Genomic DNA, 55,542 nt, shown 5'->3' with positions numbered 1-55,542 from the left:
CGATGACATCCCATCCGGAACCGTCTTCCGGATGGTCTCGCAGCCGTTCTTCGACCTTGGCGATGAGATCGTTGGGCTTGTTGGCGTCCGACGCTTCGGCGAGGCGCTCGCTCAACGGCTGCGCCGGCAGGCCGGGTGCGCCATACGTCAGATAAAGGCCCATGCTTGCAATCGGCAGCGCGATGGCAGTGGCGATGGATACCGGAACGACGAAGCGATTGCGGTCAGCGGAGCGAGCGTGCGCGCCGGTTTTCGGATGGTCCTGCGATACGCGCAAAATCCGGCGGCCGATTTCGGCGCGGGCGCTTTCCGCCTCTGCGGCGCCAAGAGCGCCGCGCGCCTCGTCGGAATCGATCTCTTTGAGCTGGTCTTTGTAGACAGCGATATCTGGGCCGGCGGGATCTGTTGACCGCGGAGACGGACGCATCAGCGGCCGCGTGATGGCGAGCGTCACGGCTGCCACTAATCCAGCCACTAGAATCCAGAAAACCATCGCTGCGCGATCCTCAAGCTTCGCTGCAGGGAATAGGATCGCACGCCTGCCGAGGCAAGCAGACAAAGCTCAAGTTAGCCCATCTGTCGCGGATGAGATTAACTTAGCGAAAGGGAGAGAGTTGGCCGCTGCAGCGCGTCAACCGACGTTCTGCCAACTTCCGTCCGAGCTCCGGCAGGCAGTACCATGCATCTTCTGCGGACGGCCGTCGATGTAAACGGTGTGCGTGTAATCACGGCAATCGGCGACGCCGCGCTTATACGGTTTGCTCGGGACGATTTCCCCGTAGTGACCGGAATCGGGATCGCGCCACTGCCGCGGATTGCCGGACTGGCCGCGCTCGAGAGCGTCATATTCCGCTTCTTGCGCCAAACGGCGATCGCGTTCGTCGAGGTTTTTGCCGATCTGGCTGCCGACGATGCCGCCGATGACGGCGCCCGCGACGGTCGCGGCTACCTTGCCGTCACCCTTGCCGACCTGATTACCGAGCACGCCACCGGCAATGCTGCCGAGAACGAGGCCGGTACCGGTGTTGTCCACTCCGCCCTGGCCGTTGCTGCAAGCGCAAAGCAAGGTGACTGCCAGAAGCGGCAGTGAAAGGCGCGCGGTGCGCATGGTAAACCCCATTTGTGGCATCCCCCGACACGCCGCTGGCCCCACCGGCGCGTAATCCTGCAATATTCGCTAGACCGATATTGCGCCGTCGACAAGGCGGAAATCCACCACAATTCGGGCAAATCCCCACTCCATCCGCTGTTGCGATGCGGAATTAGCGCGTGTCAGGCGGCGGGGAGTTCAAGAACGGCTTTCAGGCCGCCGTGCTCGGAGCCATCGAGCCTCAACCGGCCTCGATACGACGCCGCTAGATCGGTGACGATCGAAAGTCCCAGCCCTGAGCCGGGTTTGGTCTCATCGAGCCTAAGTCCGCGCTTGCCGATTTTGGCTCTTTGCTCCGCCGAGAGGCCCGGGCCATCGTCCTCGACGGTCAGGGTGAGCCTTCGCCGGGCGGTCGCCTCCTGATTATTGACAGTTGCCGTCAAATAAACCCTGTGCTTGCCCCACTTGCAGGCGTTGTCGAGCAGGTTGCCCAACATCTCCTCGAGGTCCTGCTTTTCACCTTGGAACTTGGCGCCGGGCTGAACCGCGTAGTCGATCGATATGCCTTTTTCGCGATGGATGCGCTCTATAGCTCTGACCAACGGCTCGGCCGTCGCATCGACGGGTGTGACGCGGCCAATGGTGTTCGTTCTCGCGGCGATACGCGCGCGGTCGAGATAATGCGTAATCTGATCCCGCATCAGATGCGCTTGCTCGGCGACCTTCGAGCCGAACGCGCTTTGATCTTCCCGCGCCTCGTTGGTGATGACTGCGAGCGGGGTTTTCAATGCATGCGCGAGGTTGCCGACCTGCGTGCGGGCGCGGTCGATGATGTCCTGGTTTGAATCGATCAATGCATTGAGTTCGGTTTGCAACGGCTCGATCTCGGCCGGCAATTGGCCTTCAAGGCGTTCGACTTGGCCGGAACGGATACTCGCCAATCCTCGTTCGATCCGGCGCAACGGCAAAAGACCGAAACGAACCTGGAAAACGGTCGCCGCTAAAAGCCCCAGACCGACGAGCGAAAGCGCACTCGTCAGGCGGGCGCGGAATTTGGCGACGGTTTCCTCGAACCAGTCCATAGGACCGGCGACCATGATCGAATACTTCGTCTTTTCGGGATCGTGACCGGGGGAATCGATGAATTCTAGGATGCGGATCGTCGAGCCGGTCGGGCCGGGGACGTTCATCCATCGCGTCCCCGTGTCGTCGGTCGGGAATTTTCTGTCGTAGGGGGAAGGTAACATGGCGGTTGCGAGTGAGGGCGATACGAGCGTGCGGCCGGGAGCGCCGTCAATCGGGCGTATCTGCCAATACCAGCCCGACTGCGTGACTTCGAAAAGGGGCTCGTAGAGGTTCGGCGGGTTGACGGGCTCGTCGCCCATCGTGCTCATGCTATCGATCGTGATCTGGGTCAGCAGCTTCTTCAACTGGGCGTCGAAGCTCAGCTGCACGTCGTCCCGATACAGCGCGTAAATGATGTAGCCCGCGAGCGGCAGCGCCAAAAGCGTCCACGCTGCCGAAGTTGCAAAAAGGCGCAGCGCAAGTGAGTTAAGCCTCATCCGGTCCTTGGCTCATGCGGTATCCGAGACCGCGGACCGTCTGGATCACGTCGCCGGGAATTTTCTTCCGCAGTCGGCCGATAAATACTTCGATCGTGTTCGAATCGCGATCAAAATCCTGATCGTAGAGATGTTCGACCAGTTCGGTCCGCGAAACCACCCGGCCGTTGTGGTGCATCAAATAGGCCAGCAGGCGAAATTCATGCGAGGTCAACTTGACGGGCAAGCCCTCGCACGTCACGCGCGCCGATTTGGTGTCGAGACGAACGGGGCCGCATTCGATTTCCGATTTCGCATGGCCCGACGCGCGGCGGACCTGGGCCCGGACCCGCGCCAGCAACTCTTCCATGTGGAAGGGCTTGGCGAGATAGTCGTCGGCGCCGGCATCCATTCCAGCGACCTTGTCGCTCCAGCGGTCGCGTGCGGTCAGAATGATGACGGGCATCTTGCGATCGCTTCGCCGCCATTGCTCGAGGACGGAAATGCCGTCCATCTTGGGCAGGCCTATGTCGAGAATGACGATATCATACGGCTCGGTATCGCCGAGGAAATAGCCTTCCTCTCCGTCTGCTGCCTTATCGACGGCAAATCCTGCGTCTTCCAGAGCCGTCGAAAGCTGACGATTCAGGTCGTTGTCATCCTCGACGACGAGCGCTCGCACGGTATGTCCCCCTCCTGCACGACTTGCGGACGCTCGGAGATCTCGGCGAGAGATTTCCATCCCGCAACGACGGACCGACTACCGGCCCCTCGCTGTCATAACGGTCGTTCTAAGCTGTCCCGTCGGACTTCTGATGACCAGACGATAAAAATATCCGGCTTCCGTGCGGCACAGCGTGGTCTTTACGAGCTTGCCGATACCATCTGCTGCAAGCGAGCGCGATACCTCCTCGACGGTTATCAGATTTTCCCGGCGGACGATCTGGCCGGCCATGCCCCAGTCGGTCAGGCAGTCGTCAGCGCGCGAGGCGGCGCACGGCAGCAGTACCACTGCCGCAGCCACCAATGCCACCGCTCTTCCCAAATCGACCATCCGCGTTCTTCCGGAAAACCGACGGTCTAACATAGCGTGTTGAACCGCCGATGAATACGGGAGCCATTGAGGATGGGTCCCTGATATTGTTCAACTCTTTCGTAGGCTGAGGACCGAGGACGCCTTGAACCGGCCGTAGATTGCCAGCGCCGTCCCGAACAAGCCGGCGAGCGCCTGAACGGCGATCACCGCCTGATTGCCGAAAGTCTGAATGAGATCGGCGGGCAGGCTCACTCCGATTGCCGGGGCGATGACGGGAAGCACGGTCGCCGCGGCGGTAATCAGCGTTCCCCAAAGCGTCCTCGATTGGGCCCACCATTTCGCCGTATCGTCGATCGTCTTCCCAGCCGCTGCTTGATTGCTCATGTTGGATTCTCCTTTTGCGATTTGTGCCGGCTCCAAGAGCCCGCGGGTAATGCCGTCAGCCGCGCCCCAGGATTTTCCGAGGGCCAATGTCGCGTCGACGCGTTTCAGCCAGCCCCGTCCGAAGCGCCAGAAATGCGGGAGCGCCCTGTACCGGGTGCGCCGGATTTCCGCGTACTCGTCGATCAGATCTGTCAGTCTTCGGCTGCCGATTGCAGAAAGCGTCTCGGGGCCGATCTCGCCGTCGACCGTGACGTTCACCACCTGCTGCAGCATCCGGGTCGCGGCGCCGACGCCGTGGTTCACTGCGGCATCGAAATGCATCAGCGCTAACGGTCCGGTGAACGCCGGGCATTGAGCGGGGTCGAAATACCGGCGGCGATAGATGGCCTCGACGACGGCTTCGGGGATGGACTTCAACTCCGAAATGAGCCGCGGGCGCGAGCCGGCGTCGAGCGTCTTGCCTTTGAAGTTGGCGTAGACTTCGAGCGTTACGCCGCGATTGGTCGGGCCGCCGGGATCGTACGGATCATTCGAAAAGCCGCCTTCCATTTCGAGGACGTGGGCGAGCGCCTTTGCGAAGGTGCCGTCGTCGGCCGTCAAGCTTTCAGCCTCGATCTCGGCGTCCGGCCAGCGGAAGCCGAGGAGGCGCGCGGCGTCGAAGGCTGAGACCGTCACCGCGTCGCCCTGGTTGCCGCCAAGGAGGTAGAGCTTGCCCGCCGCCGAGCCGATCAGAAAGCCGACATGTCCGGCCGTCGGATCGTCGCCCCGCGCCAAAACAGCGAGCGCACCAAAGCGCGGCTCATCGAGGCCAATTCCCCAATCGAGATAGGATCGCGCCATGAGCGATCCGGTACCCTGGCATCCGGCGCGCTTCAGCATGGCGCCCGCGAACGCGGCGCACCACGGCGTCTCTTCGCTTTCTACCTTTATGTCGCCAGCTTCGCGGAAGTAGCGGAGGATTTCGGAAGAATTGTCCTTGCCCGGAATTTCGCGCACGCCGAATTCGGCCCACGCGGCAGCGAGCCACGCCGGTTGATCCATTTTTATGCCCTTGTTTTTGTGCGCAGCCGGTGATCACCCACACTCGTCATGCCGACGGAGGTCGGCACCCCGCCAACAATCCGCATGCGTTACGTTGCGGCTTGCCTGGATCCCGGCCCTCGCCCGGATGACGATGTTGAGCGGTCCTGCCTACGTTTTAGACGGTGGCCGCACGAGGAGCGCCCCGGCCGAAGATTACGTTTGTCTGATAGATCTTGATCGATACGCTCGAGGGCGCGGCTCCGAAGTCGGCGATTTGATTCGCGCTCGAATAGCCGACGCTCGGCGACGACGTTGCGAGCGTGCGCTTCACCGTGGCGCCGTCAAGAATTTCGACCTCGTAGCTTTCGCTTTCTTCGCCGAGCGGCACCTCCGGCAGCTCCCAGTTATCGCCGCCGCTGCGCGTGCGCCGAATCCAAGAGATGCTGAGGTCGCCCGACGTGCGCACGCCTTTGACGCGAACCGGCGACAACGGCCGAAGCCCGAGCGCCTGGTAGGCGAACGGCGACGTTACGTACGACGCGTCGCCGATATCGCGGTTGCCCGGCCCATAGCGCCAATTGAGCGACACCTTCTGTTCGCTCTCCCTGAGCGGCACGGACGTCACCGCGCCGTCGAGGAGAACGAATTGCGCACCGGCAGGCAGCGCATCGTCCATCGCCCCTTCTGTTCCGAACTGACCGCGGAGAAGTCCACTGACGCGATACGTTTGCACATCGACGAGTTCGGCGGTTTGGAACTGAACGATTTCCCAATTACCGCTCGCGTTGCGAAGTGCTGCGAGATTTGCGCCGGCCAGCATCGCGACGAGATCAACGGACGACAGCGTTCCGCTCGTCAGACGCACGCGGACGGACGCCCTGTGGTCGATGCGACCCTCGGGGCCCGACGCGAGTTCGTCAAACGTCACGCCGAGCGTTGCGGGTGCGCCAGCGATTGCCTTGAGCTGATATCCGGTCTCCTGCGGAGACGCGAAGAGAGCGACGCTGCCGGGCCATGGCTTCTGCATCGCGGCGACGTATCCTGCCGCCGCATCCGCAGCGGTGTTCCACTGCGGCAGATCCATCAACGCAACGGCAGGTGAGCCGATCTGAACCTGTGCAGGCTCGGCGGCGACGCGCGGCGCGACGTCGATCTGATCGTAAACGCCCGGATCGATGCTCAAGGCTCGTATGTCACGAACCCCGTGCTCCGAAACATCGGTCAATCGCAGCAAGCGGCTTCGTCCGCCGATCTCGGCCGAGACAATGTCTCCCGGCTCGAGCGCGAGTGTCGACGGCGCCAGTTTGAATGTCGCGGATTCCCGCGTCGCCCACGTTTCGTAGAGCCAGCTTTCGGCGATCGCTCCTGCAAGGCTGTCGTCGAGCACGATCGGGAGATCGGCTTCCGCGACGCGCCCGCTCGCCCCTGTCAGTCGCCGCGCTTCGGCGACGGCTTGCGGATAATCGTCAACGCCTGAGATGTAGCGGAGCTTGGCCGATGCCGGGAGATCGGTTTCCTGCGCGCGCGTCAGCTCGTAGAGCGCATCGCCCGCGCTTTCTTCGACGAGCGCATCCTGCGCGAGCGTCATCGCAGGCGCGGCACGGCCGCGATGGCGAAACACAATCTTGCCGTTGCTTTCGATGCTATCGAAAAAATATGCGAGTTCGAGCGGCTGTATCGCATCGCGCGCGGCCATCGTCCGGTCGATGACGTAGCCCGGCACCGTCCCCGTCAACGCGGATGCGTCGAAATCTGCGAAGCCCTGATCGCGCAGGATGGTCGAGACGACGTCATCGAGCGCCGCGCCGCCGAGCCGGCCGTTGAGCCAATGTCCGAGCTGCCAGTTTTCGCTGTCGCCCCAATAGGTCGTTGCATCCGGAAACGCCGGATAGGGACGCGCGTCCCAGCAATAGACGTGTATGCGATCGAGATCGACCATGCGCTTGCCGTTGACCGCCGATACCGGATTGCGACCTTCGACGTAGGCCGGCTTCGTCCAATCGAAAGCGTCAGTGAGCGCCTGGCGATGACGCGCCTGCATCAGGTCATCACGGATGCCGCGCGAATAATAGGGAAGCGCCGATTCCGAACTCTTCGGATCGACGAAGACATTCGGCTGGTTCGCACCTTTGTCGACCGCGGGGCAGCCGATCTCCATGAACCAGAACGGCTTAGATTGCGGCACCCAAGCCGTCGCCGACGCACTTTCGGTGCCTGCGGGGCGATTATAGTGCGCGTTGCTCCACCACGAGAGAATATCCTTATAGCGAAAGACCCACGGCTTTCCGGAGCCATCCGTTATCGGCGTTCTGATTTGCGCATCGCGATCTTCGCTTGACGCGTAATACCAATCGAAGCCTTCGCCGCCATGGACGTTCGAACGGAGATATGCCGGATCGTAAATTGATCTTGTCCCGGCGACCGCGTCGAGATGATCGCGGCCATCGCGCCAGTCAGCGAGCGGCCAATAAATGTCGATGCCGATCGCGTCGATGTTCGACGAAGACCACAGCGGGTCGAGATGGAAATAAACGTCGCCCGAACCGTCGGCAGGCTGATGGCCAAAGTATTCCGACCAGTCTGCCGCGTAGAGCACCTTCGTTCCGGAGCCAAGGATCGCTTTCACGTCATCGGCCAGCGCGATCAGCTCTGTGACGAATGGATACGCGTTGGCGCTCGATCGGACGCACGTCAGCCCGCGCAGCTCCGTGCCGATGACGAATGCTTCGACGCCGCCAGCCGCTTTAGCGAGATGCGCCTGATGCAGGATCATGCGCCGGTACGACCATTCGTCCGGTCCCGTGTAATGCACGGATGCGCCGGAGATGGAAAAGTCAGATCGCGCGGCGGAGCCGACGAAGCTCGCGATTTGCGTCGCGGCGGTTGACGTCTTGTCGGGCGTTCCCAACTGGCCGGGCGCGGGGTGACACGCAATCCGTCCGCGCCACGGATATGCCGGTTGGCTCGCGCCTCCGTAGGGATCAGGAAGGCTATTGCCCGCCGGAACATCCATCAGAACGAACGGCGTCAGCGTCACGTTCAATCCGCGCGCTTTCATATCCTGAATGGCGGCGACGACTGTCTGGTCGGACGGCGTGCCACCATAGGCCGCGTTGCCGTCGCGCGTGCTGATGAGATGCGCGGTCGCCCGGGTTTCTCCGGCGACGGACCAGCTCAGTGGTGCGGTCCATTTGTGGCGCGTCTCGACGCCGGGCATGATCTTGCACGCGCCCGCGCGGAGGTCGGTTCCAAACCAGCTGACGACAAGCGACACCGACTTGGCGTTCGGCAGCGCCGCTTCGAGCTGATCGAGCGAAACCTGCCAGTCGGTAGGGCCGACCAATTGATGGACATTCTCCGACTGCGAAACGCCGTCGTCGAACGTCTGATGTACGGGTTCCGTCGCGTAGACGAACTCGCCCGAACCTGGGATCATCACGACGCCGCGAATGTCCTGATCGGCATCCGAGACACTGCGAAAGATTTCGAACGACAGCTGTGGAACGCGGTTGCCGTAATCGGCGAGCGCGAAGTGCTCGAACACGACATAGGCGACGCCGCGATAGCTCGGGGCATTGTCCGCGCCTTCGCGCGCCGCGATGAGACTATCGACGTCTTGCGTTTCCGTGCCGGTGTGCAGGCGAAATGTCGTCCGGGCGAGATCGAGTTCCTGCTCGTCGGCCCAGACGCGACCGATGCGCGTCACCACACCCTCGCCGAGCGCGACCGCGAAATTGGCGTAGTAGTTGTACTGCGCGAGGCGCGTCTTGTTGCCTGAGCTTCCTTTGCCGCCGCCCGCGGCTTGTGTCGTCGTCACGATCTCTTCTTCGAGATCGGTCGCCCAGATGATCTGTCCGCCGACACGCGCTCGACCATAAATCCTCGGAAGCGGCGCACCTTCGGTTGACGCGGTCAGCCGGAGATCGGAAAGGCGCGGACCTTCGACCGTGCGCGTCTGTCCGGACGGGGCGAAGAGCGCATTGTCGACATACGATCCCGCAAATGCGCCGATCTGCGATCCGATCGCCGCGCCCGAGAGCGTGACGCCGAGCAGGCCGACGCCAGCCGGCAGCATGCTGCCGCCGACGGCTGCACCGACGGCTGCAAGAGCGAGCGTCGCCATGTCAGGAGCCTTTCGAAATATCAGGAAATTGAAACGCGCCCGCGATCCGGCGCCGCCACCAATTCGTCAGCGGAACCTCGGCGACCGGCGCGCCTTCGATCGCGTGGACCATCATTGCGGGCGCTGTGACGATGGCCGCGTGCTTCGCCACCATTCCCGCGCGAAGCCGGAAAACGACGACGTCGCCGATGCTCATAGAAGCGATTGGCTTCGCCACAAGATGCCGGTTGGCTGCTTCGAGCATCGCCTCGCTTCCGCTCGCTTCCGCCCAGTCGCGGCTGTAGGCCGGGGGCTTTTCCGCGTCGGCGCCGTAGAGCTCCTTCCAGACACCGCGCACCAGCCCAAGGCAATCGGTGCCGACGTGGCGAACGCTCGCCTGATGATGGTAGGGCGTGCCGATCCAACCGCGCGCCGCTTCGACAATTCTGCTTCGGGTCACATGCTGCATCTTCAGCTCGCGCGTCCGATTTTCGTCAGGAACTGATTGCCGGGTATCGACGGGAAGCCGCGAAAGTTGATCGTGTTCGAGAAGCGCGCCTTGCATGTCTCGAACCGCTTGTCACAGCCGGCGGTAACAATGAATTCGTCGCCCGCGGCGGGCGGTCCTTCGGCATCCGTCCAGAGTTCGATCTCGACGGCGGCTGGCAGCTTCGTGTGCGTCTTGATCTCGATTCTGAGACCAACTGACGCTCCGGACGTGAACGCGAAGAGACCGCGCGAGAGAAATCGCGTGTCGAATGCGTCGATGCCGGAGACCGTGAAACGCCTTGCAGACGCGGCGGTCACTATCGCGCCCACGCCTCGGAAGGCTGACGATGAAAGATCAATTCCGCAGCGCGCATCACCGAGATCGGCGTCGCATGTCCGCTGCAAAATCCGTCCCTTCGGCTGCTGCAGATAGTGCGCGAGGCCGCGAAGCTCGGCCGTAAAGCTCGCGCCTGTGCGGCGCACTTCGCCAATGCTGCCGGACCGCATCAGGACGCGCTGGCTCGGGTCCGCCCAGTTGACGCGATAGATCGCGATCCGCGCGTCGTCATAGCGGCCGGCGGCAAGGTCATCGTCGGTCAATGTTCCTGACGACAGCGCGCCCGTGACCTCGAGGTTGTCGACCGACAGGCCGAGCCCATCGGTGATATCGCTCGCGGTGAAGCCGCTTGCCGCCTCGTAGGTGGTGCCGTCAAACGCGACCGGGTTATCGTGATCGGTGAAACCGAGGACGGTTCCGTCGCGACGTTCGATGCGCCAGCACCAGCAGAGGGTCGTCGCTCCGGACGCGAGATGCGCGGAAAATTCCGGCGATAACGTTTTCACAGCCGCACCTCGACGATCGGAATGTTGGGAATGGCGCCAGAGGTGAAGCCCGAGAGGTTGATCTCGAGCTTGTCGGTATCGAAGCGCGCGGGCACGTCGAACTCGAAGCCTGCCGTTACACTCGCTCCGCTTGCCGGAATGTGACCGCTGAGAAATGTCACGACGCCGGTCGAAGCATCGATCGCGAAATTCGTGCCCGCGGTTTGCGCCGCGCCGGCGACAGCGATTTTCACAGTCGCCGCGATTGGTTTCTTGATGTCGCGCGTCCACGGCGCGAAGGCGCTACCGTAGACCTTTTTCAACTGGAACGCCGCGTGTTCGCCCGTCCCCGTTCCGATGACCTGGTCGAGTACGTTCGGCGTCGCGTTCGGCGCGCAGGACTTCCAGTCCATCGGATCGCGCCAACGAAACGTGTGAAGGCGTCCGCGCCGCTCTTCGAAGAATGCGATGATCTGATAGAGATCATCGAGCGATTTGACGCCGTACCCCGCGTTGTAGCTTCGCCGGCTGTCTGCCCAGCGGCTGTTGCGCTCTTCATATCCCGATCCAAGCACGACGACGTCGGTGCGCCGCTCTGGTCCGCCTTGCGCATTGCGCGAGATCGCCGTCGGAAATCTGACGTCGTGAAAGGACATGTGGGATTCGCTTTTTTGTGAGGAGGCGACATAGAGGTCGCGCTTTAGAGGTTTCGCTGGCCGGCCGCGGCGGCGCGCGCGATCATCGCGGCGATCTGCGATTGCGAGCGGCCGAAGCTTTGGACGTCCGGCGTCGAGATGTTGATCGTGATCTGCTGCCCACCGCCACCCGACATCGCAACGCCGAGCCGGCCGTCGGAACCGCGCGTCAGCGGCATGATCGCTTCCGGCCCGCGCTCTCCGGCGAGCCCCGTCGCGCCACCTGCCAGCGGGAATGAGATCGGGCTTGCGATGACGCCGCCGCTTGCAAACGGCACCGGCGTCCCGCTCTGAATGACGCCACCCTTCGCGAACGGCGTCGCTCCCGAGATGACGCCCTGAAACATCGATGCGAGGCCGGACGTTAGTGGCTGCAGCGCGGTCTTGAGCGCCATCTGCGAGATGCTGAGCGCCAACGACTTGAAGACATCGCCGACGTTCTTGCCTTTGATCGCGATATCGTCGAACGCGGAAACCAGTGTGTTGGCAAATTGCCTTCCAGTCCGCGACGTCGATTGGAGCTTTGTCTCGAGATCGCTCGTGTCGGCCGTGACCTTGACGTTCCAGGTCTCGAGTTGATCGTCATTCATTGTCATAGGTTGCACTTTCATCCGGAAAGCGTTGCATGAGCGTGTCGAGGTCTCCGCGCGTGAGCGTCATTTCGCTGACCCCGCCGAATTTGCCTGCCAGCGCCGCCTGCAGCTCACGCGGTGTCAACGACCAGAAAACCGCCGGCATCATGCCTAGGACACCGAGGCCGAGCTCCATCACGCGCGCCCAGCGAAAGGGGCGCGCGTTTCGCCGCCGCCCTCCCGCCTCTGTGCATCCTCTTCCCGCTGATCATCTCCGCCGAACGTTGCATTCAGAAGCCGGGCGACGATGTCGACGTAATCGGCGGCGCCGCCGTCCACGCGCATCAGGGCGACTTCGTCGTCCGTCACCGCGCATCCCGCCCCGCGCAACCCGGCTGCGATGATCTTTACGCAATCGCGCGCGGAAAGCCGCCCCTTCTCGAAGCGCGCCGCGAGCGCCAGCATGTCGTCGTCGCCGAAGGCGCTCTCCAGTTCCGCGAGCGCGCCGAGCGTCAACACGAGCCTATAGGCGCGGTCATCGAGGATCGCCTCGATCTCACCGCGGTGCCTGTTCGCCATGTGCAGGGATTCCTTTTCTTTTTGCGCTCGGCGACTCGCGTTCCGCGAGCCGGTCGCCGAGCGCGGCCTTGGCGGAACAGTTCGGCGCAACATCAAACGTGCTCGGCGACTCCGCTACGCGGAGCCGGCCGGTGGGCGCGGACTTAAGCTGCTGTGGTGAACGTCAGCTCGCCTGCGCTTTCAAGCGAGATGTCGAACGTCAATTCCCCATCGTGGCGACCGCTGAATTCAAGCGACGTGATCTGGAATGCACCTGCGATCATGCCGAAGTCGGGCACGATCACCTGCCAGTCGCGGACGGTACCGTTGAAGGCGTAATCCCGGATCGTCGTATCGGACGATCCGTCCTTGAAAACGCCGGAACCGGTGATCCTTGCCGACTTCACGCCCGCGCCGGTCAGCAGCTCGCGCCACTGGCCTGCGCTTTCGGTGTTGGTTATCTCGACCGTCTCTGCGCTGATCGATAGACCGCGTGCGCGAAGCCCGGCGACCGTCACGAAGACGCCCGCGCCGGTCGTATCGACCTTCAGAAGAAGGTCTTTACCTTTCTGTGCTGCCATGTGTGAGGGACTCTTTGGTTGGTGCCTGGCGACTCGCGTTCCGCGAGCCGGCCGCCAGGCACGGGGCTGTTGAGGGAGTGGGAGTTGCTGACCGCCCAGTGTCTGCCGACTCGCGTTCCGCGAGCCGGCCGCCGGGCAAAGGGCTGTTGAGGGAGTTGGAGTTTTGGATGCGGGGGTATTGTCATCCTCGGCTTTATGCCGAGGTTCTATTGATCAGCGGGTGCGGAGCGAGCATTCGAATGGATCCTCGGGACGAGCCCGAGGATGACATCGGTGGCGTCTATCTTTCGCGCTAACGCAGCTTCGCGTCAGCCCGGCTCGGTCACCGCGCGAAAGCGGGAGATGCCGTGGAACGTCTCGCCGTCGTTGTCGCGTCTCGCTTCGGAGAATTCGTGGCGCAGGTTAACCAGTCGGTGTCCTTCGAGGGATAGATCCTGGTCGTGTAATGCGTGCCGCGCGGCGGCTATGACGGCATGCGTTTCCTTGCGTCCGCGCGCTCGCGACCACACGTGAAGCGTGACGACGTGCTCGGAGGCGTCTTCTGTTCCGGTCGACCAATCGCGTTCCGTCGACTGTCCAAACGTCATGAATGGAAATTCTGCACGGGCCGGGACGTCGTCATAAATCCTTGGACCGCCCAATGCCGATGTCGTTGCGGCATCGCTGGTCAATTTCGAAAAAATCGCCTGCTGAAGGGCGAAGGCTGCGCTCGCCATCATTTGCCTCCTTGCGGGGAAAGCGGGTCTGATATGCTATCTGCGGGCATCAAGGGCTTGCCCGCCCATGCGGAAGCGAGGATTGCCTCGCGTTTCGCCACTGCATCGCGAACGAGCATCAATGCCCGTTGCCGCGCTGCGGAATTGAATCCGCTCATTGTGCAATGCACATTCATAGATCGCGTTCCTCCGATGGGCACTTCAGCCAGCGCCCACGATTGTCGCAGTCGATCACGCCAAGAATGGCGAAGACACGGTTGCCGTAGCGAATCCGCATGTCCGGTGTTACGTCGCTGCGGTGGCGTATCCAGATGTCGTGCGTCGCTATGCCCGCGATGCGATCAGCTGAAAAATTTTCGCCYGCCGATCGCGACCAGACGGCAGCCCAGACTTCAGCGACGCTTTGCCATTCAATCGTCGCGCCGCCTGCTTCGTCGCTCGTTCGCTCGGGGCTTTCGATCGTCACGCGGTGCCGGAGATCGCCGGCGTTGATGGGCGCCTTCATAGCCGGATCGTCCGAAATGGATTGATGAGGGCGGATACGGCATCGGGGATGCGCGCGTCGTCCGATCCAATCTCTTCCGGGTCGCGGTGCTCGTACCAATGTGCCGTCAGCATCAGCATTGCGTGCTTCAAAGGCGCAGGCACGCTATCGCCGGTGGCTCCGAACCCAGCCGTCATATCGATCTCGATGCCGTTGGCGCGGACTTGCGGTTCTAGCCGCGCCGTATTGTTCCAGACGAGCCGCGCGGGCCGCGACGCGAGATCGACGAGGTAGCTTTCCGCCGGCACCACATGCGCGACGCCGGCCGCGTTCTTCACGCGAACTTCATCGATCGAGCGAAGCGGCGTCAGCGGCAGCTCGACATCGCGGCTGCCCGGCCAGCGATTGAGCGTCATCGTCCACGACTGCGTGATGAGCGCGAGCGACAGCGCCACCTCGATATGAAGCCGCGACGTCAGCAGCAGGCTCGCGATCAGAACGTCCTCGTCATTGCCGTCGATGCGCATGTGAGCCTTGGCGTCGGCGACCGTCACCGGCTCGACCGCCGGCGGCGCCGTCATCACGAGAGACATGGGATGAGATTTCCTTTTTTGGTGGTGCCTTGCGACTCCGCTGTGCGGAGCCGGCCGCAAGGCACGGCCTTGGTGAAGCAGTTCGGCGCAACATCACGCGCGCTCGGCGTCCGGCGCGCGGAACCCGTGTCGCCAAGCGCGAAATAAAATGCGGGGCTGCCGGAGTGAGCAGCAGCCCCGCAGGTTTCCGCGCGGGCGGGAGGGGAACCCGCGCGGGAATTACTTTCGTCATCCTCGGACGAGCGCGACAAAGCCGCGTCGAAGTCCGGGGATCCAGCGTTAAAAGAGCCGTAGGCGCACGATTGCGTCTTCGACGAGTCTCGCGCCGCATCGAAGTGATTTTGTTTGTGCCGAGCGACTCGCGCTCCGCGAGCCGGCCGCTCGGCACGCAATCATCAAGCTGCGAACTTCAGAAGCTTGATGGCGTCGAAATCCTGGACGCCACCGCCGACGCGCTTCGTCGTGTAGAAGAGCACGTAGGGTTTGGCCGTGTAGGGATCGCGCAGCACGCGAATGCCGGCGCGGTCGACGATCAGATAGCCGCGCGAGAAATCACCGAACGCGATGCCGAGAGCATTGGTGCCGATCGCCGGCATGTCTTCGCTTTCCGCGACCGGGTAGCCAAGCAACGATGGCCATTCGCCCGGTGCGTTGGCTGGCTGCCAGAGATAGTTGCCCTGACCGTCCTTGAGTTTGCGTACGGCCGACACCGTCGACCTGCTCATCAGGAACGTGCCGTTGGCGCGGTAAGGCGCCTTCGTCGCGTAGACGAGATCGAGCAGCTTGTCGCCGGGATCGTTCTCGGGGAATGCGCCTGCCTCGCCCGTCGCGACGAAGCCGAGCTTGCCCCAGGCCCACGAGCCGTTGGCGACGGTGTCGTAGCTCAAGAGGCCCTTTGGCTTGTTGGTGCCGTCGCCGGTGACGAAGGCTGTTCCTTCCTGCGCGGCGAAGGCGAGGCGAACTTCTTCGGCGAGCCACTCGTCGATGTTGACGATCGTATCGTCGAGCAACGTCTGTGACGCTGCCGGCATCGCGTAGAGTTCCATCGTCGGGAACTGCAGCTCTGCGAGCGTCGGCGCGGTGCTCTGCGAACGTGACGCCGTTTCGGCGACCCAACCCGTATCCGCACCTGCAGTTGCAAACGGCCGCTTATAGACAGAGCCCGACACCTGGCGGATACCGGAGATCGCGCGCATCGGCGAGATGGCTTTGAGCGCGCGATTGACGGCCGCTTCCGTCTCAGCCGGCACGAGATAGCCGCCATCCGCGCCGGAGCCGACGGACAATGCCTTCTCTTCGATACGCGCGAGACGTTGCGCATCGCCGCGGCGAACGTAGCCGTCGAATGCCGACTTGTGCGCGAGATCCGACGTGGACGACGCGCCGCCTGTGAGATGCGGGCGCGCCGACTTCAGCGCGAGGTTATCGGCCACACGCTTGGTGGAATCGAGAGTTTCCTCGATGCGCGCCAGCTTCTCGGCGACGAGCGTATCCGTCGTGCCGCGGCTCTCGATTTCGTTCAAGCGCTGATCGTTCGTTTCCTTGAAGGCTTCGAAAGCTTCGAGGAATTCTTCGAAGGCGCGCGCGGTTTCTCCGCCCGCCCCCTTCGTTTCGAGGGAAGTCGTGTTGGTCATGTGATGTCCTGTGGAGCTAAATGAAGTCCTACCGTCATCCTCGAACGGGTGGGCGTAGCAAGCCCGTTCGGGGATCCAGCGTTAGAAGCGCCGAAGGCTCGATATTGCGTCTGCGACGAGTCTTGCGCTGGATCCCCGGTCTTCGCTTGCGCTCGACCGAGGATGACGAATTGGTGGGTTACGTTGCCGACATCAGCCGCGCCGCCTCGCGGAAACGAGAAGCAAGCGTGGCGTCGTCGCCGAAGGTCCGGCCCGCATCCCGCAAAGCCTTGAGACCGTGGAAGCCCGAGCGGAGCACCGCCCTCGCCTCCATCCGCGTCAGCCCAGCATCCCGCGTGAGCCAACGCTCGAATTCACGTTCGGTCGGAGCGCCGGCCACGAACGGCCGCGCCTTCACGCTTTCGACGCGCGCGCCCGGCAGCATCGGAAACGTGACGACCGAAATTTCCCAGAGATCGACCTTCTCAATACGGCGCACGCCGGACGCCGCATCGCGCCGGGCCTTCACCGCCTTGAAGCCGATCGAAAGTCCATCGAGCGCACCGGCCCGCATCAACTCCAGAACTTCGCGCGCCTTCGAGACCGCGGTCATCAATCGCCCGCGGACGTACAGCCCGCGCGCGTCCTCGCGAATTTCATCCCACACGCCGATGGGCTCGGCCGGGTCGTGCTGGAACAGCATCTTGATGCGCGCGGCGCCGCGACCCGCCAGGCTTTCGCGGAATGCTCCTGGTGCGATGACGTCGTGGCCGAGGTCCTCGCGATTGAAGAGGCTGGCGTAGCCTTCAAAGACTCCGTCGCCGAGCGACTTCGTATCGAGCGGCAACGCCCGGCTCCGTTTCGACAACGAAGCAGGCAGCAGAAATCGTTCGGTCGCGTGCATTTGCACTCCGTTGTCAATTGAGCCTAGCGGTATTTGAAATTCGAAAAGTCTGGCTTAGCGGCCTACGCGCTGCCAACCGTTTCTCGTCGGTGGTGAGAAAGCTCGCGGCTTCAAGGCGTTTCCAGAGTGCGTCGCGTTCAGATCAGACTTATCGATACAGTGGCTGGGCTAGGTTGACGCTTAGCAGTTTTAGGAAGCCTTCAACTTGTCCACCGTCGTAGAAATAAATTTCCGCGGGGGTTTTCCGCCAGAATTCTACCATTTGATTTGGCGTCAGACCGCTATTCAAGAATTCTCCAATGAACTCGCGAATTGCTTTTGCTTCAGTTCTATCGATGCCGATCATCGCCGTCTGCACGAGAAGTGAATTTGCATCAGCCTCACTCATAGCCCTGGCCTTGCTCGCAAGATCCTGCCCTAGATTGCGGCAAGCCTTGCGAAACTCGGGTGGCATATCTATCTGCTCGTGTCGCTTCTTATTCAATTGTCGCGCTCTCGACCTTTAGCCATATCGCGAATCTTCTCAAAAAATTTGAAGGCATGTTCGTCGTTATGCCGTAGCTTGGACCGCCGCTCTGCCAGATTTTCTTCAACTCTGCGACACTTGGGTCTCGAGCAAGGAGGTCTGCAAGAAATGCTTTTACGATGGCTTGCTCGCGTTCTCCACATAAGCGGAGTGATCGAGCAATCCAGTCGTCCTCGTCTTTAGCCTCTTGTTCGCTTCCTTGCCAAAAACATTGTGTTAGGCGCTTGAATTCTTCCGGCACGTCCATGCTCGATCAATCCATCTTCACATAATTTGGACTGTTCGGCCGAGGCCTTGCAAACCAGGGGCAATGCTCGATCATCGAAAAGGAGTCATACGGAACAGGTTCCCACTCCTTAATTATTGCTTCCGCGATTTCCTCTCGCGTCGAGCCGTATTGCTTCTGGTGGGTCCAATGGAACCCACTATCCGGGACATGTCGCACCGGTACGGCCCCTGCATCCAGAAGGGCATAGATCGCTCGACGAACGTAATCGGCCAATGCTTGGCCGGTGAGTCCAAAATCAACGCGCCCTCCAGGCACGATCTGCCATATTCCGACAGCATCTAGATCGAGTTCAGCCGGATACTGTGATATGGCTTCACTAACTGTCTCGCCCGTTTCCTTATCTCGCGGTTCATCGATCATTTCTTGTGGACCTTATAGCCATTCTTGAGAACAGTTTCGTCGGACGATTTCAATACATCAAGGGTCTCGCCGTGCTCAACGCTTTGGCGAACACCAATTATGGTGCCGTCCGATCGCTGGAAGGCCCTTCCATCATAACTTTCTGATGGCGTCACTTCTATCGTGCCGTCGAGGAGATCGGACTTCAACTTTTCAAATTCGCTTTGGTCGACGGTCCGAATTCCCTTAGGCGCACCTGGACTACGAACTCCCAACTCTTTTCCACCCGGCTTCAACAATTCCTCAAGCGTCCTTTCCGCGGGCTTCAGAACCTTTGGGTTCCGCAGCAGGTAGCGCGCGGCACCCTGGATGATCTTCGCCATCGCGACGCGATCACCATCCGTCCACCGCCCGCCATCAGGGTTGCCTACCGGGACGCGCGGTTGGTTTTCTCTAAATTTTGCGCTCGGCGACTCGCGTTCCGCGAGCCGGCCGCCGAGCGCGGTATATCCCGCTGCGGCGCGTTTCTCGTCGTCGGTGATGAAGGACGCGCCTTCGAGACGTTTCCAGAGCGCATCGCGTTCGGGGGCGAGCGCTTCGACCTGATCGAGATCGGGTTTGAGTTCTAAGCTTGTGCCCCGTGACTCCCCTCCGGGGAGCCGGCCGCGGGGCACGGGCCCTGTGTTGAACGCCGGGGCGAGCCAAGACGAGAGTGCCCGCGCCGTGCGGTTCACGAGCGGCAGTACGGTTTGTCGCCAGAAGGCGCGCTGCGCCTCCTGATAGTTCGAGTACGTATTGTCGCCCGGAATGCCGAGCAGCATCGGGGGCACGCCGATGGCGAGTGCGATCTCGCGGGCGGCAGTGTTCTTCGCCTCGATGAAGTCCATGTCCTTGGGCGTCAGCGACAGCGGCTTCCAGTCGAGGCCGCCTTCGAGCAGCAGCGGACGTCCGGCAGCGCGCGCGCCTTGGAAGTTCGTCTCGAGCTCGGTCTTCAGCCGCGTGAATTGCTCCTCCGTCATCTGGCCGTTGGCGGCCGCGTAGATCAGCGCGCCCGAGGGCCGCGCGGAATTGTCGAGCAGCGCCTTGTTCCAGCTCGATGCCGTGTTGTGGATGTCGATCGCGGTCGCCGCCGCTTCGATCGGGCTCATGCCGTAGTGATCGTTCGCCGGATGGAAGAGGCGCACGTGCAGGATCGGGCGCACGCCGCTTGCAACTTCGTCGATGAAGCGCGCGGACCGTCCCGCGACGGTGTACTCGTAGCCTTCCGGCCAGCCGTCGGTGCCGGGGATGACCTTCATGCGGTCGGGGCGCAGAATGTGCAGTTCGCGGATGTCGCCGTCGAGCGCGACCGCTTCGGCGTAGACGTTGCCCGCGACGAGCAGGAAGCCGTACCAGGCTTCGAGAAAGTCCGTTCCAGTGTGATCGAGGCTCGGCCGCCGGAGCAGATCGATCAGCGGATGATCCTCGATCTCGTTCGCGCCCTCATAGAGGAGCAGCGGGATCGAGGCGGCGGCCTCCGCTATCATGCGCACGGAGCGATAGACGATGGCGTTCTGCATGAAGCCTTCGCGGGCGAAGGCTGCATAGTCGCGCGGCGCCCACACGGGCTCGCCGAGATTTTGATAGGCGATCAAGGGTCCGATGGAAGAACCTTTTTCTTCTTTGATTGCGCCCGGAAAGAATTTTTCGTCTGCACCCGGCGACTCCCCAGCGGGGAGCCGGCCGCCGGGTGCGAGGGATGTTGCGCCAGACTCGCGTTCCGCGAGCCGGCCGCTCGGCACGCGTCTTTGCATCGGCAGCCAGCGCGTCAGCGCTTCCGAGATCAGCGACATGCATTGTCCTTATTAAATTTGTGCGAGGCGCCTGAGGTGTGTGCCACCTACACCGTCATGCCGGCGAAGGCCGGCACCCAGTCAGCGATCCACACGCGTTATGTTGATGTTCGGCTGGATCCCGGCCTGCGCCAGGATGACGGTTTAAATTTATTCTTCGTCATCCTCGGCCGAGTGCAGCGGAGCTACCTCGATGGCCGGGGATTCAGCGTCAGAAGTGCCGAAGGCTCGATAGTGTGTCTGCGACGAATCTTACGCTGGATCCCCAGTCTTCGCTTGCGCTCGACTGAGGATGACGGAAGGCGTTAGAGCATCCTGACCGATGGTTTCGTCGTATCGCCAAGAAGCAAATCCGTGAGCRCCCAGACGAGCGCGTCGGCGCGGTCGGGGCTGCGGCCTTTGACCGTGCCGTCCGAACCGAACGCACACATCTGATCTTCCAGCGCATCGAAACGCCCGACGTGCGCGACGCGGCCCTCCGCATAGAGCGCCGCGACCGGCTCGGCACGAACCCATTTTCCCCGCGTCGCTCTGACTTTGACGACGGGGAAATTCTCGCGAAACTGCTGCAGCACCGAGATCACGAGGTCGCCGCCCTGGTTGACCTCCGCCACCATGCGATCGGCTTCGAAATCATCGTATGCACCAAGCGCCGCCCGCGCCCAGAGTTCCGGCGTGCGGCCCTGGATGGTGCGATCCGCCAGGACGTAGGCGCGCTTGTCGACGCCCAATCCCGCGACCACGATCCCGCAAGCGTCCGACGATGCCGTCGCCGTCACCGGCGGATCGAGGGCGACGACGACGCGTTGCATCTCTGGCGCGTTTTCGACGCGCGCCTCTTCGATCCAATGACGCCGCCAAAGGCCGTCGCTCGCATCCTCGACGATCTCGCCGAACAACTCCTGTCGGCCGATCGCGGAGCCCGCATAGCGGCGCGTCATCTCGGCGAGGAACGTCGGCGCGAGGTTGGTCGCGTTGTCGGCGGTCGCCAGGTTGACGGTCACGGTCGCCTCGTCGGCAATGATCTGTTTCAAAAGTTTCGTCGCGCGCGGCGTCGTCGTCACGCAAACGCGCGGCGCTTCGCCGAGGCGTAACGCGAACTGCAGCATGTCCCAGGCCCTTTCCGCTCCGCGCCATTTCGCGAGCTCATCGCACCAGGCGGCCGTGAATTGCGGGCCACGCAGCGCTTCGGCTTCGTCAGCCGAGAACAGTTCCGCGACCGCGCCGTTCGGCCACGTCAAGCGCCGCTTCGAGGGTTCGAACAGCGGCCGCTCTTTCGCCGGATGGATCGCGAGCAAGCCCGACTGGCCTTCGATCATGACGTTGCGCACGTCGGCGAGTGTTTTGCCGACCAGCGCAATTCTTTGTTGCTCACGGCGACTCCCCTGCGGGGAGCCGGCCGCCGTGAGCGGGGATGTTGCTTCGTCTGTCGCGGAAGAAAGAGCGAGTGACCTCACCCACTCCGCTCCCGCGCGTGTTTTTCCCGATCCGCGGCCGCCGAGAAGCAGCCACACACGCCATGCTTGGTTTGCCGCTTCCGACTCGCGTTCCTCGAGCCGGCCGGAAGCGGCGGCCACATGGAGCCGGCCGCCGGGTGCGCTTGATGTTGCACGAGACTCGTCCAACAAGCCCGCGCCTTGCGGCCGGCTCTGCGAAGCAGAGTCGCAAGGCGCAATCAACAAAGGCGCGAGCTGCTCGTCGCGGGCCCATAGCTCCCAGTCGTGAGAGATGAACTCGAGTTCGTCCGCGCTCAGCTCATTCAGGATTTCGCTGAGACGACCGTTTGTGATTGAGGCGTTCAAGACGTTCCGCAATTTCGCGGCGTAGGTTTTCCGCATGGGCGAGCGCCTCCTTGCTCTTGGCGTCACCTCCCGTTGGCTTCCGCTTCGTCATCACGCGTTGCATCTCAACAGCTTTCTCCAATGCATTGACCATTTGCGACAGGGCGCGGGACGCTCGTTCGCGATCCTGGGACGTCAGACCTTTTTGCTTCTCGAGTTTCGTCAGCTCGCCATCGATCGTGTTGTAGACGCGCTGCACCAGCACGTTAGGCTTTGCTCGCATTCGCGTCGCGGGCGGCTTGGCGCGCGTGCTTGTCGCCGTTTTCCGAGCAGGAGCGGACCGCGCGGGTTTTGCTGCGACCTCGTTCGCGACAGATTTCGCCGTCGATGCGCTCGCGCCCTTCGAGGCCGCGCGCTTCGCCTTTGGCTTTTCCTCCGGCGGATCGTCGTCGTTCGTTGCAGCCGCCTTCGTCGTGAGGACGCGCGAAGTCTTTCGCCGCACGATCGATGCCGCCGCCATGCACACTGCCTTTTTGGATTTTGTGATTATCGCCGCGGAGCGTGGACGTAGATCTCCGAGGCCGTCTCGGTGGCCCCTCACACTTTCCGCGTTATACAGAAACCTACCCGAAGAGCGTTACGCTGTCAACGACAAAAGCGCTATAATTCATTGAAATTATTTAGCAAAATCGCATACGCCAGGACAAACTTTCCGATTATAAGTTCGTGCGCGAGAGCGAGGATAAGTTTCCACGCATTTTGAAAATTTTCGTCATGACGACGAAGGTCGGCCACTCACAACGGGCATCTGCAGCCGTTATGCAGCTGGCTTGCGTGGATCCCGGCCTGCGCCGGGATGACGGAGCTAATCGAGAAACGGCGTTCTCCGGCTCAATTCGACAACACTCGCTTCTGAGCCGCCCGCATTCGATTGCCGAACGGCAACGCGCCGACCTCATTCCGAAATGCATCGATCATAGTTTTCTCTGCATTCGCAAAATCCGTCGCATCACCCCAGTAGACTTGGGTCAAGCCAGTCAGCAACTTGATGTCCTGACCACCTCTATGCGGGCTCGATCTGCCGTACTCGTGATGATAAAATTGAGCGATACGGTTCCGAAGCCGGGTCGCTCTTCCGATGTAGATGATCTCTTCGTCAGCATTCCAACGCTTGAGTTGGGCTTCCGACAAGTTCTCCGTGAAGTTTGCTGGCGGCTCCGCAAGGGCGATGACATAAACACCGGAAGAGGCGTCGCCTACAGGACTGCCCCACGGCACGGGCCCGCGCATTTCAATCGAAGCTCGTCGAAAAAGCTCGGGAACGGATAGCATTGAACCTCCCCCACTTCCTGTTTCGCTCTGCGTGAGTACTTTCTACGATTCGGTGGCTCCGAGCGAACGCACCTTCGCGCTGGCCTAGCCACCATCATGCCGGGATGGCGGCGGCTCAGTCGACGACCTAGCGGAAACTTCAGGTGCTATTCGGCGGGTTCGGATGGAATTTGCGGGGCGCCGGGACGACGGCGGTTTTGATCTTCATCCTCTTCGGGTCTCAGATCCGGAATAATGTATTTCCAATAATTCTCTTCTTTGACGCGACGTTCGCTCATGGCGAAGCTGCGGACGGAAATTCCGGCCTCGTGCACCGTATCGGGCGAACCTGAAACCAGGGGGTGCCACCACATCAGGTCCTGGCCCTCGCCGACGAGGCGGTAAGCGCAGGTTTTCGGCAGCCAGGAAAGCTCGCGCGCGCGTGCAATATCGATCTCAAGACAATCCGGCATCTTCTTGAAGCGGTTGGGATAGTCCTTGCAGCGGCAGGTCCGGACGTCGAGCTGTGCGCACGACAGGCGCGTCAAGTAGACCTCGGCCGTATCCTCGTCCTCGAGCTTAACCAGGCAGCACCGACCGCAGCCGTCGCACAGAGCTTCCCACTCGTCGCGGTTCATCTGCTCAAGCGTTTTGGTGCGCCAGAACGGTGGATCGTTGCCGTCCGACATCAAGTCTTGCTCTTCCATTGTCTGCTCAGTCGGGATAACCACAATTTCGTCGACTTGCGACGTGTAACGTCGGCTAATCGGTTTAAGCGGCGCGTCCCACTGGAAGCGTCGCGATTGTTGTTGCAAGAAAGACTCTCGCTGTTGAGGGCTTAAGCCCACGTCTCACGCGTGACAAGAGCGACGTCGTTAGGGTGGCCGTTTCTTGAACGACTGGTTTCACAGACAGGGCGGCCGCGACCGCTTCATCGACTGGCTAAGGCTCGATTCGCAGATCAATTCCGCGCTCGGGGAAGCATGGTCGCGCGTCAAAGACTACTGGAACGCCGGATCGAGCTACTTTGCCCGATTCCAGCTCGTCGGCTGGCGCCGCCTCCTCAACGAATTCGCCTCCGAAAGCCTGACGATGCTGTTCGGCGGCTTCGTCGTTCTTTATGGGCTCGCGCTTCCGGCATTCGAGGAATTCGACGAGAGCAAATTTCTGACCGGACGCTACGCGGTGAAATTCCTCGACGTCAACGGTAACGAGATCGGCCGCCGCGGCATTCTCCATAACGACGCGGTGCCGCTCGAAGATATCCCTGACGTCCTGATCAAGGCGACGCTCTCGACGGAAGACCGGCGCTTCTTCGAGCACTACGGCATCGACGTTCTCGGCACGATGCGCGCGCTCGTCACCAACGTGCAGGCGAACGAGGTCGTGCAGGGCGGCTCGACGCTGACGCAGCAGCTCGCGAAAAACCTGTTCCTGTCGTCGGAGCGCTCGCTGCAGCGAAAGATCAAGGAGCTGTTTCTCTCGTTCCTTCTCGAGAGTCGCTACTCGAAGCGGGAAATCCTGAAGCTCTACTTCGATCGCGCCTATATGGGCGGTGGCACGTTCGGCGTCGAAGCGGCGTCGCAATACTACTTCGGCAAGTCCGTGCGCGACATCAACATGTCGGAAGCGGCCGTGCTCGCCGGTCTCTTCAAGGCGCCGACGAAGTACTCGCCGCTCGTCGATCTTGCGGCGTCGCGCGCGCGCACCAATCAGGTTCTCGATAACCTCGTCGAGGCCAAATATTACACAGCGGGCCAAGTGCATTCGGCGCGCATGAACCCGGCGAAGATCGTCGAAGCGCGCACCTCGACGAGCCCCGACTGGTATCTCGATTGGGCCTTCGAAGAAGTTCAGCGCCTCGCCGACGGTAAAAACCAGTTCGTGCTGACTGCGCGGACAACGGTCGATCTGACGCTGCAGCGGCAGGCCGAAGAGGCTCTCGCCGCGGCTCTGCGCAAGGAAGGCCGCGATCTTCACTTTACCTCGGGCGCGATCGTCCTGATGGAGACGGATGGAAAAGTCCGGGCGATCGTCGGCGGGCCCGACTACGGCGAGAGTCAATTCAACCGCGCGACCCACGCCAAGCGCCAGCCGGGCTCGTCGTTCAAGATCTACGTTTACGCGACGGCGATGGAGAACGGCTTCACGCCGGAGACCATCGTCCGTGATGCGTCGCGTTCGTGCGGAAACTGGTCGCCGTCGAACTACGGCGGCGGCGGCGGCTCGGGCTCGCGGATCCCGCTCTGGATGGCGCTGGCCAAGTCGTTGAACACGGTTGCGGCAGAGCTGTCGTTCGTCGTCGGGCGGGAAAAGGTCGTCGAGATGACCAAGCGTGTCGGCATCGAGGGCGTCAAGAAAACCTGCTCGATGGCGCTCGGCGACGGCGGCATCACCGTTCTCGAGCATACCGGCGGCGTCGCAACATTCGCGAACGGCGGCAAGCTCGCCAAGCCCTACGGCATTCTCGACATCACGACATCGAAGGGCGATCTTCTCTATTCGCGCGAACGCGACGAAGCCCCGCCGAGGCAGGTCGTGTCGCGGCACGTCGCCGAAGAGATGAACGTCATGCTCAATCGCGTGGTGACGGAAGGGACCGGCGGCATGGCCAATCTCGATTTCACCAACGCCGCGGGTAAGACCGGCACCTCTACCGGTCCGAAGGACGCGTGGTTCATGGGCTTCACCGGTAAATACGTCGCGGGCGTCTGGCTCGGCAACGACGACAACCGGCCGATGCGCGCCGGCGTCACGGGCGGCCATCAGGCGGCGCCGATCTGGCGCGACCTGATGACGGTCGCGCACACCGACATGAATATTCCGACCATTCCGGGCCTCGCCCCGCATCCGCGTCAGGTCGCCGAGCAACAGCGCCTTGCGGAAGTCAGAGCAGCGCAAGTCGCGGCGGGCATCGAACCGGCGCAGCTTGCAGCGGACGCGAAGACGCAGGCCGTGCTGCCGTCAAAGACGCGCGATGCTCTCAAGGTTCTCGTCTCGGCGCTTCGCAAGGCGAACGGCCAAGCGGAGGTTGCGCCTGCGGCCGCGTCCGGATCATCGCATGCCCCAGCGTCGCCGATCGATCCGAAACAGGAGGCCCCGCAGCCTGCGACCCGGCCGGAGGCTCCGAAGACCGACCGGCGCGCGACACTGCTTGACACGTCTCACGACGATCTTTCAGTTCCGGCAGCAACGCCGCCCGCGGCGCCGACAAAGTCACCGGCCCCAGCCCCCCATTGAAACAGGAAGCCACGGACTTGGCATCGGTCGAACTTGAGCCAGCGGCGGCATCGCCGCAATCGCGCAACAGCGTGATGCGCACGATCTTCGCTATCCTGCTGCGCGCGATCGGGCTCATTCTGACGATCGTCCTCGCCTTCACCGTCGGCGTCTGGTCGAGCCGGTACATGGTTGCGCGCGGTTCGCCGCTGTCGACGGACATGTACGGGCCCTGGCAACAGTGGCGCGACATCGGCCGCGAAAACGCGGACCCCTACACCAGGGCCCACGTCGTCACGACGGGGAAGCTCAGGATTTCAGCCGACAGCGCCGGCACCTTCGAAGCGCGCACGGACTCGCAAGGGGCGCGGCTCCATTCGTCATGCAACTACGTCGTCGAAGGCGCGAACATGCGCGGCTTATGGTGGAGCCTCGCCGTGTTCGATGCGCGCGGCAATCTCATCAGCAATGACGCCGACCGATACGAGTTCACAGCCGACACGATCGCCCCCAATCCGAACGGCTCGTTCGTCGTCACGCTCGGCCGCGACGCGCGACCGGGCAACTGGTTGCCGACAAGCGGCGCAGGACGTCTCGTGCTCGTCTTGACCGTGCTCGATCCGGCGACGGGTCTTTCGGCCGACGAACGCGCGGAGCGGAACAAGCATTTGCCTGTCATCATGCGGGAGGGATGCTCGTGAGATTGCTGCAGCGCTTCGACTTCCGGCTTCTCGCGATCTTCCTGCTGGTTGCGGGGATCGTGCATCTCATCGCGACATTCATGGCGGTCAACGATGCGCGCGGATCGCCCTATACTCGGCTTGCGCGCTCTTTGCCGAAAAATCAGATGACGATTGCCGCCCCCGTCACGCCGCAGCACCAGCCGCTGCCTTTCCTTGCGCCCGACGAGCACTACGCGTTCTGTCTATTCGATACCACCGATACGACGATACGCGTTCGTGCGCTGCTTCCCGATCTCGGCTGGACGATCGGCATCTACGCGCCCGACGGACACAATCTTTATTTTGCGGCCGCCTCAGCTGACCGGGAGACGACGGTCGATTTGTCCATAGTGCCCGCTGACGATCGCTTTCTCGGGCTGCCGCAATCGAGTTCCACGAAAGCCGGCGTCACGCCGCAAGCGGTCGATACGCAGCAGTCGATCGCAGCGGAAAAAGGATTGGTCGTCGTTCGCGCTCCCGACAAGGGCGATCCTTACCGCGCGGACGAACAAGCGATCCTCGCCAAGGCGTCGTGCGCTCCTGGCGGGGCGTGAAGAGTTTTTAGTCGTCGCGTGCTAACCCCCTGCGGGGAGCCGGCCGCACGCGACGGAAGAGAACCTTTTATGATTTCTTTTCGGTGTCGAGGTTGAGCGTATCGCGCAAGCTTCGCTGGGGCCTCTTCGGCTTATTTGGCTGTTCGTCGCCGAGCCGCTCGTAGCGCACACCCGGGAAAAACACGATCTCGGCCGACTGGCCTGCTCCGTATGCCGCGAGCACCGAAGCCGCTGTCGGTTTAGGCGTGGTTTTGAACGCGATAATCGTTGCCATTTGTGTCCCCCGCGCGCGGGCTTCTGCCCATGCCGTACGGCACTTCCCGCCTTGAAGACTCCCGCCACGGGACACGGACGAAATACTGTCCGTGCACTGACTAGTGGCGTGAATGCAATGCGGCCGCCAGAATCATCGCAATCAATGGAGTAGAGTCCGGGAGTTCTTAACGGACGGTAAAACGAATTCCTGAACGTCCGGTAGCGTTGCTAGCTCATCAATTCGTCACCGAGGAAGTGCCGCCCTTCGCGGTCCTCGATCTCGACGATCCAGACGTCGCTGTCGAATTCGGCTTCGCGTTTCAGAAGCTTCTCGGCGTCCGCCTCCGGCACGAAGTCCTGCTTGAATCGTGCGACCCAGCGCCGGTCGACGTCGGCGTCGTCGAGGCCGGCCGGTGCGGGCGAGAAAACGGCCGCGGTTTGATCGGGACGTACGATCTTGATGAAGACCGCTCCCGCATCGTCGTCGCCATGACGCGCGACGACGCCATGCGCGCCATTGACCTGGCAGCGGCGCAGATAAGCTTTGACCCAGATTTCGGTTTTGAGGCGCATGTCGGTACGTTAGCAGCAAGCACCAAGGAAACCCTAGTGCTTCGCTGCCTTCGCAATCGCCTCGCGCCGTGCCTTGGGCTCGCCCTGCAGACGGATCAACCGGCTCATCAACGGACCTGATATGCGGCCGGTGACCTTCAGCTTCTGGTCGGTCTCGAACTCGCGGACGGCACGRGCGAATTCGGGCGTCATCGCGGAACCCGGAACGCCTGTCTGATAGCCAAGCGTCGCGAGCTGCTGCTTGACGGAGCGTACGAGGCTTTCGCCATCCGCCGTGATTGTCTTGCCGGGCCGCGCCGCGCTCGGCGACATCGACGATGAACCAAGGATGAGCTGGCTCAGAAGTTGTTCGCTCGGCTCGCCCGTCAACACGAGGCCGTTGTCGTACTCGTATGCGAAAATCGCCGCGCGCGTGACCATTCCCAAAACGCCGTCGGGCTGACCGGGCTCGTAACGGATGTTGCCGAGTTCGCGTTGTATGCCCTTCGTCAGTTCCGCGCGGTTGGCATCATCGCTTTGGCCCAATGGCGCTGGCGGCAAAACGCCGTCGGCTGCGGGCTGCTCGGCGGCGGGACCGGGCGACGTCGGTCCAAGCGCAATGCCCGGCCCATCGACCCACGAGGTGCGATCCGTCACGATGCCGCCCGTTTCGATGGCGCTCGTCTTGGTGGTGTTCTGGAAGACGAACATGTTCAAAGCCACGCTCGTCGTCGCCAGCAGCGATATGACAGCTGCGAGCTTAATATCCCTCTCGGTCATGCTGACGCCCGTTGCTCGTTCCCCAAGCTCGAAGTATGGCGAGTCAGCCGTTAAGACCTCCTTAACCGTCGGGAATTTCGGCCGGCGAAGCACATCCAATTTATCTAAAACTTGAAGCAAAAACGGTTCGAATTGCATTGCACAAACTAGCGTGACCTTGAGCCGGGGCTGGTATCCATGCAGCGAGGGTAAGAGCCTCACTACCAGTCCGTTCAACGGCCGAACCGCGTTCGGCCGCAGATGCGAAGGTTTGCGTTATGGGTTTGTTGCGTATCGTTACGTTTGCCGCGGTCGCCGTCGCACTGCTTCCGTCCGACCGGGAACAGCAGCAGCGTCTCTATGATCGCGCCGGGTCGACGGCGGAATGGGTCGTGACATTCTGCGACCGCAACGCTGCGACGTGCGCGAAAGGCTCGGAGTTGTGGTCACAATTCGTTGCCAAGGCCGAGTTCGGCGCCAAGCTCGCCTACGACATGATCCGCGAACGGGAGGCGTCGAGCCTCGCCAACACGAACTTGCACCTCGATGAGAGCAAAGGCCGGGTTGCGCCTGCTCTTCTGGAGCGAGAGAGCGGCACTCTGACGCCGGTCGACAAAACGCCGGACTGGCGCGGCAAGAACACCAACAAGAGCGGCGTTTGAGAAATACTTAGGCGATTGAGTTCAAGCGATTGGGTTCTGGCCCGAGCGCGTACGGCCTTGCCCTCGACCAGCCCACATACCTATGTGTATTGTGGGTGAATGCCCGATTAAGCGGGTTGCAGGCTGGACTTTCCCGATGACCCTCGACGACATCCGCGCCGATTTCGCGCTCCTCGAAGATTGGGAGGACCGCTATCGCTATGTCATGGAGCTTGGGCGCGCGCTCCCGCCGTTCCCGGACGCCCTTCGAACGGACGCCAACAAGGTCCGCGGTTGTGCGAGCCAGGTCTGGCTGGCGACTGACCGCGTCGCCTCGACCGGTGGGCCGAGCGCCGGCGACAAGCTCGAAATGCAGGGCATGAGCGATGCTCACATCGTCCAGGGCCTGATCGCCCTCCTCTTCATCATCTACCGGGGAAAGACACTCGACGAGATCCTGAAGACCGACGCCGAAGGCATTTTCGCGAGCCTCGGCCTCAAGGATCATCTGACGCCGCAACGCTCGAACGGGCTCGCCTCGATGGTGAAGCGCATCCGCTCGGACGCAACCGAGATGCTCGCGGCTTAACTTCGAAGCACGCTGAAGACTTGGCTCGAGACTGGGCTCAGACCTGGGCTCAGACTTGGCCTGGGTCGATCGCGGGGCGGTAGTCGCTCGCGCCCCAATGCCTTACGCGCGCGGGTCGTCGATCATTCGCTTCCGGCGGCGGCGGAAGCATTCCGTAGTGCCGGGCAAGCTGGCGTAGCGCGATTTGCAGAATGATCTTGCCGGACCGTTGCGGCCAGCCGCTCGCCTTCTCGCTCGCCTCGAGGCCCTTCAAATGGCAGCAGACGTCGATCAGAACGCCGGCGAGGTCAGGTCCGACGGCCGCGAGCGCGCGCTTGACCCGCTCATGCGCTGCTATAACGGAATCGCGAATATCCGGCCTGATGTCCGGCGCGCCTCTTCCACCGCCTCCTCCACTCAGGAACGCCGACCAGTTGGTCGTGACGCGCGGGGTCATTTGCGCAAACCAGAAATCGGCGCGGAGTTTTTCGCCCGCATCGAACTCGGCATCGGTGAGCATCGGCTGACCGTCCTTGTCCTTGCGCCGCGCGAGCCACGCAAGCGGGCTTTCTGCGAGATTGCGTTCGGGCGCTTGATGCTCCGCACTCTGCGAAACGCTACGAGCGCGAGACGATCTTACTTGCATTCCTGATCCTCGGTGTGGGGAGAAGATTTCTGGTTGCCGGAATTCTGGTCGCCGGAATTCTGGGCGCTGGAGCGGACTTCGCGCATCACCAGCGTCGGCAGTGCCCATCCGAGCACGTCGAGCGCGCGATCGAACGCTGGATTGTCTCGCCGGCATTCGACTTTGAGACAGGCATGAGCGACCGTCGTCCGGTCGCGGCCGAACATGGCTCCAACCTCAGTCAGCGTCATCCGGCAACAGACGTGAGCCAGATACATGGCGACCTGCCGCGCCTCCGCGACGTCTTTGACGCCGCGTGTACAGTGCCAAAGTCCTTCCGAACCGATGCCGAAGACGTTCGAAATCGCGATATCGATCGCCACGCGCGCGCAACGGTGGCGATGTTCCTGCGTGAGATTAAGATTGGACGTGGGCTGATCTTGCTGCGCCGGCGAAGGCGACGCCGAACCGCGCAAGATCAAGCGCACGCGTGGTCCGAGTATCGTGGCATCGATGCTGCCATCCTCGGCGGTAGCTCCGGCGATGTCCCGGGTCAGAACTGAAGACGCTATCTGTTCCATTGCATGAGAAGAATACGGCCGTGCCACATCGCGGGGATAAGTTTTTTGTCGCTAATTGCATTCACCCTAACGGGATCGCATTCTTAAAAAGATATCCCCGCATCTTGCGACCGCCGCACAGTCGGCGGCATGCAAAATCGCGTTTCGATACGAGACACCAGAGCGCGTAGAAATACGCGGCGCGGAAGTCATCTTAATTCAGAGTCCAGTTGTGCACGCGACGCTGCGCAGCTTTTACCGGTCTGGCCAAAAGATCTCGCTGACCGAACTCCAGAGGGCAGACGAAAGCTGGTCGCCCTCATCGAGCGCGAGATCAGAAAGGAGCGACGGCGCGGGCTCGCATGCAACGCGGCATATGACGTGGCTCGCCACGCCGGCCTCAATCATTTGCTCAAGGAAGAACGTCGATCCCTCGCCGCGCTGGAACTTTCCGAAATCGGAAATCGTGTCCGGGGCGGCGGGGAACAATTAACTCACAAACGATAGTTGCCGCGTCATCGCCCAGCGCCAGTCCTTCGATTAGCCCAAGCTGATATTTTCGACGGCCGCTATTTTTCCCTGCGGGTGCCGCTACTTTTCCCTGCGGGTGCCACTACTTCTCCCTGCGGGTGCCAAGGCCCATCTTCTTGGCGAGCTGGGAGCGCGCATTGGCATAATTCGGCGCGACCATCGGATAGTCCGGCGGCAGGCCCCACTTCTCGCGGTACTCTTCCGGCGACAAGTTGTAGTGCGTCCGCAAATGACGCTTCAGCGATTTGAACTTCTTGCCGTCTTCCAGGCAGATGATGAAATCCGGCATGACCGATTTCTTCACCGCGACCTTCGGCTTCGCCTCTTCCCGCTCCTGCGGAACGGCGCGGCCCGCGGCCCGGCTCAAAGCGGCGTGGGTTTCAGCAATCAAACCCGGCAGTTCGGTTGACGAGATCGGGTTGTTGCTGACGTAGGCGGCGACGATCGTCGCCGTGATCGTCACGAGTTCGGGGGAGCCTGAACTTTCCATTCGTTTGTCTTCCGCTTCCTCTGGCGACCGAGTACCCGGTACCGCGCGTCCATCCATGTCCACATCCCGCCTTTGCCTTGTCTAACCGTTACCGGCAAAGCCCGTCGCGGATCTCAAAACCACTTAGAAGACTAGGAGATCAACTCCATTTCACTTGCGAAAGCTTTGACTACAGGACGACTTCCCTGTCAATCTCGGCCTCTGTTTAGATTACGACATCGCTAATGCTTGGCGATCCCGCTTCTTCATTTGATCATTACTCGGGCATGTTCGCGCGTTGACGCGCGCGCCCGGGCGGTCGAGAAGAAGCGCAATTCCGTTCTCATCATCGAAAAAGGTCCGCACACCATGACCGGCCAAACGAAAACGCCTGCTGCGATCGAAGACGAGGCTGCGGCTCAGCCGCGCCCGCCGGTTGCGGAGCGCGTGGCGACGGTCGTGACGCACCATGGCGTTTCCATCAGCGACGATTATGGCTGGCTTCGCGCCGCCAACTGGCAAGAGGTCATGCGCAAGCCCGATGTCCTTGCCGCCAGCATCCGGTCGTATCTCGAAGCCGAGAACGCCTATACGAAGGCGATGCTTGCCGACACCGAAGCGCTGCAAGCAACCTTGTTCCAGGAAATGAAGGCGCGTCTCAAGGAGGACGACCGGCAAGTTCCGCAGCCCGACGGTGCTTACGAATACTTCCCGCGCTTCGTCAAAGGCGGGCAATACGCGCAACTCTGCCGTATTCCCCGCGGCGGCTCGGTGGACGAGCCGGAAGTCCTTCTCGACGGCAACAAGGAATCCGAGGGGAAAGGGTATTGGGATCTCGGCGCCACGGCCCACTCCGGCGATCATAAGCTCCTCGCCTATGCGATCGACGACAAAGGCTCAGAGCTCTACACAGTCCGCGTCCGCGATCTCGCGACGGGCAACGATCTCGCCGACGAGATCCCCGACACCCACGGCGGCCTCGAGTGGTCGAGCGACGGGAAGACGCTGTTCTACATCAAGGTCGACGAACATCAGCGGCCGCTTTTCGTCTACAGCCACGCGCTCGGAACACCGGCTTCGGAAGACAAACTCGTCTACGCCGAACCCGATTCCGGGTTCTTCGTCGGATTGTCGTCGACGCAATCGCGGAAGTTCATCGTCATCGACATCCACGATCACGAAACGAGCGAAGTGCGGCTCATCGATGCCGAGAGGACGGAAGCCGGCCCGAAGCTCGTTGCCGCCCGGCGCGTCGGACACCAGTACAACGTCGAACATCACGGCGCGAAGCTCGTTATCGCGACGAACTCGGAAGGCGCGGAAGATTTCCGCATCGTCACGGCGCCCGTCGAAAATCCGGGGGAAGCGAACTGGCGGGAAATCGTCTCACACAAGCCCGGGCGTCTGATCATCGACGTCGGCGTGTTTCAAAACTTCATGACGCGTCTCGAACGCGAAGAGAGCCTGCCGCGCATCGTCGTCACGCCGCTGAAGCCTGACGACGATGAATTTGTCGACTACAGCGGCGAGCATACGATTGCATTCGACGAAGAAGCTTATGCGCTCGGGCTGAGCTCGGGATACGAGTTCGATACGAAACGCATCCGCTTTACCTATTCGTCGATGACGACGCCGGCGGAGACCTACGATTACGATATGGCAACGCGCGAACGGACGTTGCGCAAGCGGCAGGAAATTCCGAGTGGGCACAATCCGTCTGACTACGTGACGCGGCGGCTGCTTGCGCCGGCCAAGGACGGCGAACTCGTTCCTGTCACGCTTCTGTACAAGAAGACGACGCCGCTCGACGGCTCCGCGCCGCTCTTTCTTTATGGGTACGGCGCCTATGGCATTGCGATGCCGGCGGCGTTCTCGACGGGGCGGCTATCGCTGGTCGACCGCGGCTTCATCTTTGCGATCGCGCACATTCGCGGCGGCAAGGACAAGGGCTATCGCTGGTACAGCGACGGCCGGATGAAGAAGAAGAAAAATACGTTCACCGACTTCATCGCTGCAGGCGAATATTTGATTTCGGAAGGCTTCACGCAGCGTGGCCGGATCGTCGCCAACGGCGGATCGGCGGGCGGGATGCTGATGGGCGCAATCGCCAACATGGCGCCTGAGCTTTTCCTCGCGATCATCGCCGATGTGCCGTTCGTCGACGTGTTGAACACGATGCTCGACAAGGATCTGCCGCTGACGCCGCCCGAGTGGCCCGAATGGGGCAACCCGCTCGCGAGCAAAGAGGACTTCGAGTACATCCGCAGCTACTCGCCCTACGACAATGTCGAGGCGAAGAATTATCCGCACATCCTCGCGCTCGCCGGCCTTACCGATCCGCGCGTGACCTATTGGGAGCCCGCGAAGTGGATCGCGAAGCTGCGACCGCTCAACACGAGGGACAACCTCGTGCTTCTCAAGACCAACATGGGCGCCGGCCACGGCGGCGCGTCGGGCCGTTTCGACGGGCTGAAGGATACGGCTTTCAACTACGCGTTTGCGGTGAAGGTGGCGGGGCTCGGGTCTTAAGCGGCTCCGCAGCCAATGACCCGTTCTTAGTCAGCGCATCATGCGCGCAGGGCGCCTCGCGGACGCGGAAGCCGACGGCGGCGCAGCGGACGCGAGAGCTTCCGTGCGCGTCTGATAGACTGGGCAATCTTGGTTCTCTGCACCGCGATGCGTATGACCCAAGCCAGACCGCGGCGTCCGCTTTTTTCTGCGGCGGCGATCGCCTGCGCAGCGTAGAGGCGCTCGTGCGGTGTTTCCCAGAGGCAGCTCAGATATTGGAACGGCGGCGGTGCGGCAGGAAACGTTTTGAAGTCTTCAAGAACACCGAGACTGTCGAGGATCGTCATGCAACGATGGCATTTGTTGCAACGGCCGCAATTCTGCATGGTGTCCGATTCCTCGTAACACACCCTGCAGAGCTTCCGGAGGGGCTCCCAATCCTTCATCATGCTGATCTTATCGAAGCGCGAATAGTACGAGCCGTCGTGGACGATCTGGACCCTATCCGTCGATAAAAGCCCATCGATCATGGGATGCGAGCCCCAGGGCCTCAAAGTCGTGTAACGCATCGATGACGGAATGAGGAAGCGATTGACACCCCCTGCCAATGCGAGTCCGACCGCCCCTAGCGCGGCGCCATGCCCCAACTCCCAATCCGGCGCGAAGGCTCGGACGTTGGTTTTCATGCGAACGAGTTCGACGCCGGATGCGCGAAGCGCCGTCTCGTACTCCGCCGCGGCACGTTCGAAGACGTCCACTCGCTCCAGCGGTATATCAAAGCCGTGAACGAACACTGCGAATTTCGTGCGGTAGCCGGGCGGCCGATCCCGCTCCGTGAACTGCGTGAAAAAGGAATCGACGCCGCCGGAAAATGCGGCCGCCGCGGAACCCGGCGCCTGGATATCTGCGATGAGTTCCGCGCCATGCAGCCGCACGGTGTGAAATTTTTCCGGAAGCCACGCGTTGATGATTTTCCAGTATTCATCAAGCCCATATTTCAAGCGTTCCGAGAACGTGGATTCAATCACGATCTCTTCGTTCAGGAGAGAGGCGAGCGGACTGAGGGCGACGACGAACGGCTCGATCCCACCCGCGCACAGATGCTCGAAGCGCTCGGGAACCGAGAACCACAGTTCATCCGGGAAGCCCTCGCCGTCACGCTCTATCTCGACGCGGGCGCGCACGGTGACGAGGCCCTCTCCAACCGTGAGTTCGGGCGGATGAATGCGCATGCTCGTTTCTCTGATCCTTCGCTTGGATGTTCGCTTGGCGCGAGCTTTTCGTAAGTCTCTTTTTTCAGGGCCGTTTGCAATTCAAGCGATACGCAAGAGGCAATATAGTTGTGGGCCAGAACCCACTTCGCCCGAAGAAGTCCGTGGCCAATTTGCTCGTGCCGGACTTCGGCGCTTCCTCGCGGCGTTCAGCGCGAAACAAAAAAGGGCCCGCTTGCAGCAGGCCCTTTTTCGATAAACTGGGATCGGCGGGTCAGCGCTTTCCGCTCTTCTGCGATTTCGCAAACGTCGCCGTCACGGAGCTCGTCGCGGGCTGCGATTTCGCAGCGGCGCTCTTCTTGGGCTTGCGGACTTCCTTGTTCGAACGCTGTTGGCCTTTGGCCATAGCAAACCTCTTGAGTGTTGGAGGGCGCGTCGCATTAGACCTGCGGCGTGTGCGCCAACTCTTTCACACTGTCCCGACAAGCGCCAGGAGGGAACGCCCGGTTCCCCGATCACAACATTGCACAACTCGAAAATGTGAAAATCCGTGGACGCCTAAAAGCGGAAGGCCCGCGCGGGGCGGGACATTCAAGAAACAGTGGTCTAAACAAAAAAAGGCCCGCACTGGGCGGGCCGTCGAAAGTTGGAAACTTGCAAGAAAAAAAAAGGCCCGCCGAGGCGGGCCTCACATTCACGAAGCAGCGCTAGGCTGCAACGGTGCCGAAGAGAGGCGGTTTCATAGCCTCCTCGAGAACCATGTCGGACTTCAGTGCGATACCGATGTAGCGCACTCGGCCGGCTACCTTTTCCTTCTTCACGCCAAGGTCTGCAAATTCTCTTGCAAAGCTCGGAAGTGCTGCGGGTTCCTTGTTCTTAGATTCACACCACGAACAATAATCCTCGTAGAGTTCAGTAGCCGTGACGCTTGATCCGTCGCGGACCTCGATGTTCTCCTTGTAGAAACGTTCAGTGTTGGTTTCCGGGGCAAGACGCCTGACGGGCAACGTGCTGCGGCTTTCTGCAACCTTCGTCTCAACCTGATGCACTTCTGCGGGTTGAGCTTCGATAGCGGGCGTCGAGGCAACGGGTACTTCGAGAGGAATCTCGATCGACCGGTTGTCGTTGGCGCCTGAACGCGGCTTTTTCGTTTCAACGGTAATCGGTGTGAGCACCGGAACCGCCACCGCTGCCGCAGCGGTGCTTCCCTCCGTCAGCGCCATTCTTGGCGTGACAGGCATTGGCTGGCGATCATAGAGCCGCCACTGGCTGAATGCGACGTACATGCCGAACCCAGAGCCGACCTCGAGCAGCAGCGCGACGAATATCGTCAAAGCCATCTGCACGTTTTCGATCTTGATGTTCGGGAAGAACGCATTCGCAAGCTCGGTCAGAACCTTGGCTTGCGGATCGGCTTCGGAGAGAGCAGGCGTACCTGCGGTCGCATCAATCTTCGTTTTAAGCTCGGCCATGCGGGCGTCGGCTTGCTTCGCCGAGCTTGCGGATGCGAGCTCGGAGTCGAGAGCCGTCAGCTGTTGGCAGAACGTCCGTTCGGTTTTCGAATTGACTTTCTTACAGCCGTCCGACCATTGCCAGGCCTTCTGCATTTTCATGCCGTCGATCTGGCTCTGCACCGCCTCGAAGGGTCGATGCTGAGGGATCCATCCGGCCTGCTCCTGCGCACGCTTCAGCTCGCCTCTCAAATCTTGATAGGCTTGAGCTTCCTGAGCACGCTGCCCGGTCGAATCGAAGCGGTTCAACGCTGCGTGTCCGAGCGCCGATGTCATTGAGTAGGCCGTCACGACCACCCAGACGAGCGCCGACGCAGCCGCCTGCGACCAGATTCTATTTCGAACTGCGGCAAAGAAGAAAAACGGTACCAGTGCTTTCATGCAGTCGGCCGCAGCTGAAGCTGCGCCGTAGATTTCGCCGTCAAGCTCGGTTCTTCCGAGACTGAAGCCGAAACGCCAGTTCATCGCAGCTGATACGGCGAGCAATACGCCTGCTGCTAGAACCCCCAACACGCCTAAAACGTGTCTCATCGTGTGCCCTCTCCTGTGAGAGGCCGGTTACGTTACGCGAATACACACCGGCCATTTCGTTGTGGTCCTTGCGTCCGAGGGGGGACGCCGACCAGGCTCCGGAACGCACAACGGGCGTGGCTGCCAATGATGTCCACTTCGTTCGGCTGTGAGCTCCAATGTCATCCCCATGACACCGGCAGACGAGCGACGCGGAGACCGCGCAACCAAGCAAACCAGAGCTGCCACTCTCAACGCTGCCTCAAAGTATCGCCACGATTTCGCCGCAAGAAATCAGAGGTGGATAAATCTTTTCCTCAAGACAGGCCGAGGGTGGAAAACTACGCAATTAAACTCCCCTCCCCTTCACGCGTAACTGAGTCGGACCGCGATGGGAATCATCGAATCGCGAGAAGAATCAAAATTCTAGGATTCGGTTGCCTGAGTTCCGCGATGGTCTCAGCCTGAGTATTCCCAGCGCGGCGAGCGGTTGAAAAGCGCCGGTTATCAAGAGGTTTTGCACCGGTCGCCCGAGGCTTATGCACGGCTGAAATGTGGCGGACGATGCGCACAAAGCGACGTTCTGGCGCAACAGCAGGGTGAGGCTTTAGGGACGCCTCCACCGTGCCGACGCGGGGTGCTCGCAATTCCCGTTTACCAAGTCTCGCCGGCGATGCATTGTCCATGGCGCACGTCAGAAGCTTCGCGCCCGGCGTTATCGGTGCAAGCCACGTGCAGTAAAGTTGAGTGGAGTTTGCGCCATGCCGCGTCTCGGTGGAGTGCTGTTGCTGACGGCGACTTCCCTGCTCGTCTCATACAGCTATCTTTTTCCAGCATCCGATCACACTGCAGACCTCACCGAAGTCACGCGCATCTCGGCGGCGCCGGACCGTGACTATCGGAGCGATAGCGGAACTCGGATTTTTTCGGCAGCGTCGCCCGTGTTTCACGAGGTGATCCCCGACGAAGGCGCCCGTGTTGCGGTTGCTTCTCCGCCGAAGCCCGGAATGTGGACCACCGTGGTGTCGTCGGCGCGTGCCGTCTCGACACCTCTCAAATCGGCTGAGCCCGGTGATCCCGAAACGCGCGCCGAACTGGCGAGCGATCTGCAGCGCGAGTTGAAACGCGTCGGCTGCTATGAGGGAGAGATCACCGGCGCATGGAACGGTGCGACGCGGCATGCCCTGGCGGCGTTCATGGATCGCGCCAACGCCACGCTCCCGACGGACAATCCCGATTACGTATTGCTCGCCCTCGTGCAGAGCCACCATGACGTTGTGTGCTCCGCCGAATGTCCAGCTGGCCAGATCGCGGACGGCGGCCGTTGCGTGCCGCGCGCGGTCGTCGCTCAGGCGACGAAGCGGTCGAAGCGCCTCGATGAGCGCAGACTGGCCGCGGCTCGTCTCTCCGGCAATGACCAGCCGACGGTCACGGCGGAGCCTGAAAAGCTTCCCTGGCTCCAGAATGAGAATGTGGTCGAGGTTGCGGCTGTGCCGCGCCCAGAGCTGCCGCCGGGGCGGATGTCGATCGGAGCCGCGACCGTCGAGACTGCGCCGCTGCCTCCGTCGAACAGTGCCGCAGCGAGCGTCCCACCGGCCTCTCAGGGATGGAAGATCATCACGCCCGTCCGGCCGTCGACCGATACGGCGGCCGATGTCTCTCCGAAAGTTGCAGCTCTTGGCGAGAGCGGCGATACGGACGATCTCTCAGCTGACGCGCGTGCGGACACCAACGCGGTGCCCATCGCCATCGAGGACCACGACGCCAATGCGCATGCCGTGAAGTCCAAGTCCTCCCGGCGTTCCTATGACGAAGACCGGCCGAGACGAAAATATGCTTCGTCCGGGCGAGGTCGGCGTGGCGATCCCCGGCCCGGGACCATGCGCTACAATGTGATGCAGTCGCTTGGCGGCATCTATTGATCGCCAGATCCGGGTCGTCAGATGCGGGTCGTCAGGGCCGCGTGCCGCCGATGACCCAATTCAAATAATCGGAACTTCCTCCGACCACCGGAACGACAAGGACTGCGGGCGTCTCGTAGGGATGATTGGCGACGATATGCGCGACGGCGCGGTCGGCTCCCTGGCGGGCGAGCTTGGCGATCAGCACGGCTTCTTCTGCGGTTTCCGTCTCGCCCTTCCAGATATAGATCGACGTCATCGCGGGCAGTACGTTAATGCATCCGGCCAAGCCCTTCTCGACCAGCTCCCGGCCCAAAGCCATCGCCGCGGACCGATCCGGGAACGTGGCGTAAATCATCACCACATCGCCGGCTGGCGTCGCGGGCTTCTCTTCGATATCCCGCGAGGGGGGCTTGTCGTTTGTCGACACTTGGGCGAGCTTCCCTGCCTTGCTGCGCGACCCCTCATAAATCGAAGGGCCTAGATGCCGAAAGAAAAACACAAATTCGAACGCATCGCCTTCGTCGCGAGCGAGGTTCCCGAAGCGATCGAAGCGCAGGCGGCCCTGATCAAGCGTTACGGGGAAACCGAACCCCACGAAGCCGATGCCATCGTCGCCCTCGGCGGCGACGGCTTCATGTTGCAGACGCTACACCGCTTCATCAACGACAAGATACCGATTTACGGCATGAACCGGGGTTCGGTCGGCTTCCTCATGAACGACTACAAGGAAGACGACCTGATCGAGCGGCTGCAGGCGGCCGAGATCAGCCGCATTCACCCGCTGTCGATGATCGCCACGGATGCGGCCGGCAAGGCGCACAAGAGTTTGGCGATCAACGAGATCTCGCTGTTCCGCCAGCGTTATCAGGCCGCCAAGTTGCAGATCGCCATCGACGGCAAGGTCCGCCTGGAAGAGCTGATTTGCGACGGGGTCCTGGTTTCGACGCCCGCCGGTTCGACCGCCTATAATCTATCGGCCCACGGACCCATCCTGCCGATCAAATCCCAGCTTCTGGYGGTAACGCCCATCAGTCCTTTTCGGCCGAGGCGCTGGCGCGGCGCCCTCGTTCCTAACCGGGTGCACATCACGATCACCGTTCTCGAAGATGCGAAGCGGCCGGTCAGCGCCGTTGCCGATCACTTCGAGACGCGTCATGTCGTGAAGGTCGATATCGAGCTGGCCCGCGCCATCGAACTCTTCATGATGTTCGACCGCGAACATGGGCTCGAAGAGCGTATCCTGGCGGAGCAGTTCAGGTTTTAGGTTGCGCTAGGCGACACGCGTTCCGCGAGCCGGCCGCCGGGCAAATTTTGATTGCGCCGGGCGACTCGCGTTCCGCGAGCCGGCCGCCAGGCAATCTCTAGTGGCGCCAGGCGACTCGCGTTCCGCGAGCCGGCCGCCGGGCGCATAAACCGAGCCCAAAAACCGACTGGCCCTCCTACAGGTGCCTCGGAGCACCGGCGGAGGGCCATGATTTGGTCAAGTGCTGCATCCCGTTCTTCGGGCATGGCGGTGCTGATCCCGCCGCCACGAATCAGGATCGCTAACGCGTATTTCCGAACCGTCGCACGTTGTGGTTAACAGGGTGTTAACCCGCTTCTGAGGCCGGCCAGCGGCTGACAAGCGCGTCGATGTTCGGGCGTTCCCGCTCTTCAGGCTTCTCCATCGGCGTCCCGATGTAGATGAAGCCTGCGATCTTCTCGTTTTCGGAAAGGCCCAGCCCCTCGCGGACGGTCGGGCTATAGGCGATCCACTCGCTGATCCACGACGTGCCGAAACCAAGCGCATTCGCCACGAGACAGAGATTGAAGCAGAGCGCGCCGACCGACAGCACCTGCTCCCATTCCGGTGCGCCGGGCTTCGGCTTCACGGCCGACACGACGGCGACGACGACGGGCGAGCGTAGGAACCGGCCGCGCTCGGTTTCGAGGCGGATCGGCGACGGCGCCTGGCGGTCTTCTTTCTCACAGGCTTTGGCGAAGATCTCGCCGGCCGCCTTGCGGGCGTCGCCTTCAAAAACAATAAAGCGCCAGGGCGACAGCTTCTTGTGGTCGGGAACGCGCGCGCCGGTCGTGAGGATTTTCTGCAGTTCCTCGGCGTTCGGTCCCGGTGCTGCGAGCCTATCCGGCTTCACTGACCGTCTTGCCGCAAGAAATTCAAAAATATCGGGATTCATGTCATGTTCCGTACTAATTCGTGTCCGTCTCGCTATACGAGGCTCCGGCCTGTTACAAGCGGCCCATTACAGTCAGAATCGACACAATGAGCGAAAAATGGGCGTGGAGATAAAATGCGCCGGGATTTTTTGAAATTTGTCGCGGCTGTCATTGCGGCCGTCCCTTTTATCGCCGCCGGGCCGGCTGTCAGCGGCGATGCGCCGACAGCCATGGTCGTGCTCGATGGCTCGGGTTCGATGTGGGCGCGCCTGCCGCCCGATAACCGCGCCAAGATCGATATCGTGCGCGAGAAACTCGGCAACCTGCTCGCCATGCCGAATTCGACGCGGCTTGGCCTCGTTTCGTTTGGGCACCGCCGCCGTGGCGACTGCAACGACGTGGAATTGATCGCCGGGCCCGACAGTCCGCGCCAAGCCGTTCTCGATCCGATCGCCAAGCTCAATCCGCGAGGCCCCGGCCCTCTTACGTCGGCGCTCACGGTTGCCATGACCGCGATCGGACAATCGCGTCCGGCGCAGATCGTCTTCATCGGAGATGGTGCAGACAATTGCCGGCAAGATACGTGCGCCGTCGCCGCCGGGTTCGCAAAGACGTCACCGGGCGTCGCCGTTCAAGTCATCGGCATCGGCATTCCGGCCCACGAACGGCCGCGCATGGCGTGCATCGCCGAGGCAACGGGCGGCCATTACTACGACATCGTGGATTCCAACGGTCTCACTGCGGCGATCGACGAGGCGACGCGGCTCGCCATTTTAACGCCGGGCGCGCCGATTGCGGGCGGCACCAATCCCGGCGACGGCAAGCCGACGGCGCCGCCGCCTCCCGAGGGCGCATCGCTCCGAGCATCGGCCGCGCTTGCCGACGGTGGCGCGCTTCTCACAGTTCCGATCAAATGGCGCATTTATAAAGGCGGCGAGAAAACGCCGCTGGCCCAGTCGGAAGGTCAGGACATCACCGCCAAGCTCGCCGCCGGCAGCTACGAGGTCGAGGCCGAGTTCGGCTCGCTGACGGCGCGTCAGGACCTCACGATGGCGGATGGAGACAAGCAGAGCATCATCGTGCCGTTCAACGCCGCGCATCTCGTCGCGCACGTCAGTTCGAGCAAGGGCGGCAACCCATCTCCCAATGCCGTTTTGACCGTCTCTATCGGCGATAAGCCGGTCGCGATCGCGAGCAACGGCGCGCTCGATCTCTATGTGCCGCCCGACACCTACACTCTGACCGCGGTCGACGGCGCGGCGCGCGCGTCGCAATCCATTCAACTCGCCGCCGGAGACGCCAAGCCGCTCGACATATCGCTCGGAACAGGACGTCTCGATCTTTCCGCGGCCGCTGCAGACGGCGCCAGCATTGCAGACGTTTTATTCGCCGTTTCCGCAGACGATCCCGAAAGTCCGGACGGCCGCCGCGAGGTCGCGCGATCGCGTAGTCCGAACGCGAGTTTCACCCTTCCGGAGGGCACCTACTATGTCAGCGCGCGCTCGAAGAGCGGCGACGTTCGCAAGCGTATCGCCGTCGGCGCCGGGCAAACCGTGAGCGAAACGCTGGAACTCGTCCTCACGTCGCTCAAGGTCTCGGCTCTCGTCGCGGGCGCTCCCGCAAAGGCCGATCAGAATATTTTCTATCGCGTCGACCGCATCGATGGCGATCACACCGGTATCGCACGCGCGATGGGTCCGGATCTCTCGCTCGACCTGTCGCCGGGGCGTTACCGGATCACCGCGTCGCTCGTCGTCTCACATATCTCGGCGACCAAAGAAGTCGTCGTAGAGGCTAGGAAGCCCCAGACCGCGACCATCGACATCGCCGCCGGAGAGGTGAACTTCGCTCCGCCCGCGGGCGCGGCGCTCCCTGCCGGCGACGTCTATTGGGAAGTCGCCGACGAGAGCGGCATGCCGACATGGCGTGCCACCGGCACGGAGGCGACGGCGCTTTTGGCTCCGGGCCGATACACGGTGCGCTTCGAAGCGCGCGGCAAGCACGGGCAGGCTTCATTCGAAGTTCGCGCCGGTGAAAGCCAGAAGATCGAGATCGGACCAGGATGACCGAAGCTTCTGTGAAATCATGCGGATCGCGGGTTGAGCGGCAACGGCGCGGAATGATCGGCGGCACTGCGGCTCTGCTCCTCGTCGCGCTTCTGTCGATTGCCGGGGCGACGATTTCGTTCGCGGAAGAGCCGATCCCGGACGGGCCGCCGACCGGCGCGTGGGGTCCATCGATCGAGAAGCGTAAGAACACCACCACCGTCGAACGCGGCAAGACCGCGAAAGGCCCGGGCGTCAAGTTCGTTGCGTTGCTGACGGGCGACGGCCAGCAGATCGATCAAGGACTGGTGTGGCGGGTTTTTCAGTCGTCCGGTCAGTCGGGAAAATCGAAACTGCTCATGGAGTCACATGAGGCTAGTCCGTTCCTCAAACTCAATCCCGGCGAATACACCGTCAACGCCGCTTTCGGACGGGCCAATCTGACCCGCAAGATCGTCGTCAAGGCTGCCGATGGTCCGCCGTTCGAAGCGTTCGTGCTGAACGCGGGGGGCTTGCGGCTTTCGGCGCTGATCGGCGCGAAGCCTGCGCCGGCTGGTTTGGTGACCTATTCCATTTTCGCCGACGATCGCGATCAGTTCGAAAGCCATTCGGCCGTGATCACGGGGGCAAAGCCGAACCTGATCATCCGGCTCAATTCCGGCATCTACCGTGTCGTTTCGCTGTATGGCGATGCCAACGCAAAAATCGAAACGGATATCACCGTCGAGGCGGGCAAGTTGACGGAGACGACTGTCACGCATTCAGGCGGCAAGGCGACGTTCAAGCTCGTCACACGATCCGGCGGCGAAGCGATGCCCGACACGCGCTGGACGATCCAGACCGAGGACGGCGAGACGATCAAGGAGAGCGTCGGCGCGCTGCCGACGCATGTGTTGGCGCCGGGAAAATATGAAGTGACGGCCTCTTCCGGCGGACATATTTTCCAGAAGGCCTTTCAGATCAAAGACGGCGACAACGTCAACGTCGAGGTCATGATGGTGGTGTCACATGAACAGCGCGGCCAGCCGTCTTCCACCGGCGCAACGACGATCATGCCGACGGAACAAGGTGGGTCGCAAGGCGGCTCGACACTCGATTTCAAAAATCAGTGAGAACCCAGTCCGTCGGGCAGCCGTTGTCCCGCATCCGCTTTTCGATGCGCGCGTGATGCTCGGCCTCGCCCGCTTGAAGATACGCCGTGCGCGCCATTTGCCACTGTTCGCAAGCCGTTGTCAGGTCGCCCGCGCTATGCGCTGCTTCGCCCAGCGCTAAGCGAGCTGCGGCGTGTGCGCCGGGCGGCCCGTGAAGCGCGCCATATCCGGCTGCCGACCGCAACGCCGCCATACGCGCTTCGGCTTTACCTAGGCGCGCGTGTCCGGCCGCCAACTCGCAGTAGAGGCCGGAAAGCGCGGTCTTTTCACCGCGAGCGAGGGCCGTCTCAATTTTCTCTAGGATTGTTTCAACGCTCTCGACAGGCGCAAGCGGCGTTTGGGCTTGCTGATCCTGAAAAGAGACGCCAGCAGACGTGCGGGATAATGCGTGCAGCGGTTGGGCCTGCGCTGGTTCGTCCGACGGTTCTTGAGGCAGCGCGGCTGGAGATTGCGCGGCTTGAGATTGCGCGGCTTGAGATTGCGCGGCTGGCCGTCGACGCCGCGACAACAGCAAAATGAGGGTGAAAAGGACCGCGATCGGGATCAGAAAAACGGCGGCGCTCAGCAGTGTTTCAAGCGTTGCCTTGTCGCCCATGACTAACCTCGTGGTTCACGAGCTCGCGTGCATTTTTTCCGGCAGTCTCTGCCCGGCAACCTTGGCACGACTTCTATCAGCGGAAGGGCGCCGCGTACATCAGGCCGCCTTTGCTCCACAAATTGTTGAGGCCGCGATCGAGCTTCAACGAAGACCCCTGCCCGAGCGTCCGCTCGAAGATCTCGCCATAATTGCCGGCCTGCTTGACGACTTGATAGGCCCAATCACGCGCCAGGCCCAGGGGCGCGCCGAGATCGGCATCGAGACCGAGAAAACGGCGCACCTCGTGGGAGGGAGACGACTTCATCGTGTCGACGTTGGAACTCGATATGTTCAGTTCTTCGGCGGCGACGAGCGCCATGAACGTCCAGCGCACGATTGCGAACCAGCCGTCGTCGCCCGTGCGCACGGCAGGCCCGTAAGGCTCCTTCGTGATCATTTCCGGCAGCATCATCTGGTCAGAACTGTTCGACATGCGGCTTTTTTCGTATGCAAGAAGGGAGACCTCGCCCGTCAGGACGGTGCAGCCGCCATTCGCGTAGGTCTTGACCAAATCGTCCCACCGGTCGGACGTGATGAGCTGATAGCGCATCTTTCGCGACCCGAAGAAATCGGCGATCGCGGTTTCGTCGCTCGAACCCGTCAAGACGCAGATCGAGGCGCCGGAAAGCTCGAGGACGCTCGCGATCGAATGGTTTCGCGGGATGATGAAGCCCTGGCCATCGTAATAGAGAGGGCTCGTAAAGCGCGCTCCCAGTTCCGTATCCCGGGTTAGTGTCCAGGTCGTTGCGCCGAGCAGCACGTCGATTTCGTTGTCTTGCAGGGCCTTGAAGCGATCGCCGGGGTTCAGGCTGAGATATTTGACCGCGTCCCGGTTCCCAAGCACTGCCGCCGCCAGGGCGGAACAGAATTCGACGTCGAGCCCGCTCCAGGTTCCGCGGGTGCTGACTTCGCTGAAGCCCGCCTCACGGTCGGAAACGCCACAAACGACCTTGCCCCTGGCGCGAACAGCATCGAGAGTGCTGGCCGCCGCGCTCCAAGCCTCGGAGGACAGTCCAACGCCCATGACAACGAGCGATACCGCTGCCGCCCAGAGCCTCGACACACTTCTCATCTGTACTCTTTCGGCCAATGCTTCACTGAAGTCTCTTCGTTTTCCTTCGAGCAGACGAAAGCAACGGCCTCGGGCGCGCCCGCCCATAAGTAGCTCGCCCCGCCACACATCCCGCGCCCACGCCGAATGGTCAAGGCCTTGACCATGAACGAAACTTGCGCCACGAGGACGCGAACCGCCCGGAGAAGTTGAAAATGGCGAAAAAAAACGACAGTTCCGATCGCGGCGAACAGCCTGAAACCGAGGTCGTGCACCTCGGGCGCAAACCGTTCGAGCAGCACGGATTTGTCAACACGCCGGTATACCGGGGATCGACGGTTCTCTATCCGACGCTCGATGCCATCAAGCAGCGGACGCAGCCCTTCACGTACGGACGGCGTGCGACGCCGACGACGAAAGCTCTCGAAGACGCGATAACGCATCTCGAAGGCGGCGCGGCGACTGTTCTGACGGCGTCGGGCCTCGCCGCGATCTCGACCGCGGTGCTGGCATTCGCCGAGAGCGGCGACCACATCCTGATGCCCGACAACGTCTATCAGCCAGGCCGCGCGTTCGCGGACAAGATGCTGAAGAAGCTGGGCGTCGAGACGACGTATTACGATCCGCTCATCGGCGGCGGCATCGCCGAACTTTTCCGCCCCAACACGAAACTCGTGCTGGTCGAAGCGCCCGGCTCGCAGACGTTCGAGATGCCGGACATCCCGGCAATCGCTACTGCGGCCCGTGCCAAGAACGTCTGGGTTATTGCGGACAACACCTGGGCGACGCCGTTTTTTTGCAAACCGCTATCGCTCGGCGCCGACGTATCGCTCGAAGCCGCGACGAAATACATCGTCGGCCATGCCGACGCGATGATGGGCACAGTCACCGCCAATGCGCGCGCCGCGAAGTATCTCGACAACGCCAAGGAAACGCTCGGCACGTGCCCCGGCTCGGAGGAGACGTATCTCGCTCTCAGAGGTCTCAGAACGCTAGCTGTCCGTCTCGAGCGGCATCAGCAATCAGGCATCGCGGTCGCGGAGTGGTTGGCTGCCCGTCCCGAGGTTGACCGGGTTGTGCATCCGGCGCTCCCGGGCGATGCCGGCCACGCGATCTGGAAACGTGATTTCAACGGCGCGAGCGGTCTCTTCGCGGCCGTCCTGAAACCTGTCCCCGAGAAAGCGCTCGCTGCATTTCTCGACGGGCTCAAGCTGTTCGGCATGGGCTATTCGTGGGGCGGCTACGAAAGCCTCGTCATCCCGTTTGATCCGACTTCATACCGGACGGCGACGCGCTGGCGCGGACCGGGGCCGGCGCTTCGGTTCCACATCGGCCTGGAGGCCGTCGACGATCTGATCCACGATCTCAGCGAAGGGTTCGCCCGCCTCGAGAGCGCGCGGTAACCGCAACTGCCGCAACTGCTGCAGTTCAAAATTCAACTCAGAATCCGAGCGCCCGGCGGATCACATCGCCCACCGCGTTGCCGTCCGAGTAGCCTCGGCCGGAGCGCATCAGTCCCATGTCTCCGCCGTATCTTCCGTATCCGCCACGGCGATCATTGCCGCCACCACGCCTCCTGTGGTCGCCGTCGTCGTCTTCGTCTCTTCGTGCGGAGCGGTAGTGCACCTTCTTGACCGCGGAGGTTTCGAGCGTCTCGGGTGTCACATGCTCCTGGGTGACGTCGATGTCTTTCCACTTGCCTGCGAGCGCCAGCGTGATGCGCTTCTGGTGGCCGTAGTAGTCTTCATAAAACTGCGGCGTGCCGTCGTTCGCGACCCAGGTCGTAAAGTATCCAACATGGACGGGGATGGGCGTATTCAGGGCAATTTGATTGTCCATGGGACCTTTGTTGACGAGCTGCCCGACGTTCGGGCCCGAGTGTCCACGGTCGATATTGAAGACGAGTTGCGCGAACTGCTGGGGATTTCGCACGCGCATGCAGCCGTGACTGAACAGGCGAACGCGTTCGTTGAAGAGATATCGCGAGGGCGTATCGTGGAGATAAACCGAGTGCTTGTTCGGAAAGAGCAGCTTGACGAGGCCGAGCGCGTTGTCGTCACCCGACGGCTGATAGATCATATAATTGCTGAGCTTGGCTTTCGACCAGTTCACGCGGCTGCTGTTGATCACATGCCCGTTGTGCATGACGACGTAGCCTTGCCGCTCGATCGAGCGGCCGGTTCGCAGAGCCGTCATCTTGATCGAGTCCGGCAGGTTCCACCTTGGGCGCAGGACGATCTTCGTCATATCCTTAGAGAACACGGGCGTCTGCGTGCTCGGCGTGCCGACGACGACACGCTCTTCGAACACGGGCTTGTTGTTGTCGGTGAGCACGATCGAAAACGCTGGAATGTTGACGAAGACGTGGGTCGCGCCGAGCTGGCGCGGCATCCACCGCCACTCTTCCATGTTGGCGACCACGGCCGCGATCTTCTCGGGAGTCGTTACAAAGTCTTCGCCGGAAAGCTTTGCTCGCGTGCTCGGCCCGACGACGCCGTCAGCGTGAAGTGACTTCGATGCCTGGAACTGTTTGATGGCTGCCGCCAGCGGATCGTCGAACAGCTGTTCAGATCCGGGAGCCGAGGCAATTCCAAATCTCTGCTTCAGCGTTGCGACATCGGCATCGCGCCCGCCGGACTGGAGCGTCGCGCCTCGCCGCGGGATATCGAAGCGAGCGGGCTCGGTCGCGGGCGTGTGGCCCCGCAACCGTGCGAGAAGCGCCTTGAGTTTGAGGAATTGATCCTGCGACGGTTGAAACGCGCGCAACGCCTCGTCAGGGTTCTGCGCGGCGGCCAAACGCGTAAGTACAGACGCTGCATCGGTGATGACGGGGGCGCGATCCAAGTAGCCGGAGAGGCGCTTTTCAGGCTCTGAAATGCGGCTGCCCTCGGCTTCGTGAGCGTACCGCAAGGCAGCGGCGCTGATTTCGAGTTCGGCCTGCGCCGTCTGCTCCGGAGTCCAGCTGCCGGCTAGCGTCGGCTCCTTTACGGCGGCGAGTTCGAAGTTCGACGCCTTGAGACCCCAGTCCTCAGCCCGGCCCAGCTCTGCCATTACAAGCGTTGCCGCACGCGTCGGCCCCTGCTCATCGACCCACAACGGCCGGCATTGCCGGGCCTGATAAAACGTCGAAACGGCGGCGCTATCGTTCTCTTCAAACGGTGCTGCGGGTTTGGTCGCGAGTTTCGCGCAGATCACGGCTGCGGTACCCGTCAGCGGCTCCTGAGGTACACTGGATTCGAGGCTCGGGGTTTCGACGCCCGGGGATTCAATGACTGGCGCCTGCGGCGGCGTAACAGGGGCATCTTGCGCTCTCGTCAGTGAAGGATGGAGCACTGCGCCGATGATGCTCAGCGCAAAGATCCTTCCTTTGTGTGCCGGACGATGAGGGGGGCGGAGAGACATGGTCATTGCGACGTACTCTCTACTGTCTGTTTCAAGACCCCGGTGGAAGGCAAACTAATGCAGTCGCGACTCATCGCTAGAGTTAGTTTGAGAAAATGCAGTCCGTGGTTAAATGTAGGTGACGGATTGAATTTGCAATCTCGCGACCGCGCGATCGAATGCACATTTCTGCATCAAGCTTTTTAGAGATGAATTTGGTGGCGATGAATTTTGTGGCGATCCCGGCAGGGCTCGAACCTGCAACCTTCGGAGTCGAATTCCGACGCTCTATCCATTGAGCCACGGGACCGTTGCGCCACGCCATTCGGCCGAAGAACCGTCTCGATCTTTGCGACGAAAAATCACCAAGAGCCCGATTCTCAGCGGATGATCGCACAATCCGCGCGGCGGCAAAACGGAATAAGTGGAACCAATGGGGCCACTCGTAGTTTCGGTCGCCCTGTTCCCCGGCCGGATTGTCGCGATTGGACGTCACTGTGCTCGAACCGCGAGTGACATTGAATTGAATTGATCGAAGAAACTCTTGCCTCGTTGCGATGGTTAGCCGCTCCCGATGAACATCGATGGATCGCCCGTTATTTGCGCGGAACCAACGGCGACGAGAGGCCGTTTGCCATGGGGAACGTCCACAAGAAAAGGAGATTTAGATGAAGGTTATTAAAGGTGCTGTCGTGACTCTCGGACTGCTCGCCGCTGGCTCCGCCAGTGCCACGGCGCAGGCGACCTACGATAATAACGGACAGCCGCTAACGCCGCAGACCAAGACTCAGCAGGTAACTCCCGCGCCGTCGAACGGCGCAAGTAGCGGCGACACGGGCGTATCGAGCCCGGCCGGCATTCCGGCAGATCCGACGACCAATGAAAATGTTCAACCGGGTCCTTCGACCAATACGCCGAATGATCCCGCCGCGGGCTCCAATCCCGACGCTCGCGCTCCGACATCTCCAGCCGGAACCGGCACCTCTAGCCCGTGATGTTCCTTCGGGTAATACGTTGAAGGTTCCGGGAAGCCCCGGAACCTTCATCAGCTTCAGCGCTGCACAATCAGTAGTCGCAATTCTGATATCGTCTCCACCAATACGGACTGCCCGTCTCGATGGCTCTGCGATACAGCCATTCGCAATCGTAGCCATAGTAGCCGTTGTCGTAATAGCCGTAAGAATAGTAGGGATAGCCGACGATGAACCGTCCGCGGCGGTGATGGTGCCGGCCGCCGTTTCCGTAATAATTGCCGGAAAAATTCCGGTAGCCGCGATCACCCATCCGCGGACCGCGCGGCCCGTGGCCACGGAAATTGCCACCGCCGAAGTTCGGACCCGCGCGGTATGCCCGCCCGGAAAAATTCCCGCTCCGGTAATTGCCGCCTCCACCACTGAAGTGTGGTCCACCTCCGCCACCGCCGCTGAAACGGGCCCCTCCGCCTCCGCCGCCGCCACCGCCGCCGTTGCCGTGTCTCGCATCGGCGACAGTCGTCCCCAGCGCGAGGAGCAGGATCGCTCCCAGCGCAGCAACGCTTTTTACCTTCATCTAGAACGCTCCTAGGTCTCTCTCAAACGGACGCCCCCACGACATCCATTGTAATAACGGGTGGGTAAATGCTGCAGTTCCGGACAGCACTAACCGGAGATGGCTAGCTGTTCGACCTTAGCACATTGCTCTGGGAGGAAGTTAGGCGTCCCTGCGTCGATCATGTCGCTCGTCGCGACCGGCGCGGCCTTCACTAAGGCCGTCATTCTAGGAACTCTCGGGCTTGGAACTCGCGGGGTTCGGTGTGTGTCTTGCCCCACATTCAAAGCGATTGTAACGGCAAAGCGATTGTTCAATGGCTGGCAAATTGCGGGTCCGCGGCCGGACACAGCCACTCATAGCGCCAGCCGTCGACGGCGATCGTGTCTTCCTCGGTTGCAGGTATTCATCAAACGCCTGCAAAACACGGTTCGACATAAACCGTTCCGTAACAGCATGGTGCTTGCTTATCTGAGTTGAGGGATTTCCAGGAGACGAGAAGCGGCGCACAGTGACTTTTACGCGGAGGATGGTTTGACATGTCTGTCGCTTACAATGTTTTTGGGCCTGAAGACCTCGCGCTGGCTGAAAGCGTATTGAACGAAGTTTGGACTTCGCTTCCGAGCGGCGTCCGAAGCGGACCGCACGGGCTGGAGTGCCGGGACTGGTTGGCCAAGCAGGTGCTGGCATCGATCCACAATGACGACGTCAACCGCGATCTTCTGAAGATGCAGCTGCTGAATAGCGATATGACGGCGTGGGCGTGACGGCTGCGTTTGGGAACAAATTGCGTTTCTCAACCGTTGCTCATCCAGGCGCATGCACCAGCGTGCGCCAGGCGCCTTTAAGCCAGGTGCCCAGGCCGCTGGGGAGCTTTACGCTTCCGGCGGCTTTGCTTTGACTTGAGACGCCGGAGACTTAAGACTTCGATGCCTCAAGCCTGAACGACATTTGCGACCTCGGAATTCCGACCTTCATCGGGCGACCTTGACCGGGTGGGATGCCTTCGAATGGCAAAGAAAAAGCTTTCCGAGTATCGCGCCAAGCGTGATTTCACCAAAACCGCGGAGCCGAGCGGCACCGAGAATGTCCGTCCGGCGAAGTATCTGCGCTTCGTGATCCAGAAGCACGACGCCTCGCATCTCCACTACGATCTTCGTCTCGAACTCGATGGCGTATTCAAATCATGGGCGGTGACGCGCGGTCCCTCCATCGATCCCAAAGACAAACGCCTCGCTGTCGAAGTCGAGGACCATCCGCTCGACTACGGCGATTTCGAAGGGACCATTCCCAAAGGACAGTACGGCGGCGGAACGGTGATGCTTTGGGACCGCGGGTTCTGGGCACCGGTCGGCGATCAAAGTCCCGAGGAACAGCTGCGCAAGGGCGAGCTCAAATTCATCCTGGCCGGCGATAAACTCAAAGGCAGCTGGGTGCTCGTCAAAATCAAGAACGACCGCTTCGGCGGGAAGCGTAACAACTGGCTTCTCATCAAGCATCGCGATGAGGGCGCGCATTCTGGGGATGCCGACGCGATACTTGCGAAGGATCGCTCGGTCGCGTCGAAACGCACGATGGCGCAGATCGCGGCCGGACAGGGCAAGGGCCCCGAGCCTTTCATCACGCGGCGGCGGACGGCTGCAAGCCCGAATGCCGTTTGGAATTCCAATCAATCATCTAACGACGATCCCGAGCCACAGCCTGATCCGTCTTCGACGAAACCGCTCAAGCGAACGCCGGTTCGAAAAGCGGCGAAACCGAAAAAGGCAGCGGCCGCTGCGGTGAGCACATCGGCGAACGCCGTTTTGGGAATTACGATTTCTCATCCCGAGAAAGTCCTGTGGCCCGCTGATGACGATGCCGCCGTTACGAAGCTCGATCTCGCGCATTATCTCGAAACAGCCGGCGCGTGGATGCTCGAGCAGATCAAGGGTCGGCCCTGCTCGGTGATCCGCGCGCCGGACGGCATAACCGGCCAAACGTTTTTTCAACGCCATGCGATGAAGGGCATGTCACCCGAGATCGATCTCGTTCGCATTTCGGGAGATCGCGAACCTTATATCGAGGTGAACTCGGAAGCGGCGTTGATCGCGCTTGGGCAGATCGCGGCGCTCGAGTTTCATCCTTGGAATTGCGCGGAGTTCGAGCCGGATATCGCAGGCCGCCTCGTCTTCGATCTCGACCCGGCGCCGGATGTCGAATTTGATCGTGTCGTGCGTGCGGCCATTGAGCTTCGCGAACGGCTCGAGACGGTCGGTCTCGTCGCCTTTTGCAAGACGACCGGCGGCAAAGGCCTTCACGTTGTCACCCCGCTCAAAACAAACCGCGGCGATGCTGCGAACTGGGCTGACGCGAAGATGTTCGCTGGCGCCATTTGCCAACAAATGGCGGCCGACAGCCCGAAAGACTATCTCATCAAGATGACGAAGAAGCTTCGAACGGGCCGGATTTTTCTCGATTACTTTCGCAACGACCGCATGGCGACGGCTGTGGCGCCCCTCTCACCGCGGGCGCGACCGGGCGCTCCCGTGTCGATGCCGCTCACCTGGCGTCAGGTCAAACAAGGGCTTGATCCCAAGCGCTTTACGGTGCATACCGTCCCTTCGCTGCTCAAAAAGATGACTGCCTGGGAGGATTACGATTCGTCGGATCGCTCGCTCAGAAGCGCGATCAAGAAGCTCGTCGGATCCTGAGCGCGTGACCGCGAAGACCAACATTTCTCGGGGCCTATCGAAGCACGCGACTGTGCCGGCAATCGAGAGGCGCCGCTCAGCTGCACGCCCGCTGAAGACTCCAGGCGCGATCAAATCGGCCATGCCGGACTTCGTCGCGCCTTGTCTTGCAACGCTTGTTGCAAAGCCGCCGGTGGGCGACGAGTGGGTCCACGAGATCAAGTTCGACGGTTATCGCATTCAGGCGCGCATCGAGAAGCAGTCGGTGCGGATGCTGACGCGGAACGGCCTCGACTGGACTGAGCGTTTCGGCAGACTTCCGCAGCTTCTCGCCGCGTTTCACGACGGCTCGGCGATCATCGACGGAGAACTCGTCGTCGACGACGCTTCAGGGCATTCGAGTTTTTCAGCTCTCGCCGACGCGCTCAAAAGCGGACGCAGCGAAAAGTTCGTGCTGCACTGCTTCGACCTTCTCTATCTGGACGGAATGAACCTGCTCGACGCCAAGCTCGGTGATCGCAAAGCCGCGTTGCAGAGGCTC

At 61.7% G+C, this 55,542-nt stretch carries 58 protein-coding genes and 1 tRNA gene (2 of these 59 only partly in view); 15 read left to right on the top strand and 44 right to left on the bottom strand.

All coding sequences use genetic code 11. The features are described 5' to 3' along the window. From ccmI to AC1DK3_RS07765, 27 genes are all read right to left on the bottom strand, one after another. Positions 1-493: the 5' end (the start) of a c-type cytochrome biogenesis protein CcmI gene (ccmI, locus tag AC1DK3_RS07895; protein ID WP_477191688.1), read on the bottom strand. The gene continues 698 nt to the left of window position 1, outside the view; the window shows 493 of its 1,191 coding nt (coding positions 1-493); its start codon is at positions 491-493; its stop codon lies beyond the left edge, outside the window. A 138-nt stretch (positions 494-631) separates the two neighbouring features. Beyond that, on the bottom strand, positions 632-1,108 hold the full coding sequence (locus AC1DK3_RS07890; RefSeq protein WP_477191687.1) for an RT0821/Lpp0805 family surface protein: 477 nt from the start codon (positions 1,106-1,108) through the stop codon (positions 632-634). Positions 1,109-1,272: 164 nt separating this feature from the next. Beyond that, complete coding sequence (locus AC1DK3_RS07885) at positions 1,273-2,652, bottom strand: sensor histidine kinase (RefSeq protein ID WP_477191686.1); 1,380 nt, start codon at positions 2,650-2,652, stop codon at positions 1,273-1,275. Further along, the gene (locus AC1DK3_RS07880; RefSeq protein WP_477191685.1) at positions 2,642-3,313 is read right to left on the bottom strand and encodes a response regulator transcription factor; all 672 of its coding nucleotides are present in this window, start codon (positions 3,311-3,313) and stop codon (positions 2,642-2,644) included. Before AC1DK3_RS07880 ends, AC1DK3_RS07885 begins: the two co-directional genes overlap by 11 nt. A 78-nt stretch (positions 3,314-3,391) precedes the next feature. Beyond that, entirely contained in the window at positions 3,392-3,685 is a 294-nt protein-coding gene (locus AC1DK3_RS07875; protein WP_477191684.1) for a hypothetical protein, read from the bottom strand. A 90-nt stretch (positions 3,686-3,775) separates the two neighbouring features. After that, positions 3,776-5,092 (bottom strand): TIGR02594 family protein, encoded by a 1,317-nt coding sequence (locus tag AC1DK3_RS07870; RefSeq protein WP_477191683.1) that lies wholly within the window; start codon positions 5,090-5,092, stop codon positions 3,776-3,778. 157 nt (positions 5,093-5,249) lie between these two features. Continuing rightward, positions 5,250-9,197: a baseplate multidomain protein megatron gene (locus AC1DK3_RS07865; RefSeq protein WP_477191682.1), complete on the bottom strand. Its 3,948-nt coding sequence runs from the start codon at positions 9,195-9,197 to the stop codon at positions 5,250-5,252. 1 nt (position 9,198) lies between these two features. Continuing rightward, entirely contained in the window at positions 9,199-9,645 is a 447-nt protein-coding gene (locus tag AC1DK3_RS07860) for an NlpC/P60 family protein (RefSeq protein ID WP_477191681.1), read from the bottom strand. 2 nt (positions 9,646-9,647) lie between these two features. After that, complete coding sequence (locus AC1DK3_RS07855; protein ID WP_477191680.1) at positions 9,648-10,508, bottom strand: DUF2163 domain-containing protein; 861 nt, start codon at positions 10,506-10,508, stop codon at positions 9,648-9,650. After that, a complete protein-coding gene (locus tag AC1DK3_RS07850) occupies positions 10,505-11,143 on the bottom strand; it encodes a phage distal tail protein, Rcc01695 family (protein ID WP_477191679.1) in 639 nt (212 codons plus the stop codon). Before AC1DK3_RS07850 ends, AC1DK3_RS07855 begins: the two co-directional genes overlap by 4 nt. Before the next feature lie 44 nt (positions 11,144-11,187). Continuing rightward, positions 11,188-11,778: a phage tail tape measure protein gene (locus tag AC1DK3_RS07845; RefSeq protein WP_477191678.1), complete on the bottom strand. Its 591-nt coding sequence runs from the start codon at positions 11,776-11,778 to the stop codon at positions 11,188-11,190. Beyond that, positions 11,765-11,950 (bottom strand): phage tail assembly chaperone, encoded by a 186-nt coding sequence (locus tag AC1DK3_RS07840; protein WP_477191677.1) that lies wholly within the window; start codon positions 11,948-11,950, stop codon positions 11,765-11,767. The genes AC1DK3_RS07845 and AC1DK3_RS07840 overlap by 14 nt, the downstream gene beginning before the upstream one ends. Continuing rightward, a complete protein-coding gene (locus AC1DK3_RS07835; RefSeq protein ID WP_477191676.1) occupies positions 11,950-12,333 on the bottom strand; it encodes a gene transfer agent family protein in 384 nt (127 codons plus the stop codon). Before AC1DK3_RS07835 ends, AC1DK3_RS07840 begins: the two co-directional genes overlap by 1 nt. A 143-nt stretch (positions 12,334-12,476) precedes the next feature. Beyond that, complete coding sequence (locus tag AC1DK3_RS07830) at positions 12,477-12,893, bottom strand: phage major tail protein, TP901-1 family (protein ID WP_477191675.1); 417 nt, start codon at positions 12,891-12,893, stop codon at positions 12,477-12,479. A gap of 308 nt (positions 12,894-13,201) precedes the next feature. Next, entirely contained in the window at positions 13,202-13,609 is a 408-nt protein-coding gene (locus AC1DK3_RS07825) for a DUF3168 domain-containing protein (protein WP_477191674.1), read from the bottom strand. Positions 13,610-13,781: 172 nt separating this feature from the next. Beyond that, the gene (locus tag AC1DK3_RS07820) at positions 13,782-14,114 is read right to left on the bottom strand and encodes a phage head closure protein (protein ID WP_477191673.1); all 333 of its coding nucleotides are present in this window, start codon (positions 14,112-14,114) and stop codon (positions 13,782-13,784) included. Then, entirely contained in the window at positions 14,111-14,686 is a 576-nt protein-coding gene (locus AC1DK3_RS07815; protein WP_477191672.1) for a head-tail connector protein, read from the bottom strand. The genes AC1DK3_RS07820 and AC1DK3_RS07815 overlap by 4 nt, the downstream gene beginning before the upstream one ends. A gap of 395 nt (positions 14,687-15,081) precedes the next feature. Then, positions 15,082-16,320 (bottom strand): phage major capsid protein, encoded by a 1,239-nt coding sequence (locus AC1DK3_RS07810; RefSeq protein ID WP_477191671.1) that lies wholly within the window; start codon positions 16,318-16,320, stop codon positions 15,082-15,084. Between the two features lie 178 nt (positions 16,321-16,498). After that, on the bottom strand, positions 16,499-17,203 hold the full coding sequence (locus AC1DK3_RS07805; RefSeq protein ID WP_477191670.1) for an HK97 family phage prohead protease: 705 nt from the start codon (positions 17,201-17,203) through the stop codon (positions 16,499-16,501). A gap of 148 nt (positions 17,204-17,351) precedes the next feature. Beyond that, complete coding sequence (locus tag AC1DK3_RS07800; protein ID WP_477191669.1) at positions 17,352-17,687, bottom strand: hypothetical protein; 336 nt, start codon at positions 17,685-17,687, stop codon at positions 17,352-17,354. Continuing rightward, complete coding sequence (locus AC1DK3_RS07795) at positions 17,680-17,976, bottom strand: hypothetical protein (RefSeq protein WP_477191668.1); 297 nt, start codon at positions 17,974-17,976, stop codon at positions 17,680-17,682. Before AC1DK3_RS07795 ends, AC1DK3_RS07800 begins: the two co-directional genes overlap by 8 nt. Positions 17,977-17,982: 6 nt before the next feature. Then, positions 17,983-18,378 (bottom strand): hypothetical protein, encoded by a 396-nt coding sequence (locus AC1DK3_RS07790; protein ID WP_477191667.1) that lies wholly within the window; start codon positions 18,376-18,378, stop codon positions 17,983-17,985. Continuing rightward, positions 18,375-20,189, bottom strand: a complete 1,815-nt coding sequence (locus tag AC1DK3_RS07785; protein WP_477191666.1) for a phage portal protein — start codon at positions 20,187-20,189, stop codon at positions 18,375-18,377. Before AC1DK3_RS07785 ends, AC1DK3_RS07790 begins: the two co-directional genes overlap by 4 nt. A 305-nt stretch (positions 20,190-20,494) precedes the next feature. After that, positions 20,495-22,027 carry a DNA-packaging protein gene (locus tag AC1DK3_RS07780; protein WP_477191665.1) on the bottom strand — a complete coding sequence of 511 codons (1,533 nt, stop codon included), beginning with the start codon at positions 22,025-22,027 and terminating at the stop codon, positions 20,495-20,497. Then, positions 21,945-22,490 carry a hypothetical protein gene (locus tag AC1DK3_RS07775; RefSeq protein WP_477191664.1) on the bottom strand — a complete coding sequence of 182 codons (546 nt, stop codon included), beginning with the start codon at positions 22,488-22,490 and terminating at the stop codon, positions 21,945-21,947. The genes AC1DK3_RS07780 and AC1DK3_RS07775 overlap by 83 nt, the downstream gene beginning before the upstream one ends. 371 nt (positions 22,491-22,861) lie before the next feature. Beyond that, positions 22,862-23,302, bottom strand: a complete 441-nt coding sequence (locus AC1DK3_RS07770; RefSeq protein ID WP_477191663.1) for a GIY-YIG nuclease family protein — start codon at positions 23,300-23,302, stop codon at positions 22,862-22,864. A 146-nt stretch (positions 23,303-23,448) separates the two neighbouring features. Further along, positions 23,449-23,988: a YcgN family cysteine cluster protein gene (locus AC1DK3_RS07765; RefSeq protein ID WP_477191662.1), complete on the bottom strand. Its 540-nt coding sequence runs from the start codon at positions 23,986-23,988 to the stop codon at positions 23,449-23,451. Between the two features lie 184 nt (positions 23,989-24,172). Here AC1DK3_RS07765 and AC1DK3_RS07760 point away from each other — a divergent pair, with 184 nt between their 5' ends. The 3 genes from AC1DK3_RS07760 to AC1DK3_RS07750 are packed head-to-tail and all read left to right on the top strand — an operon-like array spanning position 24,173 to position 27,776. Further along, on the top strand, positions 24,173-26,521 hold the full coding sequence (locus tag AC1DK3_RS07760) for a transglycosylase domain-containing protein (protein ID WP_477191661.1): 2,349 nt from the start codon (positions 24,173-24,175) through the stop codon (positions 26,519-26,521). 17 nt (positions 26,522-26,538) lie between these two features. Then, positions 26,539-27,201, top strand: coding sequence for a DUF1214 domain-containing protein (locus AC1DK3_RS07755; RefSeq protein WP_477191660.1), 663 nt, complete (start codon positions 26,539-26,541; stop codon positions 27,199-27,201). Then, positions 27,198-27,776, top strand: coding sequence for a DUF1254 domain-containing protein (locus AC1DK3_RS07750; protein ID WP_477191659.1), 579 nt, complete (start codon positions 27,198-27,200; stop codon positions 27,774-27,776). Before AC1DK3_RS07755 ends, AC1DK3_RS07750 begins: the two co-directional genes overlap by 4 nt. A gap of 67 nt (positions 27,777-27,843) precedes the next feature. On the opposite strand, the gene AC1DK3_RS07745 is transcribed toward AC1DK3_RS07750, so the two are convergent. The 3 genes from AC1DK3_RS07745 to AC1DK3_RS07735 form a co-directional block, all read right to left on the bottom strand. After that, on the bottom strand, positions 27,844-28,050 hold the full coding sequence (locus AC1DK3_RS07745) for a hypothetical protein (RefSeq protein WP_477191658.1): 207 nt from the start codon (positions 28,048-28,050) through the stop codon (positions 27,844-27,846). A gap of 209 nt (positions 28,051-28,259) precedes the next feature. Beyond that, positions 28,260-28,604 (bottom strand): DUF1491 family protein, encoded by a 345-nt coding sequence (locus AC1DK3_RS07740; RefSeq protein ID WP_092866573.1) that lies wholly within the window; start codon positions 28,602-28,604, stop codon positions 28,260-28,262. Between the two features lie 33 nt (positions 28,605-28,637). After that, the gene (locus AC1DK3_RS07735) at positions 28,638-29,363 is read right to left on the bottom strand and encodes a peptidoglycan-binding domain-containing protein (protein ID WP_477191657.1); all 726 of its coding nucleotides are present in this window, start codon (positions 29,361-29,363) and stop codon (positions 28,638-28,640) included. A 257-nt stretch (positions 29,364-29,620) separates the two neighbouring features. On the opposite strand from AC1DK3_RS07735, the gene AC1DK3_RS07730 reads away from it, so the two are divergent. Together AC1DK3_RS07730 and AC1DK3_RS07725 are read left to right on the top strand one after the other, a co-directional pair. Then, on the top strand, positions 29,621-30,004 hold the full coding sequence (locus AC1DK3_RS07730) for a DUF5330 domain-containing protein (RefSeq protein WP_477191656.1): 384 nt from the start codon (positions 29,621-29,623) through the stop codon (positions 30,002-30,004). A 136-nt stretch (positions 30,005-30,140) separates the two neighbouring features. Continuing rightward, positions 30,141-30,572, top strand: a complete 432-nt coding sequence (locus tag AC1DK3_RS07725) for a SufE family protein (protein WP_477191655.1) — start codon at positions 30,141-30,143, stop codon at positions 30,570-30,572. A gap of 49 nt (positions 30,573-30,621) precedes the next feature. On the opposite strand, the gene AC1DK3_RS07720 is transcribed toward AC1DK3_RS07725, so the two are convergent. The 4 genes from AC1DK3_RS07720 to AC1DK3_RS07705 form a co-directional block, all read right to left on the bottom strand. Further along, positions 30,622-31,197, bottom strand: a complete 576-nt coding sequence (locus tag AC1DK3_RS07720) for a DUF6456 domain-containing protein (RefSeq protein ID WP_477191654.1) — start codon at positions 31,195-31,197, stop codon at positions 30,622-30,624. Beyond that, positions 31,188-31,757, bottom strand: a complete 570-nt coding sequence (locus AC1DK3_RS07715; protein ID WP_477191653.1) for a helix-turn-helix domain-containing protein — start codon at positions 31,755-31,757, stop codon at positions 31,188-31,190. The genes AC1DK3_RS07720 and AC1DK3_RS07715 overlap by 10 nt, the downstream gene beginning before the upstream one ends. A 234-nt stretch (positions 31,758-31,991) precedes the next feature. Beyond that, positions 31,992-32,225 carry a hypothetical protein gene (locus tag AC1DK3_RS07710; protein ID WP_477191652.1) on the bottom strand — a complete coding sequence of 78 codons (234 nt, stop codon included), beginning with the start codon at positions 32,223-32,225 and terminating at the stop codon, positions 31,992-31,994. A gap of 124 nt (positions 32,226-32,349) precedes the next feature. Further along, positions 32,350-32,757: a Ros/MucR family transcriptional regulator gene (locus AC1DK3_RS07705; protein WP_477191651.1), complete on the bottom strand. Its 408-nt coding sequence runs from the start codon at positions 32,755-32,757 to the stop codon at positions 32,350-32,352. 348 nt (positions 32,758-33,105) lie between these two features. On the opposite strand from AC1DK3_RS07705, the gene AC1DK3_RS07700 reads away from it, so the two are divergent. Then, positions 33,106-35,265, top strand: coding sequence for a S9 family peptidase (locus AC1DK3_RS07700; RefSeq protein WP_477192885.1), 2,160 nt, complete (start codon positions 33,106-33,108; stop codon positions 35,263-35,265). Positions 35,266-35,303: 38 nt separating this feature from the next. On the opposite strand, the gene AC1DK3_RS07695 is transcribed toward AC1DK3_RS07700, so the two are convergent. The 3 genes from AC1DK3_RS07695 to AC1DK3_RS07685 form a co-directional block, all read right to left on the bottom strand. Continuing rightward, the gene (locus tag AC1DK3_RS07695) at positions 35,304-36,476 is read right to left on the bottom strand and encodes a hypothetical protein (protein ID WP_477191650.1); all 1,173 of its coding nucleotides are present in this window, start codon (positions 36,474-36,476) and stop codon (positions 35,304-35,306) included. Positions 36,477-36,729: 253 nt separating this feature from the next. Continuing rightward, positions 36,730-36,861, bottom strand: coding sequence for a hypothetical protein (locus AC1DK3_RS07690; protein WP_280140533.1), 132 nt, complete (start codon positions 36,859-36,861; stop codon positions 36,730-36,732). 301 nt (positions 36,862-37,162) lie between these two features. Next, on the bottom strand, positions 37,163-38,497 hold the full coding sequence (locus AC1DK3_RS07685; RefSeq protein ID WP_477191649.1) for a hypothetical protein: 1,335 nt from the start codon (positions 38,495-38,497) through the stop codon (positions 37,163-37,165). A 740-nt stretch (positions 38,498-39,237) separates the two neighbouring features. Between AC1DK3_RS07685 and AC1DK3_RS07680 the strand changes: the two genes are divergently transcribed. Continuing rightward, the gene (locus AC1DK3_RS07680; RefSeq protein WP_477191648.1) at positions 39,238-40,398 is read left to right on the top strand and encodes a putative peptidoglycan binding domain-containing protein; all 1,161 of its coding nucleotides are present in this window, start codon (positions 39,238-39,240) and stop codon (positions 40,396-40,398) included. 31 nt (positions 40,399-40,429) lie between these two features. Here the strand turns inward: AC1DK3_RS07680 and cutA are convergent, their stop codons facing one another. Further along, complete coding sequence (gene cutA, locus AC1DK3_RS07675) at positions 40,430-40,807, bottom strand: divalent-cation tolerance protein CutA (RefSeq protein WP_477191647.1); 378 nt, start codon at positions 40,805-40,807, stop codon at positions 40,430-40,432. Between the two features lie 54 nt (positions 40,808-40,861). Between cutA and AC1DK3_RS07670 the strand changes: the two genes are divergently transcribed. Next, positions 40,862-41,644: an NAD kinase gene (locus AC1DK3_RS07670; protein ID WP_477191646.1), complete on the top strand. Its 783-nt coding sequence runs from the start codon at positions 40,862-40,864 to the stop codon at positions 41,642-41,644. 325 nt (positions 41,645-41,969) lie between these two features. Here the strand turns inward: AC1DK3_RS07670 and AC1DK3_RS07665 are convergent, their stop codons facing one another. After that, on the bottom strand, positions 41,970-42,557 hold the full coding sequence (locus AC1DK3_RS07665) for a nitroreductase family protein (protein WP_477191645.1): 588 nt from the start codon (positions 42,555-42,557) through the stop codon (positions 41,970-41,972). Between the two features lie 114 nt (positions 42,558-42,671). Here AC1DK3_RS07665 and AC1DK3_RS07660 point away from each other — a divergent pair, with 114 nt between their 5' ends. Next, positions 42,672-44,603: a vWA domain-containing protein gene (locus tag AC1DK3_RS07660; RefSeq protein WP_477191644.1), complete on the top strand. Its 1,932-nt coding sequence runs from the start codon at positions 42,672-42,674 to the stop codon at positions 44,601-44,603. Next, positions 44,600-45,694, top strand: coding sequence for a hypothetical protein (locus AC1DK3_RS07655; protein ID WP_477191643.1), 1,095 nt, complete (start codon positions 44,600-44,602; stop codon positions 45,692-45,694). The genes AC1DK3_RS07660 and AC1DK3_RS07655 overlap by 4 nt, the downstream gene beginning before the upstream one ends. Here the strand turns inward: AC1DK3_RS07655 and AC1DK3_RS07650 are convergent. Both AC1DK3_RS07650 and AC1DK3_RS07645 read right to left on the bottom strand, forming a co-directional pair. Beyond that, positions 45,681-46,328, bottom strand: coding sequence for a hypothetical protein (locus tag AC1DK3_RS07650; RefSeq protein ID WP_477191642.1), 648 nt, complete (start codon positions 46,326-46,328; stop codon positions 45,681-45,683). The two genes, AC1DK3_RS07655 and AC1DK3_RS07650, sit on opposite strands and share 14 nt — an antisense overlap. Before the next feature lie 76 nt (positions 46,329-46,404). After that, positions 46,405-47,442, bottom strand: coding sequence for an amino acid ABC transporter substrate-binding protein (locus AC1DK3_RS07645; protein WP_477191641.1), 1,038 nt, complete (start codon positions 47,440-47,442; stop codon positions 46,405-46,407). 194 nt (positions 47,443-47,636) lie between these two features. Between AC1DK3_RS07645 and metC the strand changes: the two genes are divergently transcribed. After that, entirely contained in the window at positions 47,637-48,824 is a 1,188-nt protein-coding gene (gene metC / locus AC1DK3_RS07640) for a cystathionine beta-lyase (protein ID WP_477191640.1), read from the top strand. Positions 48,825-48,861: 37 nt separating this feature from the next. Here metC and AC1DK3_RS07635 read toward each other — a convergent pair whose 3' ends face one another. Beyond that, complete coding sequence (locus AC1DK3_RS07635; protein WP_477191639.1) at positions 48,862-50,829, bottom strand: L,D-transpeptidase family protein; 1,968 nt, start codon at positions 50,827-50,829, stop codon at positions 48,862-48,864. Between the two features lie 207 nt (positions 50,830-51,036). Then, a tRNA-Arg gene (locus AC1DK3_RS07630) sits at positions 51,037-51,112 on the bottom strand. A 358-nt stretch (positions 51,113-51,470) separates the two neighbouring features. Between AC1DK3_RS07630 and AC1DK3_RS07625 the strand changes: the two genes are divergently transcribed. Beyond that, entirely contained in the window at positions 51,471-51,797 is a 327-nt protein-coding gene (locus tag AC1DK3_RS07625; RefSeq protein ID WP_477191638.1) for a hypothetical protein, read from the top strand. A gap of 70 nt (positions 51,798-51,867) precedes the next feature. Here the strand turns inward: AC1DK3_RS07625 and AC1DK3_RS07620 are convergent, their stop codons facing one another. Continuing rightward, a complete protein-coding gene (locus AC1DK3_RS07620) occupies positions 51,868-52,350 on the bottom strand; it encodes a hypothetical protein (RefSeq protein WP_477191637.1) in 483 nt (160 codons plus the stop codon). A 518-nt stretch (positions 52,351-52,868) separates the two neighbouring features. Here AC1DK3_RS07620 and AC1DK3_RS07615 point away from each other — a divergent pair. From AC1DK3_RS07615 to ligD (AC1DK3_RS07605), 3 genes are all read left to right on the top strand, one after another. After that, positions 52,869-53,096 (top strand): hypothetical protein, encoded by a 228-nt coding sequence (locus AC1DK3_RS07615; RefSeq protein WP_477191636.1) that lies wholly within the window; start codon positions 52,869-52,871, stop codon positions 53,094-53,096. 243 nt (positions 53,097-53,339) lie between these two features. Then, positions 53,340-55,022, top strand: coding sequence for a non-homologous end-joining DNA ligase (gene ligD / locus AC1DK3_RS07610; RefSeq protein WP_477191635.1), 1,683 nt, complete (start codon positions 53,340-53,342; stop codon positions 55,020-55,022). Positions 55,023-55,026: 4 nt separating this feature from the next. Continuing rightward, positions 55,027-55,542: the 5' portion of a non-homologous end-joining DNA ligase gene (ligD, locus tag AC1DK3_RS07605; RefSeq protein WP_477191634.1), read on the top strand. Its footprint extends 555 nt past the window's final position; 516 of the gene's 1,071 nt are visible here — the first part of the coding sequence; the start codon lies at positions 55,027-55,029; its stop codon lies off the right edge, out of view.

Source organism: Hyphomicrobium sp. 01T421, from assembly GCF_056398805.1.
Note: the sequence above shows the minus strand (reverse complement) of the source record. Positions and strands in the feature narration are given on the sequence as shown.

What these genes read in the sequence shown, in the direction of transcription:
- AC1DK3_RS07805 (WP_477191670.1), bottom strand. Translation starts at nt 17,203, where the DNA reads ATGCACGCGACCGAACGATTTCTGCTGCCTGCTTCGTTGTCGAAACGG.
- AC1DK3_RS07625 (WP_477191638.1), top strand. Translation starts at nt 51,471, where the DNA reads ATGAAGGTTATTAAAGGTGCTGTCGTGACTCTCGGACTGCTCGCCGCT.
- AC1DK3_RS07790 (WP_477191667.1), bottom strand. Translation starts at nt 18,378, where the DNA reads ATGATCGATGAACCGCGAGATAAGGAAACGGGCGAGACAGTTAGTGAA.
- AC1DK3_RS07695 (WP_477191650.1), bottom strand. Translation starts at nt 36,476, where the DNA reads ATGCGCATTCATCCGCCCGAACTCACGGTTGGAGAGGGCCTCGTCACC.
- AC1DK3_RS07665 (WP_477191645.1), bottom strand. Translation starts at nt 42,557, where the DNA reads ATGAATCCCGATATTTTTGAATTTCTTGCGGCAAGACGGTCAGTGAAG.
- AC1DK3_RS07810 (WP_477191671.1), bottom strand. Translation starts at nt 16,320, where the DNA reads ATGACCAACACGACTTCCCTCGAAACGAAGGGGGCGGGCGGAGAAACC.
- AC1DK3_RS07845 (WP_477191678.1), bottom strand. Translation starts at nt 11,778, where the DNA reads ATGACAATGAATGACGATCAACTCGAGACCTGGAACGTCAAGGTCACG.
- AC1DK3_RS07645 (WP_477191641.1), bottom strand. Translation starts at nt 47,442, where the DNA reads ATGAGAAGTGTGTCGAGGCTCTGGGCGGCAGCGGTATCGCTCGTTGTC.
- AC1DK3_RS07795 (WP_477191668.1), bottom strand. Translation starts at nt 17,976, where the DNA reads ATGGACGTGCCGGAAGAATTCAAGCGCCTAACACAATGTTTTTGGCAA.
- AC1DK3_RS07875 (WP_477191684.1), bottom strand. Translation starts at nt 3,685, where the DNA reads ATGGTCGATTTGGGAAGAGCGGTGGCATTGGTGGCTGCGGCAGTGGTA.
- AC1DK3_RS07740 (WP_092866573.1), bottom strand. Translation starts at nt 28,604, where the DNA reads ATGCGCCTCAAAACCGAAATCTGGGTCAAAGCTTATCTGCGCCGCTGC.
- AC1DK3_RS07840 (WP_477191677.1), bottom strand. Translation starts at nt 11,950, where the DNA reads ATGGAGCTCGGCCTCGGTGTCCTAGGCATGATGCCGGCGGTTTTCTGG.
- ligD (WP_477191635.1), top strand. Translation starts at nt 53,340, where the DNA reads ATGGCAAAGAAAAAGCTTTCCGAGTATCGCGCCAAGCGTGATTTCACC.
- AC1DK3_RS07765 (WP_477191662.1), bottom strand. Translation starts at nt 23,988, where the DNA reads ATGGAAGAGCAAGACTTGATGTCGGACGGCAACGATCCACCGTTCTGG.
- AC1DK3_RS07700 (WP_477192885.1), top strand. Translation starts at nt 33,106, where the DNA reads ATGACCGGCCAAACGAAAACGCCTGCTGCGATCGAAGACGAGGCTGCG.
- AC1DK3_RS07870 (WP_477191683.1), bottom strand. Translation starts at nt 5,092, where the DNA reads ATGGATCAACCGGCGTGGCTCGCTGCCGCGTGGGCCGAATTCGGCGTG.
- AC1DK3_RS07775 (WP_477191664.1), bottom strand. Translation starts at nt 22,490, where the DNA reads ATGGCGGCGGCATCGATCGTGCGGCGAAAGACTTCGCGCGTCCTCACG.
- AC1DK3_RS07825 (WP_477191674.1), bottom strand. Translation starts at nt 13,609, where the DNA reads ATGGCGAGCGCAGCCTTCGCCCTTCAGCAGGCGATTTTTTCGAAATTG.
- AC1DK3_RS07815 (WP_477191672.1), bottom strand. Translation starts at nt 14,686, where the DNA reads ATGTCTCTCGTGATGACGGCGCCGCCGGCGGTCGAGCCGGTGACGGTC.
- AC1DK3_RS07860 (WP_477191681.1), bottom strand. Translation starts at nt 9,645, where the DNA reads ATGCAGCATGTGACCCGAAGCAGAATTGTCGAAGCGGCGCGCGGTTGG.
- AC1DK3_RS07770 (WP_477191663.1), bottom strand. Translation starts at nt 23,302, where the DNA reads ATGCTATCCGTTCCCGAGCTTTTTCGACGAGCTTCGATTGAAATGCGC.
- AC1DK3_RS07885 (WP_477191686.1), bottom strand. Translation starts at nt 2,652, where the DNA reads ATGAGGCTTAACTCACTTGCGCTGCGCCTTTTTGCAACTTCGGCAGCG.
- AC1DK3_RS07650 (WP_477191642.1), bottom strand. Translation starts at nt 46,328, where the DNA reads ATGGGCGACAAGGCAACGCTTGAAACACTGCTGAGCGCCGCCGTTTTT.
- AC1DK3_RS07745 (WP_477191658.1), bottom strand. Translation starts at nt 28,050, where the DNA reads ATGGCAACGATTATCGCGTTCAAAACCACGCCTAAACCGACAGCGGCT.
- AC1DK3_RS07725 (WP_477191655.1), top strand. Translation starts at nt 30,141, where the DNA reads ATGACCCTCGACGACATCCGCGCCGATTTCGCGCTCCTCGAAGATTGG.
- AC1DK3_RS07715 (WP_477191653.1), bottom strand. Translation starts at nt 31,757, where the DNA reads ATGGAACAGATAGCGTCTTCAGTTCTGACCCGGGACATCGCCGGAGCT.
- AC1DK3_RS07705 (WP_477191651.1), bottom strand. Translation starts at nt 32,757, where the DNA reads ATGGAAAGTTCAGGCTCCCCCGAACTCGTGACGATCACGGCGACGATC.
- AC1DK3_RS07655 (WP_477191643.1), top strand. Translation starts at nt 44,600, where the DNA reads ATGACCGAAGCTTCTGTGAAATCATGCGGATCGCGGGTTGAGCGGCAA.
- AC1DK3_RS07890 (WP_477191687.1), bottom strand. Translation starts at nt 1,108, where the DNA reads ATGCGCACCGCGCGCCTTTCACTGCCGCTTCTGGCAGTCACCTTGCTT.
- AC1DK3_RS07660 (WP_477191644.1), top strand. Translation starts at nt 42,672, where the DNA reads ATGCGCCGGGATTTTTTGAAATTTGTCGCGGCTGTCATTGCGGCCGTC.
- AC1DK3_RS07785 (WP_477191666.1), bottom strand. Translation starts at nt 20,189, where the DNA reads ATGTCGCTGATCTCGGAAGCGCTGACGCGCTGGCTGCCGATGCAAAGA.
- AC1DK3_RS07690 (WP_280140533.1), bottom strand. Translation starts at nt 36,861, where the DNA reads ATGGCCAAAGGCCAACAGCGTTCGAACAAGGAAGTCCGCAAGCCCAAG.
- AC1DK3_RS07680 (WP_477191648.1), top strand. Translation starts at nt 39,238, where the DNA reads ATGCCGCGTCTCGGTGGAGTGCTGTTGCTGACGGCGACTTCCCTGCTC.
- AC1DK3_RS07685 (WP_477191649.1), bottom strand. Translation starts at nt 38,497, where the DNA reads ATGAGACACGTTTTAGGCGTGTTGGGGGTTCTAGCAGCAGGCGTATTG.
- AC1DK3_RS07865 (WP_477191682.1), bottom strand. Translation starts at nt 9,197, where the DNA reads ATGGCGACGCTCGCTCTTGCAGCCGTCGGTGCAGCCGTCGGCGGCAGC.
- metC (WP_477191640.1), top strand. Translation starts at nt 47,637, where the DNA reads ATGGCGAAAAAAAACGACAGTTCCGATCGCGGCGAACAGCCTGAAACC.
- AC1DK3_RS07830 (WP_477191675.1), bottom strand. Translation starts at nt 12,893, where the DNA reads ATGGCAGCACAGAAAGGTAAAGACCTTCTTCTGAAGGTCGATACGACC.
- AC1DK3_RS07635 (WP_477191639.1), bottom strand. Translation starts at nt 50,829, where the DNA reads ATGACCATGTCTCTCCGCCCCCCTCATCGTCCGGCACACAAAGGAAGG.
- AC1DK3_RS07850 (WP_477191679.1), bottom strand. Translation starts at nt 11,143, where the DNA reads ATGTCCTTTCACGACGTCAGATTTCCGACGGCGATCTCGCGCAATGCG.
- AC1DK3_RS07620 (WP_477191637.1), bottom strand. Translation starts at nt 52,350, where the DNA reads ATGAAGGTAAAAAGCGTTGCTGCGCTGGGAGCGATCCTGCTCCTCGCG.
- AC1DK3_RS07730 (WP_477191656.1), top strand. Translation starts at nt 29,621, where the DNA reads ATGGGTTTGTTGCGTATCGTTACGTTTGCCGCGGTCGCCGTCGCACTG.
- AC1DK3_RS07615 (WP_477191636.1), top strand. Translation starts at nt 52,869, where the DNA reads ATGTCTGTCGCTTACAATGTTTTTGGGCCTGAAGACCTCGCGCTGGCT.
- AC1DK3_RS07835 (WP_477191676.1), bottom strand. Translation starts at nt 12,333, where the DNA reads ATGGCGAACAGGCACCGCGGTGAGATCGAGGCGATCCTCGATGACCGC.
- AC1DK3_RS07720 (WP_477191654.1), bottom strand. Translation starts at nt 31,197, where the DNA reads ATGCAAGTAAGATCGTCTCGCGCTCGTAGCGTTTCGCAGAGTGCGGAG.